Here is a 57,671-nt window from a genome sequence, read left to right as displayed (position 1 = left end):
AGTGGTTGAAGATACGTGAGTAAATTTGACTGATGCAAAAGAAAAAGCGCTAGGGGGAGCTAGCGCTTTTTAGACCAACTAAATCCATTTAGCCTGGCAGTTTTTTAAGCTATATCATATGGATATAACCAATTTTTTTTACTTAGGTAAATCAAAAAGCCTATTCTTTACGACTGCTTTGAGTCGTAAATTAAGTATAGTCCGACTGTAGAAAATGGAAGGAATTATTTCGTTTATTTTTGATGTCTTGAGAAGGACTCAAGTAGAAAAGCAGCCCAGATGGACTAACCTTTAATCATGAATAAAAATCTTGATGAGAGGCAATATGGGTTCAGAAACAACGCCTTCTAAGATCGCCTCTCAGACAGAACATTCAGACTTGTTATCGTCGCTACTTTTTGAGTTTAAAAGAAATAAATTAATCTTATATTTCATTGCGATAACAACACCTCTCACCTTACTTACCAGCCTGCTAGTACCCCATGAACTCGTCTATGATGTCTACACTTACCTTGAGGTATTAGCGATCATTAGTTACGTCTCCTTTGTCTTATGGGCGACTTACTTCTACTTTCATATGCTTTTTACCAGAGAACAAAAGCCAACAATCAAATTTTTAAACAAACTCAAAACGCTTCTTTGCCCCATATCTAAGCCAATCAGTTTCATCATTTTGATGGTCTCGCTCAATGTGGCCTTTTCAAACTACACTTTTTTAAAATCCCTCATCCCATACTTTAACCGTTATGCATTTGACCTAGACTTCTACTATTTAGACAAATGGCTACACTTCGGCTTCTCTCCATGGGAAGTCACACACTACTTGTTCCCTGGGGCACTCTCTTCATTGGTGATCAGCGCGCTATACAATTTATGGTTTTTCCTTATGTGGGGCATGCTTTTATTCTTTGTCATTGATAGAAAAAACGAACTACTCCGTAACCAATTTCTGCTAACTTTCTTGAGCTCATGGTTAGTGATAGGCAACGTGGTGGCCACACTACTCTCCTCTGCTGGTCCAGCTTTCTTTCATCACTTCGAAAGCCTTGATGCTTATGCTCAGCTGATGCAGAGGTTAGAATCACAAAGCGAATACCTTTCCGAACAGGGCTTGCTGCCGCTTTGGATGCTTTCAACACAAGACATGCTCTGGGAAAACTACATTGATGGCTTAATCATTAAGGGCTCGGGAATCTCTGCCATGCCTAGCTTACATGTCACGATCGCAGTGTTGATGGCTATGACTGCATTCAAACTCAACAAAAAACTCGGATATGTGGCTTGGGTGTACACCTTCATCATTCAGATAGGTTCGGTACATTTGGCCTGGCATTACGCCGTTGATGGTTATGTGGGAGCCTTATGTGTCGTCATTCTCTGGCACTTAATCGGATACCTGCTTAGACGGAACCACCAATCAATTACCCAGCCTCAATAACAATCTCCACCGCTTGCGAGATCACATCTCTCAAGTGCCTACTCTTATCGTCTAAATGCTTCCCCTTGCGATAAACAAGCTGTATGTCGAAATCGGGAACGTCTATCGGCGGAGCAACAGCGACCAATGAGCCCTCTGTATTTGCGCCACTTCTCGCGACCAACTTAGGCACGATACATAACAACTTTCTACCACTAATCAGGCGTTTAACGGTTAAAAAGTTACTCGATGCAATCGCAACTTTTCGCGTATAACCCAGTGCAGCAAGTTTTGCATCAACGGCAGTTTTTAACTCACCACTTGGCGAGACTAGTGCATGCTCTACAGAAACAAAGGATTGCAATGATATAGGCAGTTCAATATCTAAAACGGACTCATCCAGCAAGCACACATGCTGCTCGGTATAGAGATGTTTCGTACGATACAGTTTTGGCACCTCTCCGAAACTACCAATGACGATGTCTAACTTCGCCTCTTCAAATACATTTTGATAATTGGTTCGATTGACGTTAAAAAACGCCACCTGAGAGCTTGGAGAGGACTGCTTAATAAAGTCGAAGATCATTGGACCAAACATCTGCTCTGCGTAATCCGTCAGGCCTATTTTCCAAGTGCCTTTATAAGTGGCTACATCAAACGATTTAGAAAGTAGTACTTCTGATTGAATGGTATTGAGCAAAGCATCGACAGTGCTGGATAACTCTATCGCTCTCTCCGTCGCCTCCATCTTGCTCCCTACTCGCTCAAACAGAGGATCATCAAACAACTTTCTAAGTCGCTGAAGGCTATGGCTCATCGCAGACTGACTGACATAACAGCGCTCAGCAGCTTTACTGACACTGTTCGTTTTGTACAACGCTTGCAGTGCTATCAATAAGTTAAGGTCGATTCCTTTCCAGTTAAAATCAGCCATTCAACAAAACCCATTTCATTAATAGTTATAATTAAAACAATTAATTTGAATCATAGTTTAAGTCACCATAAATTACGCTAAACATTTATCTGGAATCGATCATGCTTTCAATTTTTAAAACCTTTTTCTGGCTTGGCTGGATTAGCTTTGGTGGACCAGCTGCACACATTGGCTACTTCCGTAAAACCTTTGTTGAGAAGCTTAACTGGCTATCTGATGAAGAGTACGGGCAAATTGTCGCGCTTAGTCAATTTCTACCCGGCCCAGGTTCAAGCCAAGTTGGCTTTGCGGTTGGCTACAAAAGAGGTGGCTTAACGGGTGCGATTGCTGCGTTTATCGGCTTTACTTCCCCATCTGTCATCTTAATGTTGATATTAGCTTTGGTGAGCAATCAGCTATTGGAAGCACCTCTGTTTAATTCAATCATTCACGGTTTGAAGTTGCTTGCTGTTGTGGTGGTTGCTGATGCCACATTTGGCATGTACAAAAACTTTTGCCAATCGAAAGTTGCGACCGCTTTATGTGTCATAACTGCCGTGGTTCTCCTGTTGCTTCCGGGGATCTGGCCGCAAATCTTGGTACTTCTATTTGCCGCAATCATTGGCAGCAAGTTTTTGACCTCACAAGACATCAAAACCGTTCCATCAACACACCAGATCTCCATAACACCGCTCGTTATTTTCGTCGCGCTGTTAGTTGGCCTTCCTCTGTTCAGTGCATACTCTCAAGGTATCGAGGTATTTGGGCTGTTCTATCAAGCTGGCAGCTTAGTATTCGGTGGCGGTCATGTGGTACTTCCATTGTTGCAAAATGGTATTGGTGACCAACTATCTCAAGATGCGTTCCTAACAGGCTATGCTGCAGCCCAGGCTGTACCTGGTCCTATGTTTACCTTAGCGACATACCTAGGCTATGTATTAATGCCATCAGCACCAATTACTGGCGCTTTGTTAGCGACAATCGCCGTGTTCTTACCGGGCTTCTTATTGCTACTGGGTGTATTGAAAAACTGGCAGGCAATTGCAAGTAAACCATTAGTTGCTGGTGCACTTACCGGTGTGAATGCAGCCGTAGTCGGATTACTACTTGCGGCTCTGTATCAGCCAATCTTCACAAGTGCAGTGAGTGGCGGTTTAGACTTCGCTCTGATCATCGTAGGTGTGTGGCTATTGAAAACGGTCAAGATGCCAATCGTAGGGCTTGTCGGCACATTTATGCTATTCGGCGCTCTGACTGGTTTTGTTAACTAAAAACCTAACTGAAGCAAGAAGTTAGTGAATAGCTAACTTCTTGCATTCATCCTTATTTGCTCTCATCCCTAGCTTCTACTGAGATGGCTTATGGTCGTGACTTCTTAATATCGAGAGGATCCTCATCTCTCGCCTACCACGTGACACATTGTCGAGTATCAAACCGCAAAAGAAAGACATCACTGCGATAAGTGCTATTGAACTAGACAGAATTGCTGTCGGGATTCTTTCAACGAGCCCGGTATCAATAAAATCGATAATGACGGGAATCCCTAACCCTAATGAGATAATGCAAAGCAACACTGACAAAGCACCGAAGAAAAACATCGGCTTAACGTCTCTTAGCAGGAACAAAATAAAGTTGAGGATTTTGATTCCATCACTCAGTGTATTTAGCTTACTCGTTGTACCTTCAGGCCTAGAATGATAATGAGTGGGGACTTCTTTGATCGACATATTATGGTGCAGTGCATGTACGGTTAGCTCCGTCTCAATTTGAAAGCCGTCACTGAAAATAGGAACCGTTTTTACGAACCGATGACTCATCACTCGATAACCAGAGAAAACATCATTCAATTGAGCATTGAACCCTTTATTTATCAGAGTCGAAAACATCTTATTACCCAAAATATGTCCTGCAGGATAAGCCTCAGAAGAGCGCTCTCGACTACCGATGATCATATCGAGCTGCTCAGTGACAAGCTGTTCGATCAATGCAGGGCTGATTGAAGCGTCGTAGGTATCATCACCATCTGCCATGACGTAAATGTCTGCATCAATATCAGAAAACATCCGCCGCACGACTTCACCTTTCCCCTGACGGTATTCATGTCGCACAACAGCGCCCGCTTGTAGCGCCTCTTTGACCGTGCCATCCGTAGAGTTATTGTCATACACATAGATAGTCGCACTGGGTAATGCGCGTTGAAAATCAGCCACCGTTTTTCCAACCGCCCCGGCTTCGTTAAAGCACGGGAGTAACACGGCAATGGTTTGATCCTTCATTAGTTCCCCCTCACCCTGAACACTCGGTATCCGTTTTCGATATTGTCGTATACCACGTCTAACCAAGCCGGCGTATCTGAGCTGTATAGCTTATTGATAAGTGCCTTCTGGCTCGCCGATTTCTTTAACATCAACAAGTGAGGATCATTACCGACAACGATAATATCGATATTTTTATCTATGATTTTCTTTTCAGCTAAGTGGAGGTTCTCCTCTAACATCACCTCAATAAGAAACTGATTTCCAACGATATTTCTATGATAAGGAGCAGCAATGATTCGATTATCCGTCTTTGCCAACACAGGGGCTCCAGTTTCTATTCCTGAAAGTATGGTATGCGAGTTTATCTCGTTATCTTTTAGTACCTTATGAAGACTCAGCGATTGTTCCTTTCGATCAAGAGTAGTTGTAATTTCTTCAGTTGGCGACAGAGCGAGAATAACAAAGGCGACCGCTAACGGTGCTCCGGAAAAAATAACGACCGCTTTTATGATCGAGGAACGGATGTAATCTGCTAACTGAAGGACAACATATGCTTGAAGGGGAGCCGCTAAAACAAAACACAACCTCATGACTCTAATCTGCCAAAAGAGCGCCAAGGCTAAGTTAAAAATAAATATGAGATACAGGATCGTGCAGTGATCGTTTTTGTTCTTAAACAGTGGGTATAACGTGGCAGGAATAACAAGTAAGGCGTAATTCTCTATCGAGAAAAAGCCCTGACTGTTGACGTATCTAACGATCGGTTTCGCTTCTGTCACTTGGTCCAGCCAATACACTTTAAGTATCGGAGGATAATCAATGAACAATGCACTGCTGAGTGATGGATAAAGCATTGCCACTGGAATTAAGAATAAAACAGCAAGAAATACGAACAGTAAAATCTTTTGCAGTAGGCTTTTATCTTCACTCATTAATCGATGATAAACATTAACGAAAAGCCAGCCACAAAAGAAAAGAATGATGAGAACAAATGAAATTTCATCGAATTTAGAGACAAAAAACTCATCGTAAGGCCGGTTTAATAAAACCGCACAAATCCCAAACAGAGCGGAACACGCATACAACCTAGAGATATAGCCAAACCACTCATGGCGAACAAGACCGTAATATACGGTGTAAATCACAAAGAAAATCATAAATAACAATACATTTTCTAACCCTGTCCACAAAGATAAAGACAACAAAAGTGCTTGAGCATAAACACGCCATGATTGGATTAATTGGTTATGATTTAGCGGTGTCGAGGCTAAAAACAAGACAGCGAAGGTAAGCTGAATATTATGATGATCAATCGAGCCGGGTAGGAAGTGAATGATTGAAGGAGAAGAGATAGCAAACATCATGCTAAAAAAACGATATTTAGCTCCAAAGAAGTGATCACCGAGGAGAAAACATGACAGTGAAAAAAGCAGCAAATACAGTAATGGCACAACCGAGATGGATATGGTGTACGCAAGATGTTCTTCAACAATGAATGACAATGGAAAGGCAACGAGCGACAACATTAGATCAGGAAAACGAGACCAATGAATAACAATGCCATCAGCAGCATTAAAATTACTCATTGGCTCTAAATACCAATGACCACTTGTCATCCAATCCTGAAATTGAACGAAACGCATATAATCGTCATTGTCGTTCAGGCTAAGTGTTGAAACACTCTCCCACTTGTAAATAAAGATAACTGTGGCGCATACGAGCCAAATCGCAGAGATAACAATGGTATCTTTATTAAAACTCTCACTTTTAGGCGACATGAATATCCTTTCACTTTGCCAAAATTAAAATGTTACCGCTCCATCTCTCTCACTTCCGCTAACGCTCTATTAAGGTTTTCATTCGCGATTTTGTAATAAGATGGATTCTTATCGATTGCCTGTTGAAGGTAAGGAACCGCTTGGTCTGGTTTGCCTTGTAATATTAAGAAGTAACCAACGTTGTTCAACGCTTCAGGGGCATCCATATGTCTCATGAAGACATTAGTTGCCTTTTTGATATCCCCCGACGCTAAGTAAATAAGTGCGAGGTTGTTTTGCGCCTTTTCATTGTTAGGTTCTAGCTCTAACGCTGAACGCGTGTATTGATACGCTTCCTTGTAGTTACCATACATGTAATGGGAATACCCCATATTCAGTAATGCTTTGACTGAGCTCTTATCAATGGTGAGCGACTTTTTAAAGTACTCTTGGGCTATCTGATGTTTTCCATCGACATCTTCCAATACCCCGACTCCCATATAAGCCAATGCCGGAGATAAGCTATCAACCTTCAAACTAGCGACCTCACTCTGACTTAGCGCTTGGTAGTTTTGAATCGTCTTACTGTTTTTCAAACGAACTTGGTCAGCATTAATTGCTTTGAAGAAGTAGCTTCGTCCTTCATCAATACGACGCTGTTTGGTGTACAAGACACCTAACTGCTCTAACACGTCTGTATGAGCAGGGTTGAAGTCGAGAGCTGCCAAATAGGCTTTTTCAGCCAATGCATAGTTACCTCTAGATGAGTGAATTCGACCGATAGTAAATAACGTTTTATCGTGGAACTCTTGCTCCGGAAAAGAGAGGGAACGAATATACTCGTAGAGTGCTAAATCGATATTATTGTCTCTCAACGCAACATCACCACGCATGATCGCTTCTTTTTCACTGACAGGAGGGTCATCGTTGGTCAGTGTGTCAATGGGCTTCCCTGAATATAACTCAGCATCAAATTGATTGGTTGGTTCATCCGAGGACGCACAGCCAAGAACCAATAATGGTAGAAAAAGCAAAAGTATTCTGTTGGTTAACATCATAAACCTACTCCTGGCGCACTTAATGCGTCCATAACAATCATCATCCCTGGCCCTAGGGCAACAATAAAGAAACAGGGCCAAATAAATAACAACATAGGAAACAGCATCTTAGTGGGTATTTTGGCGGCAATCTCTTCAGCCGCTTGTTGGCGTTTATCTCGAAAATCGTCAGTATAGTCACGCAAGGTTTGCGCTAGGCTTCCCCCCATTCGAGAGGCATGAGATAGTAAAGAAACTAACCCTTCTAGTTCATGTAGCCCTGTCCGCTCAACCAGTTGAGTGAGTGCATCAGGCATGGTGACACCCGCCTGAATCTTGGCACATACCGTATCTAGCTCGTCGGCTAACTCTGGTTGTGATATGTATAACTCGTTAGCGACTCGCCCTAATGCAGCGTTAAAACCAAGCCCCGATTCAGTACAAACCACCAAGAGATCGAGCGCGTCAGGCACTCCGTTTCTAATTTTTCTCTGTCGCTCCTTTTGCATTTTATTCAATAAGAAATTAGGTAAGAAAGTACCGACAAAGATACAAGTTATTATCAATAGGTTGTTGTAGCTGCCACCAATAGATAAGTAAAACACCACGAATGCACAAACAAACCCAATAAGCATCGACAGTATTTTCAGCGCATAAAACACTGAAAGCGCGCTTTTTTCATGGTACCCAGCATGCATCAATTTTTCTGAATAGGTTTCATTATCCTTTTGGTTCCCTCGTCCAATAAATGGCGTTAGTGACTCTAAAGTGTTGGCAAAGTCATAAGGCTTACGAGAGCTTGCGTTGTTACCACCAGCAATCTGTTTCAACTTTTTATCGAGCGGCGATCGTGCGCCAACAAAAAGAAAACCCAAGGTGAACGTGAGTAGCATCGTGGTCAGCAAAATCATCCCGTAAAGAAAGGTTTGACTACTAATACCAAACTCCGAGAGCGCTTGCTTCCATACTTCTAAATCTAAGAATTCCATAATCTATATCTCGATATTTATTATTTTTCTTATCCACAATGCCCCTATAGCCAGCAAGATAACGCCAATACTGACCATCGAGATTCCTCTTGGGTCACTGTACAAGGGCTCTATGTATTCGGGGTTAACGAATTTCAGGCCGAAAAACAGAGCAAATGGAGAAAGAGTCAATATCCAAGCGGACAAACGACTCTCCGCTGAGAGCGTTTTAATTTTTCTTTCTAATTTAAAGCGAGCTCTTAGTACTTCAGACACTTTTTGCAGGTTCTCTGAGAGGTTACCCCCTGTCTCTTTCTGTAGCATCACGGCACTAGAGAAAGCCAACATGGAAACCGTTGGAACACGCTCAGTCATCTGCATAATCGCGAGTCTTAAATCGTAACCATAGTTAAGTAGGTTATAGGTGTTCTTGAACTCAACGCCAATAGGCTCCGGCATCTCTTCACCCACCTCATTGAACGACTGAACTAGTGGCTGACCAGCCTGTAAAGCCCTTCTGATGATGTCTAGAGCTTCGGGAAGCTGCTCCTCAAAACGTGCCATTCTGTATGTCACTCGATTTTGGACAAACAGGTACGCCACTACCCAAGCAAAGACAAAAGCCGCTACACAAATGAACCACACTTGATTGAGCACCAAAGCGATCAAGGCTAATAAAGTACCGCAAAGAAAGACGATAAATAGGAAGCGGCTTAAGGTGATCTTGAAACCAGCTAACTCAAGCATGCGCTTTAAATCAGCCAGAAAAGGAATGACAATGAGTTTTCGATCAAATGGAGAGAGCTCTTTGTTGTAGTGCTCTTTAAGGAGCGACAAACTCTCTTCATCAATATTTCTTTGTGTCTCTTTTAAACGTCGAGTTAGCTCTTTGTGTTTGGCTTTTTTCCCGGCAGCGGGCAGTAGCAAGGCTTGCGAGATAAATAACACCGCGACAAATAACAGGACCAAAGAGACAGTTACGTTATCCATAATCCACACCTCAACTATGTGACTCAGCAAAGAGTTCAAATGGCAGGTCGAGACCACGCTTAACTAACTGGTCATGAGCCTGAGGAACCACCCCTGTTGCCGTGTAATAACCTAATATATTGCCGTTCTCATCGACCCCTTGACGCTGGAATCGAAAAATTTCCGACATGGTGATCACTTCGCCTTCCATGCCATTGATCTCTTGGATACTGACCATACGGCGCTTACCATCTTCTTGCCTCTCCATCTGCACCACGAGGTGAATCGCTGAAGCAATCTGTGCTCTTAAGTTTTTAGTCGAAATATTCCACCCAGCCATTGAGAACATGTTCTCAACTCGGCTTAAGGCATCACGAGGGGTATTCGCGTGTATTGTCGCAAGTGAGCCATCATGGCCCGTATTCATTGCTGCCAACATATCGACCGCTTCGCTACCACGAACCTCCCCCACTACAATGCGGTCTGGTCGCATACGCAGGGTATTTTTAACGAGTTCTCGCTGACTGATCTCCCCTTTACCTTCTAAGTTCGCAGGACGCGTTTCTAGACGAATTACATGAGGTTGTTGGAGTTGAAGTTCGGCTGAATCTTCAATGGTGATGATTCGTTGGTCACGGGGAATAAAGCCTGAAAATATATTCAATGTGGTTGTCTTACCCGAACCGGTACCACCTGAAATCAAGATATTAAGCTCACCCTTTACAGCAGCCTCAACGAATTTAGCCATCTGCGGAGAAGCTGACTTATATTGCAACAAGTTATCCATAGTCAGACTGTCGACAGCAAATCGTCTAATGGACACCGATGGACCATCTAAAGCCAAAGGAGGAATAATGGCGTTTACCCTTGAGCCATCAGCTAAACGGGCATCCACCATAGGTGATGCTTCATCGATTCGACGCCCCACCTGGCTAACAATACGGTCAATGATGTTTCTGAGGTGTCGGTCATCTAAAAAGGTATAAGGTGTTTTTTCAAGCTTGCCGCCACGTTCGACAAATACATTCTTCGGTCCGTTAACCAGAATATCCGATACCGTTTTGTCCGCTAGTAATGGCTCTAATGGCCCCAAACCAAACACTTCATCCTCAATTTGCTTAATCACTCTTTTTCGACCTTCAGCACTCAAAGCATGGCTTTGATCTTCAGCCATTAACTGAACGATCGCTTCATGCAGATCTACTTTCGCACGCTCTTTATCTAGACTAGAAAGCAAACCAAGATCGAGAGTTTCGAGTAATTGCTTATGGAAGTAATGCTTGATAGAAAGCTCTTGTTCTAAAACTTTCTTAGCTTCATTGACCGATTTTTCTTGCTCTTCATTAGCATCTAGCCCTTTATGAACCTGAGGCTCATTCGTGGCACCTTTAGGAAAGCTGGTGACGTTCTCGCTCTCTTGCTGCGAAAATTGTTCTACTTTTTTTTCAAACTCTGGGTTTATATTTTTTCGTTTAAAGAACATAACGATCCCTCACCTATGCTTTGAACAAACAGCCTATGAAAATATCTTTTTGAGCCAACTCTTCTCTTCCTGCTCTGGTGGAGAAAGAATATGAGACAAGTCAATGATCGAGCGTGTGATAGAGCTTTTCTTCTTCGATTCCACTAAAGGCAGACCAAGGTTGGCACTTTCCAATGCCACCTTAAAATCATTAGGCATGACATGAATATCGTGCTTGCCAACGGTTTGTTCTATATCTGATAATTTGATGGTTTGTCGCTTCTCGTAACGATTAACGATGATCTCAATCGAGTCTTGTTGTAAGCCGTATTCGAACTTAAGCGTTCTTATTAAACGGTTACTGTTTTTGACAGACACTAAAGTTTGCTGAGTAACGAGCAACACCTTAGTGGCAGGTGAGATCGCCGATGCGAAGATATGATCTAAGCCTCGCGAGAAATCGATAATGATGTAACGGTAGAAACGGCGTAACACGGGTAGCAGCTTGCCTATTTTCTGAGCATGCTCATAGTCATCCGCGTTATTTTCATGTTTGAAGCTTAAGATGTGTAACCCTGAAGTATGCTTATTCACTAAACTACTCAAAGACATCTCATCTAAATCATTAGATGTGTCGATTGCATCTGAAATGCTGTAACTAGGGGAAAGGTTCAAATATTCAGGGATAACGCCAAATTGGAGGTCAATATCCAGCAAAAGGACATCGTCTGGATGATAACTCGCGATTTCAACAGCGGTATTCAAGGCTAATGTTGTCGCCCCCATGCCCCCCTTGGTGTTAATAAACAGGAAGACTTCACCGTAGCTCGAGTTTTCAATTTTTTCAGCTGCGGTTTTCTTAAGTAGCGGCAATAATCCAGAAATTGAAATGTCATGAGATAGAAAGTCCGACGCACCAAGTCTTAATGCGATTTTCAATGAACCATTGTCACTTTCATCACCAAATACAACCAAAGACAAGTCATGCTCTTCTAACTGCAAATTATAACTTTGCAGATCGACCATTTTCTGAGCCCAACCCCCACTCGCTTCAACAAAAATAAGGTCAGGTGCATCTAAATTTTTCAGATACTCTTCCGTCATACCTAGCAGCGAAAAGGAGTCAATATGTACATTTCGGCAGCGCTTCAACTGCTGTCTCATATGGACATGAAAATGCTCATTGTTATAGATGAGCCAGACATTCAAGTTCGTCTTAAGGCGAATTGCATCGTCTTCATTAGGTAAAATATCAATTGCTTCGCCCATGTTACCCACCCTGTACTTGTTCCGGACACCTTGTCCTAGTATTGGTTTCAGCTCTTATCACACCTAAATTTTCAGCTGGTAAGATCGTTTCGAATGCAGGGGCAGAAAGAAAGCCATTTGTGCCCAAAAAACTTAGGTTGCTAATCAATTGAATGCCGTAACCTGTAGCCTTTGCTCTCACAAACTTAATAGCACTCAAGTTTGCCTCTAAGTTGGAAGTAATTTCCGCACCCGCTGCATCTAAATATGCCACCTCTAAGTTGCTGTCACTGAAACCTAATATTGGGATATCTTCGACGACAATCCCCGCTATATTATCTCGATCCAACACATAACAAACGGAGGCTAATCTCGCGGCTTTTCTTGTTGCTTCATTCACCACCTGTAGCGAGAAAACATAAGCACCCAGAGCTAAAATTAAAAAAATAAGTAAAAACACCAGCCAAGAAACAATCGTGAACTCAATAATCGCTAAGCCTTTATGTTTCCTGAGCTGTTTCATCAGAACACCCTCATCACAGAAGAGACGCTCATAGGCATAGAGAAGCTCTCTGACGAAAATGGAATAGATAAAAAGTGAGGCACGTATTCATAATTAACAGTGACTCTTACATAACTGTCGACGGTAGGAGCATTCACAATAACGTCGGATGTTGAGAGGTTTGAGAGAATCGCTGTACCAGCCGTACTTTTCCCATAAACCACAATGTTCTGAATTTCCGAAGTCGGTGCTACAGAGCCACCAGTCGTTCCATACACCTCACTCACTGCATAACGAGCGCCGTTTTGCACAGACTTAGCGATCACGTTGTAGTGGATTAAAATATTTCCTAGCTCCAACACCAACACCAAGAAAAAAAGAAGTACTGGCATAGCGATCATCATTTCAATCGCAGCAAGCCCTTTTTGTTTAGATGATTGAATACTCATAACTATGAGCCTCCTCCATCAGGGTCCTTGTATAAGACAATTTTATAAGGACCTTCGGTTGAAGATTCAGAGCCACTCGCTCCGCCAGCAACGCTGCAAGAATGAATAAATTCACCAAACACAGCAGGTGTTCCCGAGTTATTGGTAGGCGCTTTTTGTAACAAGAAAAAGCACCCAATTTTTTGCACGGTAAAATTGGTCACCCCACCGCTCTTGCCAGAACAGTCCACCATAGGAATGGGTAAGATTCGTCGCCATGCAACACCATCCGCAGCGCAACCAGTTCCGTTATTTTTAATGCAAGCGTTAGTGTCTGCTTGATATTGGGCGTAGGTATAAGAACCATCAAAATCGATATCACCCGTTTTACTGTCTATGGTGATTTTCGATGTAGGCTCCGTGGTTACATAATCCGATGGATAATCGGAGTCCGACAAACCACCGCCATAATCACCAAAACGAGTATTTAAGCCATCCGCAGTTGGGCCTACCGTCCCACCGGGCTTCGTTGTCACATCATCACCAATCGTTACGGAGTAATCGTAATAACCAGCCAGCGCTTCTTTGACTGTGCTACCGCCCGAACCAAAGTCGAGCAAGTGATAATTACCGTTCCCCATTTGAGATAGTTTTTTATCTCCTACTTTCAGAGCCTGAACACTACCCACTTCGTAGCCGAAAACATTGCTAATCTCTTCGCCAGTTGAATCATGGTAGCCATCTTCATCAATATCATTGTCTGAAGTTCCATCACCAATACACACCCCTATAGGAACAATGTTATTGACGACTTGTTGCCCAGAGCTAGGCCCCGCGACTGCAGTTGCAGAAACACTCTTAGTCAAACCAAACATCTGAATAAAAAATTCATCCATATCCAATGAACTAACGTTAACTCGCACATAAACGTCATCATCAGCTCCAAATGTTGGCGTCCCCGAAAAGTCTTGAGGATCATTGGAGTATTCAACTGAGATGACTGCTGTCGAAAAGTCAAATTCATGATTACCGGTAGCACCAGCCATTGCATTTAATGTTGAGGCCACCTCAGCTGACACCGCCGCTTGATCTTTACTATTATCTAAGATCGTCGCTGCAGCTAACGCAGCCGAATCAACCGCATTCTGTAATCGTGTCTTATTCACCAACATATGGTTTATATCTACAGCCAAAGCAGAGACAGCAAGGAAAGCTAGCAATGCGACTGTCACAAAGATGACAACCAAACCACTCTGTTTTTTCGGATTTCTCGATACTTGATACAACATAAAGTACCTCCAAACTAATTAAAGCTTTGTAGGACCTGACTATTATTACCGGTAAGGTCCTCATCACCTTTACCCACATAGGCGTCGTAACCCGCTTGCATGCGCTCACCGGTACCATCAGGTAACACCTGCAGGTTCTCTTGAGTCGCATTCGGGTTGTATGTTTGTTCCATCTTCAACTGAGCAACCGACTGCCCTAACCTAGCGTCATTGGCACAACCCACTAATGCCAATGTGAGAAAGACCATCATTGTTCTAATCATATCTATCTCCTTACAAGTCATGACCAAATGAGCCTTCACTACCACCATCGGTTGGCGTGATATCTTTGGCTGCACTAGCACTACTGTTGTCTTCAGAATTAGAAGGCTCCGCAATGTATGCGCTTCGACCTAACAAGTAGTATTCCAAATCATTAGGATCGACAAACGCATCTGTTGGCAGTGTCACTTTGCTTCTGTCTACGGGTTTAGCGAGTCTAGGAGTAACAAGAATAACCAGCTCAGTTTCACCAGAAACATACTCTTGGCTGTTAAATAGTTGGCCCAAGATCGGCACTTCACCAATACCTGGCATTTTGTTGCTCACATCTCGAACATTCTCGCTCAATAGCCCTGCGATACCGATGGTTTGTCCATCAGCAAGCTCAAGTGTTGAAGAAGCACTACGACGTGTGATTGGTGGGATAAAGTAAGTCGCATTGGTGGTACCAGGATCAATCGTTAGTGAGCTGCTATTCGCGATTTCACTCACATCAACAGCGAGGTTTAGGTTAATTTTCTGGTCACTAAGTACAGTAGGAATAAACTTCAAACCTACCCCATATTCTTTATATTCAATGGTAATACCATCGTCATCCGGAACAGGGATTGGGAACTCACCACCCGCTAAGAACTCGGCTTTTGAGCCGCTCAAAGCCGTCAGATTAGGTTCTGCCAACACTTTAGCGACGCCGTTCTGCTTTGCGACATCAAGTGCGAAGGTAAACAAGGTATTACTGTCGATAAAGGAACCTAAAATCCCGTAATCGGTTGAAGTTGGAATATCAAAGATTGGCGTGGCACCTAATACACCGGCTGGTACCGATGCACCACCCCATGAAAAATTAGAGCCGCTGGTTTGGAAGAAGTGGAAATTGGCATCAAACTTTCTCACCAGACTACGCTGAACCTCGGCAACCGTAACCTCTAACATCACTTGCTGAGCACCACCGATCGACATCAAATTGATCACCCCTGTCGCTGCGGCTTGCTCACTACCACTCTCTTTAGTTTCGTCAGCAGCCTGCCCTGCGGCATAGGTTTCAGCAATTCTCATCGCTACATTCATCTTCTGTTGATTGCTAATTTGCCCACTCAACAACAAGCGATTCTGTGCGCTGTGCACCTCAATCGTTTCGTCAGGAAGAAACTCATACAGCTTGGCTTTCAAACTATTAAGATCATGCGTGACCTCAATATTGATCGACTCAATCAACTGACCTCGAGCGTCCCACGCCATCAGGTTGGTCGCACCTAACTTCTTACCGATTAAAAAGACTTCGTTAGATTTCAAAATGACGATGTCCAATACCTCTGGATCACCAAGGGAAACCTTGCTCGCCTTCCCAGAAAGCACCACATGAGTAGATTTATGGTGAGGCACCGTAACTGTTTTTCCCGTTTGCAATGCAGCAAAACTGGCCGTAGAAAAGCAAATCAGGCTAAAAATACACGTTATTATTGTTTTCATAACTCACCTCAATCCTTAACGCGAACGTTGGAGGTTTCTGTACCCTTGATAATGGTCACGCTTGGTCTAGGCACATATCGACGAACCACTTTTTTCTCTACCTCGTGTGGGTTTCTCAAAGTAAGCTGAATACTGCCTTTGCTTTTAGCCGTTAGAAGCTTTTCTGCATCTTTGGGCGTTACCTCAAGGGTCACCGCACGAACAATAATGGGACTGTTTTCTTTAGTTCTGGCAGTTTGGTCGACCGCTAATACTTTTATGTCTTTCAACACGGTTTGCGTCGACGCCGAGTTTTTCCCATAAGAAACGGTATTCAAGATATCGACCTTATTACCCGGCAGTAAGAACCCCGCCACACCAATAACATCATCTACTCGAATCGTTACCGCGCGCTTATTTTCTGGTATGAGCGCCGCTAGCGTGGAGCCTTCACCTGGAACCGTAAAGCGCAGCTTATGAAGCACTTCTCCAGCATAAATAGTGTTAGCAACCACCTTTCCGATAAGCTCTTCCTTATCCGAATAGTTATTTTCATTGATCCAATCAACTTCCATTAACTTGGTTGTTAAGAACTGCTCTTCGATTACGGTTCCTGCTTCGATCTCTTGAGACGCTACGACAACAGGGTGACGTTCAACCTTTTCGACCTCAACAGTCGGTTGAACTTGATCGTCCATCCATTGCTTAGCGAAAAATACTGCAGCTAAGCCAAATACAACGGACAATAAAAACAGTAGGAAAACCTGACTCTTATTCATTATTCTCGTCCTCGTGTCCATCAGAGGTAAAATAGACTTCCCATGCCATGGAAAGAATGTCGAATGTAATTACGGGCGGGAGTTGTTCAAACGAAAGAATATCTTTGCTGATACCAACAAGATCTTTCGGTAAACAAGGGAACAGCGGCACTTTATATAGGGTATGCATTTGCGACAAACGCTCAAAAAATCCATCTTGAAGCTCTACTTCTTTTTCAGCGACGACGCTCATCCATAACGCCTCATAGTCACGTTGAATAAGAGGTTTAAATTCAATTTTGTAGCCTAAGCGGCGTAAAAAGGCAGGGTCGCTGATCTTCTCTGGATTTAAGTTAGTAGAAAAAGCAAGGGTAAGTACAAACGGCATCGTCACTTGTTGGCCATTAGGTAACGACAGGTAATCAAAGTAATACTCCATCGGAACAATCCAGCGATTTAGCAGATTGTCGACAGGCATTGGTTGTCGACCAAGATCATCAATAACCAAAATGCCGTTATTGGCCATCATTTGCAGTGGTGCTAACCATACTCGACTATTCTCTGAGTGATTAACCTCAAGCATGTCCATGGTCAGCTCTCCGCCGACCTGAATATTCGGACGCTCACAATTGAGCCAACGTTTATCGTATTGATCTTTAAGTGATACCAGTGTCTCAGAACCGTTTCTATCTAACGGCTTATGATGTTGCGTAGAGAACACTTTAATAATGTTACCAAACGCATAAACCGCATAAGGAATAAAAACGGAAGTGTGTAACGCATTGACAATACGTGAAGCAACAAATGTTTTCCCAGTACCGGCATGTCCATACAAAAGCAGTGCACGGCCAGAATTAATAGCAGGCCCTAGTACCGAAATCATTTTATCAACGCCATAAACGTCACTCAGCGCTGCTTCAACATCAGGTCTTGTCACCAATTCGGCCCTTAAGTCCTGCTGTTTGACAATGTCACTGTACTGAGCAAGCGACACAGGTGCAGGCCCAAGGTACGCATCACGATTAAAAGCAAGATCGGCTTCTTCCATACCCTTTTCAGATAAGGAATAACGCACATGGCTGTGTGAAGAAGATTCGAGGGACAAGGCCGACGTTGGTTGAAAAACTTCGATCAGTGATTTTTGTCTAAGCACCGCAAGCCCATTCTCGACAATATGTGTAACCACACACAAGTAATTCGAAAGCTCTAATACATCTGACTTAGGGTAAGCAGATAAGTGCTTAAGCAATAGGTTTTCAATCACAACCTCAGGTACACCGAGCATTTCAATGGAGGTAGGCACCATTGGTGATGAGATTTGAGGCCTCAAGTTACTAGGGGACGGGATCCCTCTGATGTCCATATACAACCTCTCCATAAAAACCAATCAAGCGATTGACCTCTCTTCAAGTAAAATAACTGTACATCGCTAAACCTATTACCACAGAAGGCGCGAAAGGCATCGTCACTTTATTTGAATACCGGTTATGTAAAACAGGTTGATCTTTTATAACTGGAGACATACCACTAATTAACATCAACTTTTCTTGGAAATACCCTTTAACAGTGAGTGCACTATTATTTGCAAGGTTATACAACAAATAAAAAGTACCTATTACCCCTGAAGAAATAAGTATAAAATAAGAAACATCAAGCAATGAACCCCACCCAATATACAACCCGATAACACCCAACAACTTCACATCTCCTGGGGACATAGCCCTCACGAAATACAAAGCCAAACCAGAAAAGAAAAAAACCACCAAACCCAAAAAAGAAACGGCAAGCGAATCCCAAGTAAATCCACCATTAATTAATGATATAAAGTAAATAAATACTAATAAAATCAAAATTCTATTTGGTATTATATTTTCTTTAACATCAAATACCGATATAACAATCAATAGCGCCCAAAAAACTAGAGATTCACTTATCATTCATTTATACACCTGAAACAATCATGACAAACTTACTGATTAATGCCGTAGCTATACCTGAGAATATTGCCCAAGAAAGCAGAACAAGCACTGCCGCACCAATGATGTATTCAACAATGGTGAAGCCTTTCTGCCTTTTAATTCTCTTTAAAAACATAACGACTATGGAGCAGTTGTCGTACTTATCGCGTTCACAATAGCACTGAGTTTGTTCGACAATGTATTACCGATCCCGGAAAATATTGTAGTCAGACCAAGAACAAGCATGGCAGCACCAATTACATACTCGATAACAGTAAGACCTTCTTCATCATTCATGAATTCTTTACAACTTTTCAAAAACTTACTCATGAGAATCTCTCCTTGATTTACATTACAGGTTTATTTACCTGTAAACTAAATCTAGAGCTCAACGTTATATTCGGTTAGGATTTTCTTGCTATTTACTTGCACTTTTTTGTTGTACTTCTAATCTCTGTAATAAATACCTTATTTCTAAATTTCTCACCTCTGGTCATTTAGATATGATACAGGTTTAATAAAGATGAAGTTAATAACACCATTACTATCAGATATAGATAGCGAGTTTAATTCAATTATTATTAAAAAAATTAGTCGCTACTTCCCTGTCGATAATTTTAAACAAGATATATCTATTATCAGTAACTTAGATGTAAGGTTGGTATTTTTTATTTTAAATAGAATAGATAAACTTCAATTACTTACTATGTCACTCTCAATTTGTGAGAACCTTAATAAGAGAATAGTGATCATCTGTTCAGATCGAATACCTAATATCATTCGGAATCATAAAAATGTGCTATTTGTTATCGAAACAAACAGTAATCATCTGACCAGCACTTTCGAAGAGTTGAAGCGAAAAACACAGCATATCTTCGAACCACATTTTGACCTCGATCGAGATACAAATAATAACAACCAACTCCCTGCCAAGTTGTTCACATCAGAAGTGGTCAATTTTGTTATGGACAACATCAACAAAGAGATCAAAGAAACGGTGATCGCTGAGAGATGTCATTGTTCTACAACCTACTTTTCTAAGAAGTTTCATCTACACTTTGGAGTAAGCTTTCGCGACTTCGTGTGCGATAAACGAATCTTACTAGCCAAGAAGCTAATCGAAGCGGATACCGAGTCTAAGATAGCCGTCATCTCTTACCAATGTGGATACAAGGATGTGTCATATTTCTCAAGAATCTTCAAGAAAAGAACTGGCGTAACGCCTGCAAGTTACAGACGAGCCTGTACGGATAACAGAAAACGCTAATTTTACTCCCTAAAAGAAAAAATCATGGTACATTTAACATGATTTTAACAAAAATAACTTAGCGAAAAACATGGAGTTAGACAATGATTCAGCCTAACGAGTTTAGCCAAGAACAAGCAACAGCTCTCCCTACACCCAATGATATGATTCTTAAATGGGCAGAAGAACGCCCAAATGAGGTCTATTTAAAGCAAATTATTAACCGCCAGTTTGTCGAGTTCACGTACAAAGAAGTGGCTGATAAAGCACTAAAACTGGCGTCAGCACTGGAAGCACTTGGTGCAGAACCCGGCGACCGAGTCGCGCTTATTTCTAAAAACTGTGCAGAATGGTTTATTTGTGACCTTGCCATGATGTTAGGAGATTTTGTCAGCGTCCCAATCTTTCCTACCGCTGGTGCAGATACCATCCAATACTGTATTGAGCACAGTGAAAGTAAGATCGTCATTGCAGGTAAGCTTGATGATCCGAAGGCGACACAACAAGTACTTGATGACAACCCAAGCTTAGCTAGCATCTCGCTACCCTATGATACAGCGCCAAAATGTAAACACACATTTGGTCAACTCATCAATACACATGAACCAACGACTAAACGCCCTCAGCATCACGATGACAAGCTTATGTCTCTTGTTTACACATCGGGTACTTCTGGCTTACCAAAGGGCGCAATGCTTACATACGGTGCCTTTACGTGGTCAGTTCAAAGGCTGATCGATCATATCGGTATCCAAAAAGATGATCGTCTGTTTTCTTACTTACCACTTGCCCATATCACAGAGCGTGTCTACATCTTTGGTTCATCAGTAATGGGCGGTGTCGTTACCGCATTCCCAGAATCTTTAGACACCTTTATTGATGATGTGAAGATGCAGCGTCCTACTCTGTTTATTTCTGTCCCTCGTTTATGGACCCTGTTCCAACAGCGTATCCAAGATAAACTGCCACAGAAAAAACTGAACATTCTGCTGAAAATCCCATTCATTAATAACATCATCAAGAAGAAGCTTGCTGATGGCTTAGGTCTAGATCAAGCTCGCGTTCTGGGCTGTGGCTCCGCGCCAGTATCACCAGCTCTACTTGCATGGTACGAAAGCGTTGGTTTACACATTACCGAAGCGTGGGGGATGACAGAGTCTTTCGCTTACAGCACATTAAACTATCCATTTAGAGCGGATAAAATTGGTACGGTTGGTAACGCAGGCCCTGGCATTGAACTAAAGATTGCCGAAGATGAAGAGATTCTAGTTCGTGGTAAAGGTCTGTTCTCTGGTTACTACAAAAATGATATTGCAACACAAGAGTCGTTTAACTCTGAAGGCTGGCTACACACCGGTGATATTGGTGATATTGATAGCGAAGGCTACCTCACCATTCGTGGACGTAAGAAAGATACCTTCAAAACTGCGAAAGGTAAGTTTGTTGCACCAGTACCTATCGAGAATAAACTCTTTGAGTACAGCCGCGTAGAGATGATGTGTCTGATTGGCCTTGGCTTACCTGGTCCTATTCTGCTTGTTGTCCCACATGATTTCCCTAACTTCGATCGCGCTCGCTACGAGAGAACGACTAAGCGAGTGATCGAAAAAATGAATGAGAAGCTCGCGTCTCATGAGAAGATCAAGGGCGTACTTATGATCAAAGAACCATGGAGTATTGAGAATGGCGTGTTAACACCGACGCTCAAGATCAAACGCCATGTGTTAGAGCAGAAGTACCACGAAGTGGGCCACAACTGGCCAAAAGACAAGTTGGTGGTTTGGGAGGAGTAATCTTCCTCACCTTATATAACTAGCCTCAAATGGCAGGCAGCACTAAGAGGGAGCGAAGGCTCCCTCTTCTTTTTAAACGCAATCCCTACTCTTTATATCTACTAATCATAAAGTGCATTACTTGCCCAAGAAGCTACAAGGTTAAACGGATAATGACGTCAAGCATCTCATCGAAACAAGGGCCTAGCGCCTCCTCATCAATAGCATGACAGTACACCCCCTCAAGTTGCGTAGGGTCGTAGTCACTACTTAAATCCGGATCATCCAACAACGCACTCGAGTTCGCCATACGCAGTAATAAGTCTTCCCCAAACTCACTATCTGGTCCGGTCGCCGATGTAAGTGATGAGCCGAGCCCGAGAGTAAACACGTAAATATCTTCAGATCTTGCGGCTTCAGCAATGTCTTCTACAAGGTTACGAGCAACCCGGTTCACCCTTCTATACAAATCATTAGCCGAGTGGCTATCCGGATCATACTGGGCGACAGGTCGTACAGAATGAGTGGGATTTAGGATATTAAACTCAGTGGCATTTGAATCATGGGTCGTGTAGTACTCAGGCATCTCGCTGATGTAATCATCGATGTCTCTCCCCTCATAACCATCAGATAACCTTGTAGCAATGGAGTCATGTCTCCAAAGTCCTCTTGGCGTACCACTAGTGCCATCACTCGATCTTATCGCCCCGGTATGTGTGCCACCACCTTCAAAGTCAAAAGTCGAAGCGAAGGTATTTGGTGCACCATCGGTAAAAAACACGATCACTTTTAGATTTGCAGGATTTGTCACTGTTCTTAGCTCATTGAGGGCTCGATACATCCCCTCTGACGCATTGGTATATTGTGCATTAGAGGTACTACCGAAATTGAAGCTATCGATCTCAGACTTGATAGTGCTTCGACTATGGCCTCGAGTCGCATTGAACCCCACGGGAACTTCCGACCCGAAAGCAAACTTCACCAATGAAATGCGGTCAAAGCCTTCGTGGAAGTTTTCAATAAATGACTTCGACCTATCTATCACATCTTGCGTTACATCGCCGATGCTCCCTAACCTCAGTGAAGTTGTGTTATCTATCACAAGCACTAAATCAACAGGACGACGAATCGATTGTGCGGACACACCCGGATTGAATGTATCTAGCCCTATCAAGGGTAGAAAAACAGTCGGAACTTGCGCCGTGGCTGAAATATCGATAGAGATATTACCAAAGGAATCATAAGCGAAATTAACGGCCCCCAAATTGGGGGTTGCTGAATAAAAATCGGCAGGAATATTCGCTGCAAAGTATTTCTGAGCCGCAGCTCGCCCTGCATCTTCACCATTAGCAACGGCTCGTGCTGCCGCAATGCTCGCCGCATCAACCGCCGCAAACAGTTTCGATTTAACGATATAAGCTCGACCAGCATCAATAGAAAGACCGACGACTAACAGAATAAAAGGCAGTGCGATAACTGACATTAAAACCACTAATCCCCGGCTGTAACGATATTTGTTTCGGGTACCACTATCCATATAGACCTCCCTTACATATATGTTGTGTCGCTCAGGATGTATTCGTCATCAAAAACTCGACTAAAGATAGGCGAATAGTCATAGAACACTTCTACGCTGTAAACGATCTCCCCTTCATCAAGCGTGACGGCTAGATTGTTAATGAGGGGAGGATTGTCAGCATCAACATCTGAGCACTCTCCATCGCTTGCCCAATTACTGCAGCTCGACCAAATAGCACTATTTTTACTTAGTCCATGTTGGTTCCATCGGTATTGGCTTTTAATGTAAGGGGAAGCGTCTTCTTGACCAACTAACTCAGTAATGTAAATAACACCATCTTGAGTCATGTCTAACGTTCCAGATGTGGTGGCGATAATATCCATCACTTCTTGTGGCGTATCGGTATTACTCCGAGAAATAATATTGCCGCCTTCTCGACTGATACTAATAATGGTGTGGTTGGCTTGAATGAGGTGGGTGATATCAACAGCAGCTACGATCAACAACATAAATATTGGCGCAATTAGCGTCATTTCTATGGCTGCAAACCCTTGCTGTACTGCCTTATTTATCTTTTTAGGAAACATATTCAATCTCCCTAAAAAGCTTCGTTTTTCATTGCTGCACTGACGGTAAATTTGAATTTCCCATCATCGAGCAAAACGTACATATAAGGGTTAACAGATGGCCATTCGCAGTCAAGATGGATAGATATAATATCTCCAGAGCCACCAAAACCAGATATCGCATTTCCATAGACATCTTCAACACGGATATTTTGCACATCCATCACTTTATCGAGCAAACCACTCGAAGACTGAGAGATCTTCTCTAATATTGCTGCTTCACGATTACTCGATGCATCCGGATCCAAATCAGACCGACCAGTGATAGCGTACCTTGCTCCCTCTCTTGCAGAGTGTTGCATGGTGAGTTTTACAAACCCATATATTCCAAGGTCAACAACCGTTAAAAAAAGCGCGAAAAAAAGACTTACCACTACCGTAAATTCGATAATAGCAATGCCTTTTATTTTGGATTTGAAATAACCTCGCACCCGATTACGTTTCAAATCCGTTGAAATCGATGCCATACAACACAGCCCCCACCTATTCGTCTTTCTATCCTTACTTCCAGCCCTATAGAAGCAAAGCTAATTTAGAAAAACTTATCTACCACCTATAGGATTGATGTATGAGTTATTCAAGTATCATTCGCGTCATGATATTAGAGATAAGATGTAGGGATAGTATTAATATTAGCCGCCAAGTTTATATTTTATTTTCAGCCAGTTAATGGATTAAAAAAACGTTCTATACAATAGTGACCAAAACTTAGCTCATTAAACACTTAAATAACTACCTGTTTTATATCCACTATAAAATGAAGGGCATTAGCGCTTAAAAACGCGATTTCGATATAAACCTACTAAGCCGTCTCAAATATAAGACAAGAATAAGCATTTAGTTTAGTGGTCGATACTAGTTACGTTATCTACCGATATTCTGAGCACTTCAATTATGAAAAAGATTGTACTTAGATGCCAAAATTAGGCAGCTTTGATGAGCGTTGCGGGGATTGAACGGCTTTCGTTGTTCGATATGACAGCAAGCTTAAATGGTCTGATAATTGATGAGATGAAACTGATATACTGAGAGCAAATAAATGACGAGTGAATCTCATGACACAAGCAAATAACCCACTGCACGGCATTACACTGCAAAAGCTGCTAACAGAATTGGTAGAACATTACGGTTGGGAAGAATTGAGCTACATGGTAAATATCAACTGCTTCAAAAAAGACCCAAGCATCAAATCGAGCTTAAAGTTTCTGCGTAAAACAGAATGGGCTCGTACTAAGGTAGAGCAAATCTACATTGATCTAAAACGTTAATCCCTGGCTGCTCAATCAGTCCCGTGTTGGCAATAATACGGGGCTATCTCGCACCTCGCACCTCGCACCTCGCACCTCGCACCTCGCACCTCGCACCTCGCACCTCGCACCTCGCACCTCGCACCTCGCACCTCGCACCTCGCACCTCGCACTATGATTCCCATAAAACAAAAGCCCCGCAAGCTTTCACTTGCGAGGCTTTCTAGTTAATTTAGAAAAGAGCTAATTACTTACCAGCTTCTTTGTCTGCTTTAACTTTAGCGATTACTTCGTCTGCCACGTTTGTTGGACATGGAGAGTACTGTAGGAATTCCATAGAGAATTGACCACGGCCTGAAGTAATAGTACGTAGGTGACCGATGTAACCAAACATTTCTGATAGTGGTACGTCAGCTTTGATACGTACGCCAGTAGCGCCAGCTTGTTGATCTTTGATCATGCCACGACGACGGTTAAGGTCACCGATTACATCACCAACGTGATCTTCTGGAGTGAATACGTCAACGTTCATGATTGGCTCAAGAAGTTGTGCACCCGCTTTAGGCATAGATTGACGGAATGCGCCTTTCGCTGCGATTTCAAATGCGATTGCAGATGAGTCAACTGCGTGGAAGCCACCGTCGAATAGTTCTACTTCAACATCTAGAGTTGGGAAGCCAGCAAGAACACCGTTTTCCATCATAGATGCGAAACCTTTCTCAACTGCAGGCCAGAATTCCTTAGGAACGTTACCACCAACAACAGTTGAAGAGAAAGTGAAGCCAGAACCAGCTTCGCCTGGTTTGATACGGTAATCGATCTTACCGAATTGACCAGAACCACCAGATTGTTTCTTGTGAGTGTAGCTATCTTCAACAGCTTTCGTGATTGTTTCACGGTAAGCTACTTGAGGAGCACCTACTACAAGGTCAACGCCGTATGTACGCTTAAGGATATCTACCTTGATGTCTAGGTGAAGTTCACCCATACCTTTCAGGATAGTTTCGCCAGTTTCTTCGTCAGTCTCAACTTGGAAAGATGGATCTTCTGCAACCATTTTACCGATCGCGATACCCATTTTCTCAGAACCGCCTTTATCTTTTGGAGATACAGCGATAGAGATTACTGGAGTTGGGAAGATCATTGGCTCTAGAGTACATTCGTGCTTCTGATCACATAGAGTGTGACCAGTTTGAACGTTCTTCATACCAACAACAGCGATGATGTCACCAGCTTGCGCTTCAGTAAGCTCGTTACGCTCATCAGCTTGCATCTCAACCATACGGCCGATACGCTCAGTTTTACCAGTTGCAGCGTTAAGGATTGTATCACCCTTCTTCATGCGACCAGAGTAGATACGGATGAACGTTAGTGCACCGAAACGGTCGTCCATGATCTTAAACGCAAGAGCACGTAGTGGCTCATCAGCAGATACTGTAGCAACTTCACCAGTTGGCTCACCAGTTTCTTTGTCTGTTAGAGGCTGAGGATCAACTTCAGTTGGAGCTGGTAGGTAATCTACTACAGCGTCAAGGATAAGTTGCATACCTTTGTTCTTGAATGCAGAACCACAGAACGTTGGGAAGAATGCGATATCACGAGTACCTTTACGGATACAACGCTTGATGTCTTCGATAGAAGGCTCTTCACCTTCCATGTAAGCTTCCATTAGGTCATCGTCTTGCTCTACAGCAGTTTCGATTAGCTCTTCACGGTATTGCTCAACGTCATCAACCATGTCCGCAGGAACATCTTTGATTTCGTAGTTTTCAGGAAGACCAGTGTCATCCCAAACGTATGCTTTACGGCTTAGTAGGTCTACAACACCAACGAATTCATCTTCGCGGCCGATTGGTAGAACCATTACTAGCGGAGTAGCGCCTAGAACGTTCTTAACTTGGTCAACAACGCGGTAGAAGTCAGCACCCATACGGTCTAGTTTGTTAACGAAGATCAGACGAGATACTTCTGATTCGTTAGCGTAGCGCCAGTTAGTTTCTGATTGAGGTTCAACACCACCAGAACCACAGAATACACCGATACCGCCATCAAGTACTTTAAGAGAACGGTATACTTCAACTGTGAAGTCAACGTGTCCAGGAGTATCGATAACGTTTAGACGGTGATCATTCCAGAAACAGCTTACAGCTGCTGATTGGATAGTAATACCGCGCTCAGCTTCCTGTTCCATGAAGTCAGTCGTTGATTCGCCGTCATGTACTTCACCAGTCTTGTGGATTTGACCAGTTAGCTTAAGGATACGCTCAGTGGTAGTTGTTTTACCCGCATCAACGTGCGCGAAAATACCAATGTTTCTGTATTTCGATAAATCTGCCATTGTCTTACTCTGTTAATAGGATATAAAATGCGCGCAGAGTATATCACAATCTGTGAAGACTGATAGCTTTGCATGCATTTGGGACTAAAAAACTTTGCCTTTTCCTAACATTTAGAAAAAGGCACGCTGTAGAAACAATCTAAATGATTGTTAATTATAGTGCTAACCTCAAGCCCAATCGGCGTTCAAGTTAGACTGAATTGCTGCTGTATAGATTAGCTGAAGTGAGTTCAATTACAACTCATCAAAAGCATTAATTGCCTCTGATAGTTTTTTCACTCCGTGGATTTGCATTCCTGGGATACCACCTTTCGGCATATTAGCTGCAGGAACAATCGCTTTCTTAAAGCCGTGTTTAAATGCTTCATTCAAACGTTCTTGCCCGCTTGGTACAGGACGAATCTCTCCCGCTAGGCCTACTTCACCAAAAACTACGACATCTTTAGGTAATGCGCGGTCTCTGAAACTAGAAAGTAATGCCATAACTAATGCAAGGTCAGCACTAGTTTCGGTTACTTTAACACCACCGACGACATTCACAAACACATCTTGGTCAGCCATTTGTAAGCCGCCGTGTTTATGCAGCACCGCGAGTAATAAAGAAAGGCGGTTCTGCTCAAGGCCAACCGCGACTCGACGAGGATTCGCCAATTGGGAGTAATCCACCAGCGCTTGAATCTCAACAAGCAGTGGGCGGGTACCTTCCCATACCACCATTACTGAACTGCCTGACGTTTCTTCTTCGCCACGAGACAAGAATATAGCCGATGGGTTGCTGACTTCTTTTAGCCCTTGGCCTGTCATCGCAAATACACCAAGCTCATTCACCGCACCAAAACGGTTTTTGTGGCTGCGTAATGTTCTGAAACGGCTGTCTGTTCCGCCGTCTAACAAAACTGAACAATCAATAATGTGCTCAAGTACTTTAGGCCCCGCCAGAGTACCATCTTTAGTTACGTGTCCTACTAGGAAAATAGCCACGTTATTCTGCTTAGCAAAACGAGTCAGTGCCGTCGCTGACTCACGAACCTGAGCCACACTACCTGGTGAAGATTGAACATCAGCGACATGCATTACTTGGATTGAGTCGATGACCATGATCTTAGGCTGTTCTTTTTCTGCCACCTGACAGATCTTGTCTACATTGGTTTCAGAGAGCATCTTTAAGTGCTCTTTTGGCAAACCAAGACGTGAAGCACGCATCGCGACCTGCTGTAACGATTCCTCACCGGTTACATATAAAGTAGGAAGTTGAGAAGAAAGTAGACACATGGTTTGTAGCAGTAGTGTCGATTTACCCGCACCTGGGTTACCACCAATAAGAATCGCAGCACCCGGTACCACACCGCCACCAAGTACGCGATCGAGCTCTTTAAAGCCACTACTAAAACGAGGCACTTCCTGTAGATCAATCTCAGACAGGGTTTGAACGCTAGATTCGGTCGCACTACCTGCATAGCCAGTTAATCTCTCATTGCGTGCTACCTGAGGTGAAGCGGCTAACCTAACTTCGGTAATTGTGTTCCAAGCACCACACGCATTGCACTGTCCTTGCCAACGTGGAAAGTCAGCACCACAGTCATTACACACATAAGCTCGCTTTGCCTTAGCCATAAAACCTCAATAATTTACCCAGTTACACAATGATGTTGTCAATTTGTGACTTATTTGACCGTACGGGTGCAAATAAACGTTGCAGTCATACCACTTATATTTAAAGATCGATTTAAACTAGTCGATAACATAAATGTACCGTCCATTCTAACAAGAAAAGTATGCAGCAATCTGAAATTCTATCTGTAGCAGAGCGTCTTATCCCGGCTTATCACGCCGAAGATTTCGAATTCCTTCTTTCTCAAATGACAGAAGGTGAATCGCCGTCTCTGAAACTACTCGTTAAAATGGAACTGAATCGTATCATGGCTCCGTGTACAAAGAGCATTGATTTACGCGGACGTATCGATAATGAGTGTCGTCAATTCACACTCGATGGCCGAAAACACTGGCTCGACGACATCGCTTTAAATGCCTATCAACGTGGTACAAAAAAATTCAAAGGCTACACAGAAGGGGCTTGGGAGCTAGTTATGGCGCCAAGAATTCAGCCTCTGCGTAGTGTGGTTAAAAGTGCGTCTCAAAGTAATCAAGGCATCACCAGTGCCAACAGCCCCTATGAAGCTGAAGCTATAAACCTTGGTTATGACTTAAAGCGTCAAGAGAACCGACTCAAGATAAGCTCACAGGTTGAAATCACCACATCTAAAGGGCAAAGCCTGCACGGTGTTACGATTGATATCTCACCTTCAGGTGCAAAATTCAAAGTACCGAGCGCCTTTCGTTATAACCTAGGCGAGATCATTAGCGTCAAGTTCACTGAATTGGTGGAAAAGTCACTCGAAGCCGATGTAAACCAAGCAGTTGAATTTCGCGTTCTGGGTATTGATGATTCTTATGAAAACGACGCGGTTAAATTCCTAAGAACCATCAAGGTAAGCGACAACAATATTGTGGCTCGTTTGCTCGATGAGTCTTTAAATAGCACCAGTAAGAAAACCAGTCATGAGAACCAAGATAGAATCATTCGAACTCGCACACGAGGTATCGAGCACACCTATCTAAAGCATACTTGTAACCTTCCCCTATTTTTCAGTGGCAGTGAACTCAAGCTCGCCTTGCTTACGGATAACAACCATCCGCTATGGCAATACTGGCACGACGAGCGAAACCAGCAAGCTCTGGGAACTCTGTTCAACGAGCAGCGCATGAACTTACTGGCGAAGCCTGGTGTGAAAGGTACCAGTAATGTTATCTACTCGTTTACTCACGAACATCAAAATAAGACGCTGTTCTATTCGATGATGTTACCTGAAGCGACTCGTGAACAAAGACAACTGTTCTGGCACATTGGTGGTAAGCGTAAAAGCTGGAAGGCATTCAAGTTCTCTGTTTTTGAGTTATCAGAAGCAGAGCGACAAGCTTTAGCTAAGCATTCAGACACCCTAGCGCAAAGCTCAGCACAACTAACACATTGTGGTATCTTGCAAGAGATTGGCGATCACGAAAGTGCCGCGGATTACCTATTGAGTGAAAAGCCTCGAATTCCAAGCAGTGAATTGAATTGCTTCCGTCATCCTCGAGCTGTGGTTGGTAACATACAAAGCATCTACTTTGACTCACAAACTCGACGTAAAGAACCTAGATATCAATTTAAGTCTCCACTGCAGATCACCTCACAAGACGGCGCAGCGGCAAACGGTCACACCTTAGATATCTCGAAGCGTGGGTTAAGCATTACTCTTGAACAGCCGATGATACTCAAGATCAATGACCCAGTGATCGTGAACTTTAATGAGCTGCAGCTTTACGATAAGAACCTGCCATTAAGCACAGTGCCTTACCACGTGATTCGTGTGAGCCCGAATGGCCGCAATGTCCAATTGGTGATTGCTGAAAACGCTAAGACAATGCGCACCATCGCATTCCTAAATGGGCTTATCGATCAAAACCAAAGCAAGCTAATTAAGAAGAGAGAGATACTGCCAACGAACTCCTTGCTTGAGTCGCTGCACAATATTTTGTTGAGCAAGATGGTGAGCACTCCTATCTTCATTGATAAACCAAGCTCTACACTACGCTGTAAGATCATTGGTGTGAATTTCCCGCTGAACAAGCATCTGACTTTATTGGCGAAACTGGGTCACAACCAAAAGTTCTCACTGGAGCCTATCTTTAAAGGCCACACCAACTCACTACTGGCTGAGCCACTCAAGAGAATTGAAGGTGCAGAGCCTAAACACCACGACGTTTATATCGCTGCGGTGAAATTTGGTGACAAAATTCAATCGGTACACACTAAGCTGGTGAAGGACTTTGCCTCGGCAAAAGAAAGAATCTTATTCATTAAGAAAGCGCAGCACCTAGGTGATGTGTATGTACTTCGTGTTACGACAGCACCAATCTTTAATCCATTGACCACCTTGTTCCAATCGGATTTAGAAGAGCTTGCCCGTATAAGCATGCACCAAGCGAAGAAGCTAGAAAACGAGATCACCGCGTTTATCGGTTATGGAGAGATAGAAGACATTACCGACGAAGTATTGATCCGATTAGAGCTGACTCGCTAGTCACAATCCCCCGTAATATCCAAGCACCATAAAATAGAAAAGCAGGCCCTGTGCCTGCTTTTTTGCCTTTGTAATGTCACACGATTAAATAATCATGCTGTTGCAAACCTTTACGGTTTCGCCTGCCAACTGATTTTTTGTTGCTTGGCCAACGCGCCAGACAAGATACACAATACCCCACCCAAGCCAGCATAACGCACAGCCGTTTGAGCTTGTTGCTCGACTTTTGGTTTGGCATGGAAGGCAATACCTAAACCAGCGGCGCCCATCATTACCAAGTCATTCGCGCCATCACCGACAGCCACCGTGTTATGCAGCTCCAGCTCATACTCTTCCGCCAGTTCAACTAAGATATCAGCTTTGGTTTGCGCAGAAACGACATCACCCAACACTTCACCCGTCAATTTACCCTTAACGATTTCTAAAGTATTCGACTGAGCATGGTCTAGGTCTAGCGTGTCTTTTAAGTAATCAGAGAAGTAAGTAAAGCCACCCGATGCGATAGCGGTTTTCCAACTCAGTTTATTAAGCGTGTTCACAAGTCCCACTAAGTCAGGCATGAAAGGCAGTGACTGGCGCACTTGCTCTAGAATCGACTCATCAGCACCTTTCAGTGCTCCAACTCGTTGGCGCAGGCTTTGTTCGAAATCTAATTCACCTTGCATAGCACGCTCTGTGATTTCAGAGACTAATTCACCTACTCCAGCGAGCTTGGCTATTTCATCGATACACTCGATTTGAATCGCTGTGGAATCCATATCCATCACGATCAAGCCTGGCTTAGATAAATCTGGAACTTCACTAAGGCAAGCATAATCAAGCTTCAAAGCTTGTAGGATTTCTTCATGCGCTGGCGTTAGGTTGCCAGACATCAATGCCACTTCGTAATGGCCAACTTTCCACGTATCTAAAATGGTGTTGTAAGTGCCAGTGAAAAAGTCGATGTCGTCGAAAGATTGCGGAGATAGGTACTCGCCGAATACAATCCAGTTGGCTTTAGCTTTAGCGAGTTGAGAAGCGAAACGAGTCTCGGGGAGTCGAGTTAATAACGTGGTATGCCTTTTCATCGGCAGGTATTTCTGAGCGTCCATGTGTATGATTCCTAATTAACTATGCTAAACGTTAACCTATTGCAATTTGAAAACGCAAGTCTCAATATGTCTTAATCATAACATTTGTTTATTTCAGGCCCTGTGAAACATGAATGAATCATTGTTCTCAATACGTAACGCTTTGCGAATGTTAGCCCTCATTTTGTTGGCTACTATGTTCGTCGTTACGATTAAAAATACGGTCGTGATCAGTAAGGGTAACGAAAAGATCCAAGCGAAACAGCTCGAGACACTTACTAAGCTGCTTATCTCTCAGGCTTCCCTTTCAGCCAGCAAAATGATCGCACAACAAGACCAAGAACGACTGCTTGATCTGACCAATCAGCTATCTCAAGATCGACTGGTATTCGATACCACCATCTATGATGCTGAAGGCATTCGCCTCGCTTCGAGCGAAAAGGCGCTGTCAGTGCGTGAGGTGCTTGGCCTAGATACGCCACTTTCAACCGCGAGTATCGGTAGACAGCAGCTAGTAGAGCCAATTTACTCGAAAGAAAACACCATCATTGGTTTTATCCGCGTCACCTTTGAGACAGGTAAAATGACAGCAATATCGGATCACCACTACCGCAAAAGTGATCGATACATGATCGGTATGGTATTGATGGGCTTCGTCAGTGGTGTGCTGTTTATAATGTTGATTCGAAGAAGACCAACCAAATCAGGCGAGAACTTACTTCTGAAGAACGTAAATTCATAAATAGAGCATTTACGTTATCCAATAAAAAGCCCCGAAGCTCAGGCAGCGACGGGGCTTTTATTTATCTGTCGATCTATCTAAGTAGATAAAGCCTTACGCCTCTTGGTCACCAAGAAGCACAGAATCTAATGCAATTACCATCATGTCATTGAAGGTCGTTTGACGCTCATCTGATGTAGTTTGCTCACCGGTTTTGATATGGTCTGAGACAGTACAAATCGTTAGTGCTTTCGCACCGTATTCAGCACAAACGCCGTAGATACCGGCCGCTTCCATCTCTACACCAACAATGCCGTATTTATCCATCACCTCAAACATTTCAGGGTCTGGCGTGTAGAAAAGTTCAGCTGAGAACAAGTTACCAACTTTCACATCAACACCGCGTGCTTTGGCTGCATCTTCTGCCGCGCGAACCATTTTGTAATCTGCAATTGCAGCAAAGTCGTGACCTTTGAAGCGAATACGATTCACTTTAGAGTCGGTACATGCCCCCATACCGATCACTACATCGCGTACTTTGATATCTTCGCTCACTGCACCACAACTACCGACACGAATGATTTTTTTCACACCAAAGTCTTTAATAAGCTCAGTCGCGTAAATCGAACAAGATGGGATCCCCATACCGTGTCCCATTACCGAAACCTTACGACCTTTATAAGTACCTGTGTAACCAAACATATTGCGCACATCACACACTTGAACCACGTCTTCTAAGAAGGTTTCAGCGATGTATTTAGCTCGTAGCGGATCGCCTGGCATTAATACAACGTCAGCGAACGCACCCATTTCAGCATTAATATGTGGAGTAGCCATTGAAAATATCCTTAATCTCAAAACAAAAAAAGAAAAGAGAGGTTTCCCTCTCTTTTATTCATTACCAATTATAGAAAGCTTGCACCGTATTCCATTGGCGATGTACCAAAGTAAGACGCTAAGCTTTGGCCGATGTCAGCAAACGTATCGCGACGGCCTAAAGAACCTGCAGGAACCTTTTTACCGTAAACAATCACAGGGATATGCTCACGAGTATGGTCTGTACCTGGCCATGTTGGATCACAACCGTGGTCAGCAGTAAGGATAAGTACATCATCCTCTTTCATCATATCGATGATTTCATTGATACGACCATCGAAGTACTCAAGCGCAGCAGCGTAGCCTGCAACATCACGGCGGTGGCCGTAAGCTGAGTCAAAATCAACGAAGTTAGTGAAGACGATGGTGTTATCACCTGCTTCATTGATCGCTTCTTTAGTCGCTTCAAATAGCGCTGGGATACCCGTTGCTTTTGTTTTCTGAGTAATACCACAACCAGCGTAAATATCAGAGATCTTACCGATTGAGTGAACATTACCGCCCTTCTCATCAACAAGCTTCTGAAGAATCGTTGCTGCAGGTGGCTCAACTGAAAGGTCACGACGGTTACCAGTACGTTCGAATTGACCTTTACCTGGGCCAATGAACGGACGCGCGATGACACGACCGATGTTGTACTCTTCCAACTCTTCACGAGCGATCTGACAAAGGTCTAGCAAGTTTTGCAGGCCGAATGTCTCTTCGTGACACGCAATCTGGAATACAGAGTCCGCAGAAGTGTAGAAGATTGGTAGGCCAGTCTTCATGTGCTCTTCACCTAGGTTATCTAGGATCTCAGTACCAGATGAGTGGCAGTTACCTAGGAAACCAGACAAACCTGCACGCTCAAGAATGCGATCAGTAAGCTCTTTAGGGAAGCTATTCTCTTTGTCGGTGAAGTAGCCCCAGTCAAACAGTACCGGTACACCCGCGATTTCCCAGTGACCTGATGGCGTGTCTTTACCAGAAGACAGCTCAGCAGCGTGACCGTAAGCACCAATGATTTCTGCGTCTGCATCCATACCAGGAGCAAAACGACCTGTAGACTCTTTGTGAGCCATCGCTAAACCTAGTTTAGACAGGTTTGGTAGCGTCAGAGGGCCTTGACGATCGGCATTGTCAGCAAGACCTTTATCACAATGGTCTGCGATGTGACCCATAGTGTCTGAACCTACATCACCGAATTTGTCTGCATCCGCTGTCTCACCGATACCGAATGAATCTAAAACTAAAATAAATGCTCTTTTCATTTTCTTCACCAACTTATTGCTCTTTGCACCAGCGCTTTTGATTATCGGTATACGCGAGGTATACCGATAGCGGTTATTTACACGTCTTCAGAACGAATCTGACGGTAAACGTCTGGTGTTGCTGTATATTCTCCGCCCACAGTGATTGCATTTTGTAATGCCGTTGCAGCTTCTTGCCACTGTTGTTCGTTGCGAGCATGAATCATTGCTAATGGTTTCTCATCGCTTGCCACTTCGCCAAGACGAATGAAGCTATCGAAACCAACTGCGTAATCAATGCTGTCCGTTGCTACGCGACGACCACCGCCCATACCAACTACAGCCATACCAATTGCACGAGTATCCATTGCTGATACCACACCGCTTTCTAGCGCGTACACTGGTTTAATAATTTCTGCTTTTTCTAGGTAGTTATCGTAGTTTTCTACGAAGTCTGCTGGACCACCAAGGCCCGCTACCATTTTACCGAAGCACTCTGCTGCTTTACCGTTATCCAGTACTGCCATCAGTTTTTCGCGCGCTTCTTCTGAATCTTTTGCAAGGTTGCCAAGTACTAGCATTTCCGCACACGATGCCATCGTAATTTCTAGCAAACGTGGATTGCGGTATTCACCCGTTAGGAATTGAACCGCTTCACGAACTTCTACTGCGTTACCCGCTGAAGAAGCAAGAACTTGGTTCATGTCCGTTAGGATTGCTGTTGTTTTAGTGCCAGCACCGTTTGCTACTGCAACGATAGATTTCGCTAGCTCTTCAGACGCTTCGTAAGTCGGCATGAATGCACCTGAACCTACTTTTACGTCCATCACTAGAGAGTCTAGGCCAGCAGCTAGTTTCTTAGATAGGATTGAAGCCGTGATTAGCGAGATATTGTCCACAGTTGCTGTGATATCACGAGTCGCGTAAACACGCTTATCAGCAGGCGCTAAGTCACCTGTTTGACCGATGATAGCAACACCCGCATCTTTAGTTACTTCACCGAACACATCGTTGGTTGGTGTAATGTTGTAACCAGGAATAGATTCAAGCTTGTCTAGCGTACCGCCAGTGTGGCCAAGACCACGACCAGAGATCATTGGAACGAAACCGCCACATGCTGCCACCATAGGGCCAAGCATCAGAGAAGTTACGTCACCAACACCACCAGTAGAGTGTTTATCAACGATTGGGCCATCAAAGTTCATGTGGCTCCAGTCGATTACCATGCCAGAGTCACGCATTGCACACGTTAGTGCGATACGTTCTGGCATTGTCATTTCGTTGAAGAAGATAGCCATTGCGAATGCTGCAATTTGACCTTCAGAGACCGTGTTCTTAGCTACGCCTTGAATGAAGAAGTTAATTTCTTCAGCTGTTAGGACTTCACCGTCACGTTTTCTGCGAATAATTTCTTGAGGTAGATACATTAGTGCCTCCCAAACTCTAGTGAGTATGGTTTGTAGGGAAAAGAGGTAATATGGAGTGACTTAACGTCACTCCATCAAACAGACTTGTTATTTTCAATACTCTAAATATTTGGCGTTGCAGCTAGACGACCAGTGAGTTCATTCCTATGAGCATAGAGGCTCTATGTGATTAGGATGAACTTACGCAGTCAACAACGCTGCGGCGCCAAATATGACGAGTAAATTAGTATGCTGCTGGATCAGCAGTCTGGTCTGTCACTTCTAATGTATTAAGAAGGTTAGTTAGTAGGCTTGAAGCACCAAAGCGGTAGTGCATGTTGTCTGCCCACTCAGCACCTAGTAGCTCATCAGCCATTGCTAGGTATTGTGCTGCATCTTCAGCGGTACGTACGCCACCTGCAGGTTTGAAACCTACAGTTTTAGCTACGCCCATGTCACGGATAACTTCTAGCATCATGCGCGCGTACTCTGGAGTCGCGTTTACTGGCACTTTACCTGTTGAAGTTTTGATGAAGTCAGCGCCTGCTTTGATACAAATCTCAGATGCTTTCTTGATCAGTGCTTCTTCTTTAAGTTCACCAGTTTCGATGATTACTTTCAGTGTGATGTCGCCACATGCTTCTTTACACTGTTTAACTAGCTCGAAACCTACTTCTTCGTTGCCAGCGATTAGAGCGCGGTATGGGAATACTACGTCTACTTCGTCTGCACCGTATGCTACTGCTGCTTTTGTTTCAGCAACTGCGATTTCGATGTCATCATTACCATGAGGGAAGTTAGTTACAGTCGCAATACGTACTTCTGGAGTACCTTGCTCACGCAACGCTTTCTTAGCTGCTGGGATAAAGCGAGGGTAAATACAGATTGCAGCTGTGTTGCCTACTGCAGTCTTCGCGTCGTGACAAAGCGCTACAACTTTTTCAGTTGTGTCGTCGTCATTTAACGTAGTTAGGTCCATAAGTTTAAGTGCACGTAGAGCTGCTGCTTTTAAATCGCTCATTTCTATCTCCGATCAATATATTCAAATAGTTAACTACTTCGCCCTCCATCCAGTATAGATGGATATTTTAGTAATGCTCAGTAGTCACAAATGAACGGACTTGGTTCCCTGAAGACTTGATAACTTTCGCTATCAATTGCAATCCTTGTCACCGCACAGTACCAGTTTGGTCTATGGCACAACAAATCAGTCATGTTGTGTCTAACATCTATAGCGTATCGCTAAGTTTGGCTTAATCCCAGAAGAATAACTGCGAACGAATCCAAGCGGTTACTTTCTTGCCAACAAGAGACATCCTATCCCTTGAGCCTATACATTATAGGTATCCATTAATAAATTGTAGTGCTCCTTAGAACGCAAACGGTTTGTATCTCAAAAAAACATTCTAGGCCCACCATCGAATCAAACTGATATTCAGGTTCAACAGGCCTAAAAACAAAAAAGCCCCGCAGCAATTTCTTGCTACGGGGCGATATTAAAGTGGCGTCTATATAATCTAATCTACTTAATTAGAAAGATAGGAAGAAGCCAGCAATTGTTGCTGCCATCAGGTTAGATAGAGTACCAGCAATAACCGCTTTAACACCCATACGTGCGATGTCTTGGCGACGGCTTGGTGCAATACCACCTAGGCCACCTAGTAGAATCGCAATAGAAGAAAGGTTTGCGAAACCACATAGTGCGAATGCGATGATAGCTTGAGTCTTCTCAGACATCACTTGACCAGTCGCTGCAACAACTTGAGCGTTTTCACCAACGTATGGTACGAAGTTTAGGTATGCAACGAATTCGTTAACAACTGTCTTCTGACCAATGAAAGAACCAGCAATAGTTGCTTCTTCCCATGGAACACCAATGATGAATGCTAGAGGTGCGAAGATCCAACCTAGAAGAAGTTCTAGAGTTAGGTTTTCCATACCGAACCAACCACCGATGCCACCTAGGATACCGTTGATTAGAGCAATTAGACCGATGAATGCTAGTAGCATTGCACCAACGTTTAGAGCTAGTTGTAGACCAACTGATGCGCCGCCTGCTGCTGCGTCGATAACGTTAGCTGGCTTGTCGTCGCCGCCGTCGATATCGTCAGCGATGTTGTCGTCTGGCGTATCTGTTTCAGGCTTGATGATTTTAGCGAATAGTAGACCACCAGGTGCTGCCATGAATGACGCTGCAACTAGGTACTCTAGAGGAACACCCATAGATGCGTAACCCGCTAGTACACCACCAGCTACAGATGCTAGACCACCACACATTACTGCGAATAGTTCAGAGTTAGTCATCTTAGGAACAAATGGACGAACAACTAGAGGAGCTTCTGTTTGGCCAACGAAGATGTTTGCTGCTGCAGACATTGACTCGGCGCGAGAAGTACCTAGAGCTTTCTGAAGACCACCACCAAGAACTTTGATTACAAGCTGCATTACACCAATGTAGTAAAGTACAGAGATAAGTGCAGAGAAGAAGATCAATGTTGGTAGAACTTGGAAAGCAAAGATGAAACCGATACCGTCAACAGAGAAGTTAACTAGGCTACCGAATAGGAAACCAGTACCGTCTTTACCGTAGTCGATTACGTTTGCTACACCAGCAGAGAAACCTGCAAGCAAATCACGACCCCAAGGGATGTAAAGTACGAATGCACCAAGTGCGAATTGGATAGCGAATGCGCCACCCACCGTTCTAAAGTTAATAGCTTTGCGGTTGTCAGATAGTAGTACTGCGATTGCAATCAGTACAACCATACCGACTAGGCTCATAAACAGGCTCATAGTTTATGACTTCCTTATTAGTTATTTATTGGCGTGTTACAAAATGGGGCTATAAAGCGGGGGCAATTATACTCATGCGACCACTAATAAAGTAATGCCGCCCTCACACTTTCGTAGAAGATTCATGTACCATTCACACGCAAATGTGACTCAAATCACAATAGAGATGCAATTTACGCAAACGATAAACAAAAACATTAGATTTTATTCACATATACCGAATGCGCGATGGCTATTTTGCCAAATTTGCGCTGCAATCGATTGCTTTGGCTCTTTTCTAAGCAAAAAAAGTTCATTTGATATCGTAACTAAATGTTTGGAATGATTAACATTTCCTTGGTTTCCATAGGTTGGCATATCCGGTGCATCGGTCTCTAACACCAAGCTTTCAAGCGGCAACTTAGCGATAGTTGTGCGTGTTTTTTGCGCTCTTGGGTAAGTTATCGTTCCGCCAACGCCAATATAGAAACCAAGCTTAATCCAAGCCAAAGCTTGCTGTTCACTTCCAGAAAAACCGTGAATTACCCCACCTAAAGTAAACTTGTGCTGCTTTATTAGCTGAATAAGGCGGTTGTAAGACTTCCTTTCATGGATAATCAGAGGCAAATCAAACGCCTTGGCAAGCTCCATTTGTTGGATGAAAAAGCGCTCTTGTTTCTCCTGTTCCACATCCACAAAAAAGTCCAATCCACACTCACCAATGGCCACACACTGACGTGTTTTTAAAGTGAGTAATTGATGAAGTTCTTCAAATTGCACCGTATCCGCTTGCTCTAAAAAGTAAGGATGGAAGCCTAACGCGTAGTAAACATTGGGGTGAGATTGCGCAATTTTCTCAAGCTTATGCCAGTTGTTTTGACCGATAGAAGGGATGAGTAACTTCTCAACTTGGGCCTGTTTTGCCTCTTTGATATACCCATCAATGCTCTGCTCATGGGAAAGACCTTGCTCAAACGCCTCAAAGTCCGCGTGGCAATGTGTATCAAATAGCGGAAAGTCACTTGTTTGCTGTGTCATCTGTCCCACTCTCAGCTTGCTGCCCTTGAGGATCTCTACGATAAGGTACACAGCTACGCTTGTTTTCAGGCGTTAGCCCAAGCTCTTCACACCACTGATCGTATTTCCTAACCCAAACTTTTATCCAACCGAACATATTTACCTCATGTCTTTAATCAATGCTTACGAAAAACCAATACATAAAGCAAATCACTAAAATTACACATACAAATCGCACCAATGCTCAATAATCAACCCAAAAGCAATAAAAGCATAAATCAAATTTATACATCAACACTAGCTAGCTATATTGTTGAAAATCTCATCAGAACAAATAATAGCCGCACTTGCCAAGGAGGCACCAATAGCAAGACGCCTAATTAAACGACGAGATCCTACATTATGAAAGCATCACTCTTAGCCATTTCAATTTCTAGCGTGTTAGTTGCACCAGCTTTTGCTACTGCTCCTCAAGTCAACGTAGAGCTAGCAAATCAGCAAACCCTTCAGCTTATTGATGGACAAATGAAAGCGGTTGATGCTTCTGTTCAGTATAAGTTAAACGAACAATACACGAATGCAACTCCAGGTACGACAGCCACAATCGATGATGTTACTTACGAAAAACAATCTAACGGCACTTGGGCTGCTGTTGGTGCGGCTTCGGCTGCGTTGGTAGCAGGGCTGTTAAGTAGCAGTTCAAGCTCTGATGGTACCAAAGAACCTCAAACACCAACGTTGCCAGTTGAGGCAACACCTGATAACGAGCTACCTATCTCTCCTTCTATATCAAATCCAATTGAACGTGAGCGCCCGATTGTTGATAAACCAATTGGCAATGCGCCTGAGTTTGGTGGTGACCGACCTGAGTTGGAAGAGCCAACAAAACCTGGTTACAACGGTATCGAATTCGACCGAGTAAGTGATTCGGTGATCAATGTAACTAAGAATGGTGTCCCTGTTGGCTCTATGTATAACTCCGATGGTGACTGGTACTACCGAGCTATTGGTGGCGAGCCTATCCGAATTTCAAAAGACCTTATTCGTCCGATTATCGATAAACCAATTGGCAATGCGCCTGAGTTTGGTGGTGACCGACCTGAGTTAGAAGAGCCAACAAAACCTGGTTACAACGGTATCGAATTCGACCGAGTAAGTGATTCGGTGATCAATGTAACTAAGAATGGTGTCCCTGTTGGCTCTATGTATAACTCCGATGGTGACTGGTACTACCGAGCTATTGGTGGCGAGCCTATCCGAATTTCAAAAGACCTTATTCGTCCGATTATCGATAAACCAATTGGCAATGCGCCTGAGTTTGGTGGTGACCGACCTGAGTTAGAAGAGCCAACAAAACCTGGTTACAACGGTATCGAATTCGACCGAGTAAGTGATTCGGTGATCAATGTAACTAAGAATGGTGTCCCTGTTGGCTCTATGTATAACTCCGATGGTGACTGGTACTACCGAGCTATTGGTGGCGAGCCTATCCGAATTTCAAAAGACCTTATTCGTCCGATTATCGATAAACCAATTGGCAATGCGCCTGAGTTTGGTGGTGACCGACCTGAGTTAGAAGAGCCAACAAAACCTGGTTACAACGGTATCGAATTCGACCGAGTAAGCGATTCGGTGATCAATGTAACTAAAAATGGTGTCCCTGTTGGCTCTATGTATAACTCCGATGGTGACTGGTACTACCGAGCTATTGGTGGTGAGCCTATCCGAATTTCAAAAGACCTTATTCGTCCGATTATCGATAAACCAATTGGCAATGCGCCTGAGTTTGGTGGTGACCGACCTGAGTTAGAAGAGCCAACAAAACCTGGTTACAACGGTATCGAATTCGACCGAGTAAGTGATTCGGTGATCAATGTAACTAAGAATGGTGTCCCTGTTGGCTCTATGTATAACTCCGATGGTGATTGGTACTACCGAGCTATTGGTGGTGAGCCTATCCGAATTTCAAAAGATCTCATTCGTCCGATTATCGATAAACCAATTGGTAATGCGCCTGAGTTTGGTGGTGACCGACCTGAAATCGACGCCCCTGCGAAGCCAACTATTTCTGCTGATTTAGAAGGTGACAACATTGTTGTAACGGTAAATGGCAAATCTCAAACGACTGACTATACAGCAGAAGCTGATGATCGTGGCATCGTTCATATCAAAGATCGTCATGGAAACATTGTAGGTGAAGGCTACATAGACGAAGTAAATGGAACAGTCACTTTTGGCAACGGTATTGTTGTAAATGACCGAGGTGATGTGACACTTCCTCCTACGGTTAAAAATAACGTAAAAGACAAAGTCCAATCAATCGACCCAGCTAAGTTACAGAAAGCGAAGTCAGCTATTCAACAACGTTTGCGCGGCTAATAGTTAGTCCGAGTAAAACCATGCCTGTCACCCGGTAATCGTAAGCTCGATTATCGGGTGTCACTTATCTTGTTAGCTAAGGAAAGCGATTCGGAATTAAAATATGAAACGCATTCTATTAACACTAGCTTCTATCTTTCCTTTTTATTTGTCTGCAAATGAAACCCTAGTTGAATCCATTGAACGTTTTACGGATATTTTTTCCGTCAGCTTATCTCAAAATCCAGACAGCGAAAAAACCGTTGCCACTCTTGATATAAACTATCAAATCAATGATAAGTTGCGTGTTTTTGGAGAAGTTGATACTCAAGAATATTGGCAAGCTGGGTTGGGATATTCATTCTGGCAGGGGGATACGTACTACACAGAAAACACAATAAAAGTCAGTGAACATGAGATCACAACAGGCATTTTTGTTGCTAAATTAATTCATGAAAATTGGACACTGCTTGGCGATATTAACTACAACTATATGGATAGAGATTTCGAAGCTTGTCTTCCAAACTTATGCGTGGAATATAAAGCCTCTGACACATTCGATTATAGTGCAGGCGCTCTGTGGAGCCCGATTCAATATGCTGATTTTCTTTACAAATTCAATCAAGAAATCGGATTCAAAAAAGATACCCAAGATTTTTATATCAAAGATGATACTGCAGCGTTCCCTGGATATATTAGAAATGAAACTAGGACCAACATCCATTATCACGAGCTCGCTGTATTCTTTAATTTGAAGTACGTAAAACCGTCTGTCACCTACACTATATACCCTGAAAGTAAAAACTATGTTGAATTCGGCTTAGCCTTCGACTTCTAGTTGTTCAATAGCGCTTTTATCTTCTCTCGTAACTCTTGGTGCTGCCCATTAGTTTGATACTTCTTGTGATAAAAAAACTCGAATTCCACTGGGCGCATCGCAAATGGAGGTTCGTGGATTTGTAAACCGACCGTTTTTGCTAGATGAATCATGCTAACCGGAACGGCAGCAATATAGTCCGTTCCCTTAACAGCTAAGATCAAGTTCGTTAGGTTTCGAACTTCAATTGCCACATCACGTGTGAAGCTCTTTTCAGAGAGAAAGTCGACGATTTGAGTATCTTGTCGGAGTAACTTCAAGGTTACATGCCTAGCCGCAAGAAAATCATCCATAGAAATTTGCTCACGAAACTGACCAACCTCAGGGTCACTCATTAGCAGTAGCCTGTCTGTCGTTGCAAACTCAGACTCTAAACTCGCCTGTTTAGGTAAGCCAGTATCGACCACTAAATCGACTCGGTTTAGTCGGATATCCTCGACAATATTTTCAACAGAAATTGGCGATTCAACTAATTGAACACCGTTAAGCATAGGCATTTTGTGTAGAAGATTTGCTGGCATGTAAACCGTGAAATCTCGCTTTCTGGAGACCGCACCCTCCATAAGTTCTAACGCGCTAGAGAGTTGCCCCGCTAACTTATGAGCCATCGAAGTGGGTTCAATTGAACGCCCTACTCTAACAAATAGTGAATACCCAACTACGGCTTCAAACCTTTTGATTGCGGCGCTAACCGCAGGCTGCGTTAGCTCTAATGATTCTGCAGCTTTAGTTATCGATCTTTGCTGATATACAGAGAGGAATGGCTTTACTAAGTTAAGGTCAAACACGCTTTACTCCATCAAAACGGTGTACTCTTAGTGTAACAAAAAAGCCGAATGCTATAAGCAATTCGGCTTTAATATTATTCAACAGTGTTATGTAGAACTGCTGCTATTAGTGCTCGCGCGTCGCTCGGAACTTAACGTCTGGGAAACGTTCTGAAGCTAGGTTCAAGTTCACCATTGTAGGTGCGATGTAAGACAGGTTATCACCGCCATCTAGCGCAAGGTTAGATTGGTTCTTACGTTTGAACTCTTCCAGTTTCTTAGCGTCATCACACTCAACCCAACGAGCTGTTGCAACGTTAACACCTTCGTAGATAGCTTCTACGTTGTATTCTGCTTTCAAGCGCGCTACAACCACGTCGAACTGAAGTACACCAACCGCACCAACGATCAAGTCATTGTTCTGCATAGGGCGGAATACTTGTACTGCGCCCTCTTCTGAAAGCTGAACCAAGCCTTTTAGAAGTTGCTTCTGCTTTAGAGGATCACGTAGACGAATACGACGGAATAGCTCAGGCGCAAAGTTTGGAATACCAGAGAACTTCAGGTTCTCACCTTGAGTAAAGGTATCACCAATCTGAATTGTGCCGTGGTTATGCAGACCGATAATGTCACCTGCATACGCTTTTTCAGCACGTGCTCGGTCACCCGCCATGAAAGTTACCGCATCAGAAATGCTAACGTTCTTACCGGTACGAACGTGGTTCATCTTCATACCTTGGCTGTAAGTACCAGATACGATACGCATGAAAGCGATACGGTCGCGGTGTTTAGGATCCATGTTTGCTTGGATCTTAAATACGAAACCAGAGAACTTCTCTTCTGTCGCAACAACATCACGCTCGTTAGCTTGGCGAGTTTGCGGTGCCGGAGCCCACTTCGTTAGGCCATCAAGCATGTGGTCAACACCAAAGTTACCAAGTGCAGTACCGAAGTAAACAGGCGTTAGCTCACCAGCAAGGAACAGGTCGTGATCAAACTCAGGACAAGCACCAATAACAAGCTCTAGCTCTTCACGTACACTTTCCGCTAGATCAGCACCTACCGCTTCATCTAGATCTGGGTTATCTAAACCTTTGATGATACGAACTTCTTGGATCTCGTGGCCGTGACCAGATTCGTACAAGATCGTTTCGTCACGGTGAATGTGGTAAACACCTTTAAACTCTTTACCACAACCGATTGGCCATGAAATTGGAGCACAAGCCATACCTAGCTCGCTTTCTACTTCATCAAGCACTTCCATCGGGTCACGAACGTCACGGTCAAGTTTGTTCATAAACGTTACGATTGGTGTATCACGTAGACGCGTTACTTCCATCAGTTTACGAGTACGATCTTCGACACCTTTTGCAGCATCGATAACCATCAAACAAGAGTCAACCGCCGTCAATGTACGGTACGTATCTTCCGAGAAATCTTCGTGTCCTGGAGTATCTAGTAGGTTTACTAGGCAATCATTGTATGGGAATTGCATTACCGACGTAGTTACCGAGATACCACGTTCTTTTTCCATCTCCATCCAGTCAGATTTAGCGTGCTGGTTAGAGCCACGGCCTTTTACGGTACCCGCTTTCTGAATCGCGTTTCCGAATAAAAGAACTTTTTCAGTAATCGTGGTTTTACCCGCATCCGGGTGAGAGATAATTGCAAACGTTCTACGTTTGCTCACTTCTTGTTGGAAAGACATAGTCGCCCTTTGCTGATCTAAAGCGTAAAAAGGGCAAGTAGATAATACTTGCCCTTGAATTCTGTGTGCGGATTATACAGAAAGCGTGTCACTTTCTAAAGGGTCAGTTTACACCCTATTTTTCGCTTACTTTCTGCTTAGCGAAAAGCGACAAGATGACTAGCTAAAAGACATGAAAAGATAGCTCATAATGATGGCGTCTTCTTGTCCTTGCTTGGTTGGGTAATAGTTACGACGACGGTCCACCTCATTAAAGCCGACCTTTTCGTAAAGGTTAAATGCATTCACATTACTTTCGCGAACCTCTAGCCACGCACTTTCTGCGTTTGCTTGTTCACAGATATCTAAGAAGTGTTCAGTCAGCGCCTTACCATAGCCTTTGCCTTGTTGGCTTGGATCCACTGCAATATTAAGTAGCGTCACTTCTCCAACGATATTCTGCGCGAAAAAGTACCCAACCACTTGCCCGTCAACCTCAAGAACACGATGACAAGCGCCACGGCTATCGAGATCTCGGATCATAGTCTCTGACCATGGATGAGAGTGCGCAGCCTGTTCTATCTGCCAAATAGCGTCTAGATGATGGGATGAAGTCGGTAAAAATTGATTAGTCATATGCACAAATTTGTTGCCATAAGTCGCGGCGATGTTGGTTATTGCCATTGATATCAGACAGCAATGGGGATTGCAGTGTTTTTGCTTTGAGCTCTTGAGCAGATTCACACCCAGCAAACCACACCCACTCAACTTCACCGAGTTCGATTGACGTTAGATGTTGAGGCTGAATATGCAGAGCCTGAGATAAATCAAGCTTGATACTTTTCAGCACACGCTCAAACATCACTGCGAGATCGCCCTGAGGTTTTTCAGGAGAAACGAGCAATAGCTTGCACTCACTCGACAGTGGAGTTCGTTTCGATTCATAACCCGCCAAACGTTCTGGGTGGCTAAGCTCCCATTGGCTGATGCCCATCTCTTGCAGGTACTTTGCGTGTGTTTGTGACATATCTAGCGGTTATTACCTTAGGTTAATAGTGAGCGGCTAATTAGAGCAAACTAAAAAGAGCTCATTAGAATTGGGCTGATACTAACAAAAAATAAAGGAGCATCAAGCTCCTTTATTTAGACTAAATCAGTTTGCATCTTATTGTGTTGGACATTGCTTTATAACTCATTGAATTCAGAGCTGTAAGCCACCTCACCAGAATGCCCAGCGAGTGCCCCTTCAACCAGTTCAATGGCTTGGAAAGCACCTTCAGGAACATCCCAAGCGCAGCTTAAACCAAACTCGCTCGCGGCTTTAAAGCCAAAACGACCATAATAAGCAGGATCACCAAGCACGACACACGCTGGGTAACCAAAATCAACCAATGTAGAGAACGCATCTTCAACCAGAGCTTTAGCAATGCCTTGATTGCGAAACTCTTCTTTCACTGCAAGCGGAGCAAGCCCTTGCCAATTATGATCTTCACCATGCAGAGTAATCGGGCTAAACATTACGTGGCCAACCACTTCACCCTCATCAGAGCAAGCCACCAGCGATAGCGTTAAATGACTATTCTCACGTAGGCTCATAACCAGGTTAGCTTCTGCATCCGTTTCAAAAACAGATTTCAATAAACGATCAATGACAAGTATATCTGCCGGTGCTTCAGTTCGAATAAGCATTCATTACCTCACTTTGTGTATCCGGGGATTGTACTCCCTTCTGCACAAAATCAGCTAATTGATTTAACAAAGTTTTCAAGGGAGCTGGCAATAAGTCTAAATCTACGCTGTCCATCAAGTTTTTGACCTCTAAACCGAGCTCTGTATCGCCCTCTATAGACAGTCTACGTTGGAAGAAAAGCGTATCAGGGTCTTCTTTACGACCAGCAATTAACACAAGATCATTGAGATTGCCGCTAAAGCTAACATCTTCAACAACCTCTTTATCAGCTACAACTAGTTGCTCATTTTGGTAGCTAATACACCAACTTAACCCCATATCCTTTATTGAGACTTTAAGCCATTTATCTTCTAAAAACTCAAAGTCGCCGTCTTCTAGCGCTTCTTTGAATACGTTCTTAAGCCCCTCTAACAAGGCTCTTTTTTGTACTGTTTTAGGCAATAATTGGACTGGAGATCGCAAAATTGATGCGGCATTTTGAACTAGTTGAGTGCGAATCTTGTTTATCACGTGACTTATCCGTAACTTTGTCAATAATATGGAATGCATCATAGATGATGTTGAGATCTCAGTTACTGTTATGTATCAAATTAACTTCTGTTTGATGCTCGACCTTTAATATCCTGAAAATCACAGTTATAGTAACTCAGGTAATGAGAATTACAGCGGATCGCTGCACTCACAGGTAAATATCGATAACCACACAAAAGAAATAAATATTTATCGATTGTGAATAATCAAGCTCTTGGAGAATTGGTAGTACTTTGATGCCTCCCCAGCAACTACAACATTGGTTTACTCAGCTAACTGCAAACAGCCCGTTCTTTTTTGCAGTGCTTGATGCTCAACATAACTACTTTATGGTGAATGAGCGTTATTGCGATATTGCTGGTTTAAGCCAAACTGAGCTTGCAGGCATGAACGACCGCCAAACCCTAGGTGAACAATTCTACCAACACCTCAAACCATACTACGAACGAGCATTCAACGGCGAAACCATTGAAGCCGAAGTCACCCTTAACGAAACTGACCTCGACACAAGCCTCCACTTCAGCTTGTCCCCGCTTACCAATGGCAAGAATACCGATTACATCGTCTTTCACGCTTTCGATACATCAGAAAACCAAGTACTCGTCCGTTCTTTAGAAGAATCCGAAGCCAAGTTTCATAAGCTATCTCAGCTACTACCTGACGGGCTACTACTGGTTGAAAACGACTATATCTTGTCGTCTAACCCATCGGCTGCACGCTTGCTCGGTTTTAACTCTCCCACTGAACTCATCGGTGAAGAGTTAGGACGCTTGTTTATCGATGAACAAACCAAAACGGTCTTTAATAATAGCCTCAGCTCTATTATTTCTGAGTCTGGTTTGGTTTGCTTAACCGGTGCTCGATGTGGCTTTGAACGTAAGGTTCAACTCAACATCGACTCGACTGCGATTCTTGGAAGTAGCACTCAGCTTGTACTCATTCAGGACGCTCAAGAGACCACTAAACAATATACGCCTACCAACAGTGAAGATGCCTACATAGACTCACTCACTAAACTCTACAATCGAGTGGGTTTTACTAAGCGTCTGGAACAGTTCATTCACAATGACACTCCGGTTGTCATGATGTATTTAGATATTGATAACTTTAAGAATATCAATGACTCATTAGGGCATCATATTGGCGACAAAGTGATCAAGGAAGTGGCTTCTCGCCTTAAGCGCCTGCTGCCACGCCAAGCTGTGATTGGGCATCTGGGAGGCGACGAATTTGGTATCATTCTGCCAGAGCCTGAACATCCAAGAACCGCAGAAACACTGGCAGAAAAGATCATTTCGCTGATCAATCAGCCCTTTGACCTTCACCACTTCAGTAAACGCCTAGCTTGTTCAATTGGTAGTGTGCGCTTCCCTCAAGACGGCATCGATGCGCGTATCTTGCTACAAAATGCCGATACCGCGATGTACGAAGCCAAAGATCGTGGTCGCAACCGCTTAATTAAGTTCAACGAACAGATGAACAAAGAAGCGCGCATGCGACTGTGGCTTGAGATCGAACTACAAAAAGCACTCCAGCAAAACGGACTTGAAGTTTGGTATCAGCCAAAGGTGAATGCTCGTGATTTTACCATCAATGGTGCAGAAGCTTTGGTCCGTTGGAAGCACCCTGTTGAAGGCTATATTAGCCCAGCAGCATTTATCCCTGTCGCAGAGCGTGCCGGTCTTATCGAACAACTTGGCCGTGTGGTGATGCGCGAAGTCTTTGCAACCGTGAAGCGTTGGAAGATGCAAGGGATCCTGCCAGGTCGTGTTGCAATCAACCTTTCTCCAGAACAGTTTGGCAACCCTAAACTGATTGATTACATGGAGAAACTACTACGCTCTACTGAGCTAGACCCAAGTGCGATTACCTTTGAGCTCACTGAAAGCGCTGTAATGAGTGACAGTGAACACACTGTACAAATGCTTAATGCGATTAAAAAGCTCGGCTTTGCTCTCTCCATCGATGATTTTGGTACTGGTTACTCTTCTCTGTCTTACTTAGCTCGCTTCCCAATTGATGAGCTTAAAATAGACCGTGCTTTCATCTCGGATATCGATACCCTTCCAAAACAGATCACCGTGATTGAAAACATCATCAACCTTGGTAAATCCCTCGATTTAACCGTAGTTGCAGAAGGTGTCGAGACCAGTGAGCAAGCGACCCTCCTGTCGAACCTCAATTGCAGCTCGATTCAAGGCTTCCACTTCTATCGTCCACAACCAAAACAAGATGTCGAAGAGTTGTTCGCACAAAACCGTCGTCATAAGAACTAATTACACGATTCAAGCCCTCTCCTCTTTTCAGAAAAACGACACACAAATCACCACTCGTCAGTACCTCAAACGGAGTAAAAGCAGATTTATCCATCTAAACCTGCCTTACATCAATTCTGTCATTCATAATTCTTCATAAAATGCCCGCTTCAACTTAATTCTACTGGTAGTGAGCAAATGGAACTCTTATGCCCAGCGGGTAACTTACCTGCTTTGAAAACCGCCATTGATTGCGGTGCGGATGCTGTTTATATCGGATTCAAAGACGATACCAATGCCCGACACTTTGCAGGCCTTAACTTTGCGGGTAAAAAGCTCGATCGTGCTGTGCAGTATGTACATGACCACAACAAGAAAATTCATGTTGCTTTAAATACGTTTGCTCACCCAAATGGCTTCGAACGTTGGACTAACGCCGTGGACAACGCAGCCGCTCTGGGTGTTGATGCACTGATCATCGCTGACATCGCTGTGCTTGAGTACGCTGCAAACAAATATCCAGACCTAGAACTGCACCTATCAGTTCAAGCTTCTGCAACCAATGCCGCTGCGATCGACTTCTACCACAAGAACTTCAACGTAAAACGTGTCGTACTGCCACGCGTATTGTCGATTCATCAGGTCAAACAGCTTTCTCGCAACATCACTTCTGACGTTGACCTCGAGGTATTCGCTTTCGGTAGTTTATGTATCATGGCTGAAGGTCGTTGCTACCTATCTTCATACATGACAGGTGAGTCACCAAACACGGTTGGCGCTTGTTCTCCGGCGAAATACGTTCGCTGGCAAGAGACTGAAACCGGCCTAGAATCTCGTTTGAATGAGATCCTTATCGACAAGTATGTGGCAGGTGAAAATGCAGGCTACCCAACATTATGTAAAGGCCGTTTTGAAGCGGATATCGACGGTGAACGTAAGCGCTACCATGCACTCGAAGAGCCAACGAGCCTTAACACGCTATCCATGCTGCCTGAATTATTCGCCGCTAATGTCGCTTCAGTGAAAATTGAAGGTCGTCAACGCAGCCCTGCTTATGTAGAACAAGTGACTCGTACTTGGCGTGCTGCCATCGACCGCTACTTAGCAAACCCTGAACAGTACCAAGTAGAACAAGCTTGGAATGCGACACTGGCGAATGTATCTGAAGGTACACAAACCACGCTTGGCGCTTATCACCGTAAATGGCAATAGAGCCAACTGGAGAACTCAATGAAATACGCATTAGGCCCTCTACTTTATTTTTGGCCAAAACAAGACGTTGAAAGCTTCTATGAGCAAGCAAAATCAAGCTCAGCAGACATCATCTACCTAGGTGAAGCCGTATGTTCAAAGCGTCGCGAGATGAAAGCAAAACACTGGATGGACATTGCTAAAGAGCTGTCTGCATCAGGTAAGCAGGTAGTTCTGTCGACTATGGCGTTGTTGGAGGCACCTAGCGAAGTCAATATCATGAAGAAGTACATTGATAACGGTGACTTTTCCATTGAAGCGAACGATGTATCTGCTATTCAACTGGCGAGCGAAAGCAAAGTACCATTCGTAGTAGGCCCAGCAGTAAACACTTACAATGCACGCACGCTGAACTTATTCTTAAAGCAAGGTATGACGCGTTGGTGTATGCCGGTCGAGCTTTCTCGTGAATGGCTGAGCAATGTGATGACACAGTGCGAAGAGTTGAACATCCGCAACAAGTTTGAAGTCGAAGTGTTCAGCCACGGCTACTTACCGCTAGCGTATTCAGCTCGCTGCTTTACGGCTCGTGCAGAGAACAAAGCTAAAGATGATTGTGAGACCTGCTGTATCAAGTACCCAACAGGCCTTCAAGTTGAGAGCCAAGAGGGTCAGTCTGTCTTCAACCTTAACGGCATCCAGACTCAATCTGGCTACTGCTACAACTTGGTGAATGACTTGCCAAACATGCATGACTTAGTGGATGTGGTTCGTTTAAGCCCACTTGGCGTTGATACCTTCTCTGAAATCAATAACTTCAGAGCCAACGAACAGGGTCAAAACCCAATGAAGATTGAGAGCCGCCAGTGTAATGGCTACTGGCATCAGCTTGCAGGTTTAGACGTTAAAAACATCTAAATACTAGTTTCAAAACGAAGCGATTTTCAAAACGAAAAAGGTCTAGCACATGCTAGACCTTTTAGTTTGTCTCAAGAAAATCGACCTATGCCGTTGCGGTTTCCATCGGCGAGGCGTCGAGCTTCTTTACATCTTTGTAGAGCATCACCATCACCACCGCGCTCAACGCGATATTAGACAGTGGATACGCAATCCAGATCCCCGGCACACCATACAACTTAGGCATAATGTACAGGAACGGCAGTTGAATCAGCATGTTACCTACCGTCACGAACATAGCCTTACTACCTTTGTTCACCGCCTGGTAGTAAGCCCCCGCAACCACTAAGAAGCCATCAAGCGCCAATGCGAACATGTGCAGTCGAATACCCAATACGGTGTACTCAACTAGCTGAGGTTCGTCCGAGTTAAACACTGAAACAAACTCACGTGGGAACACGTTCAATAACAATACAAACGCGAAACCAATCAAGACAGAACTCGACATAGCAATCTTAAGCAACTTGCGAATATTCGCTTGGTTACGTGCACCATGGTTGTAGCTCACCAATGGCTGCATACCGTTAGCGATACCTTCCGCAGTTAGGTAATAAACCGTCACGATGTAGCCCAAAATAGCGTAAGCACCAATCATCAACTGGTCGCCATATTGAGAGAACAAAGCGTTGTGCAATGCCACCATCATTGAGCCATAAGCGTACATAAAGAAGCTTGATGTACCAATCGCGAAAATCTGTGGGATTACCGCAAGCTTCAATCTCAACTCACTCCAACGTAAACGAAGGTTTGCACGACGTGAGAAAAAGTAAGCGAGACCCAAAGCCGTTACCACAAACTGAGCAATCGCTGTAGCCAATGCCGCGCCCATCAATTCCCATCCAAATAGGGCGATAAGCAGGTAATCCAGAACGATATTAATGACCGCACCAATAATCATCAGGATAGTCGCTAGGTTCGGGCTATCGTCGTTGCGCAGTAGAAACGGCATCGCGATGGAACCCAAGGTAAACACGCTGGCGCCAATCAAGATGTGTAAGTACTGCAAACCAAGTTCATACACTCGCCCTTCTGCGCCCTGCCAAAGCAAAAAGTTATCGGCAAACAGATACAGCAATATAGAAACAATGGGGGTTATGGCTAACAACAAAGTCAAACCCGTAGCTAAGATCTGCTTAGCACCTTGAGTGTCTTTTTCACCTTGGCGAATCGATACCAGCGCTCCAGTACCGACACCCACCAGCATACCTAGGCCAAGAATCGAACCGATCACCGGCCACGCGACGTTGATACCCGCTAGCCCATCAGCGCCGACATAACGACCAATAAAGATGCCATCCACCACTTGGTAGAGGCCATTAACCAGCATCGCCGCTACCGTTGGGATTGTGTATCGCCAAAATTGACGACTAATTGAGTTACTCATTTCTTACTCTACTTTCATTGTGAGTCACATATCAGTGGGATATGACTCGATAAATTAGTTAATAAGGCTAACTAAATATCTAAATTAATTACTTCAACGCTTTGTCTAATAACTGGTTCAGTTGCTTAGACTCTTGATCAGACAAACGACTTTCCAGTATTTGTGCCATCACTTGATAGATCTTGCTCTCTTCTTCTAAACCTAGTTCTGCTTTATGCGTCAGTACCACGAGTTTAGATCTCGCGTCTTCCAGTGACGCCTTACGCTCCACAAGGCCTTTTCTCTCAAGCCTTTGTACCATAGTGGTTGCTGAAGGCTTGGTCACCTGCATTTCAATAGCAAGGTCGGTCAGTCGAATCGGCTCAGGAGACGCCTGAATCACCTTCAAGTAGTCATATTCGTTGAAGCTCAACTGGCAGATAGGATCTTCATTTACCTGTGTTCGCCATACTTTCGAGGCGAAGCGTTCTATCTTCTCTAAATTCTGGTTTAGCATACTCACCCAATCAAAGAATGGCATTTAGTTAGCGAAGCTAACTATTTTAATCCTATTTAAATAAAAAGCAATCCAAAACGAGACAAAGATCATAAAAAGTAGGCACAAAAAAGCCGCTGACTGGCAGCGGCTTTGATAGTAAAAATGATCTATTTAGCGAGCATCAGCTTCTTGCTCTGCTTCAGCCAGCTTAGCCTGAGCGAGGTGCTCTGCTTTTAGCGTAGTGAAAATACGGCTTAACTCTAAGAAAGAGTAACGATGCTCTACGTATTCAAATACGTTAAAAGAGACCGATAACTTATACAAAGAGATCGCATTCGCGTAGTCGCCATTCATGTGGTAACGCTTAGCCAGATAGAAGTATGTCTCGGTTAAGCGCTGTGCAAGCAACGTATTGTCACGAGTACCTGTTAAGATCGCTTTGAATGCCTGCTCTTCAGTGATGTCATCGAGCATGATAGCGACCAATACCCAGCCCCACTGCTCGTCATGATTCTCATAACGTTTTTGCAGGTCAAGCTTAGCTTGTTCAGGCGTTAGCTCATGCTGAATGATGTATAACCAAAGCGCGCGGAATGGATCACTCGGATCATCGGCGTAGTGCTTCATCATCTCTTCATTAGCTAAGTCGTAACGCTCACCATAATAGAGTGCGATAGCGCGGTTTCTCTCTGCATATGAATTCGCAGGATCAAGCTCGAGCGTAGAATCGAAAGATTCATAAGCCGCATCAAACTCTCCTACTTGCGTGAAGTAGACACCCAAAAGGTTGAAGATATCAGGCTGAGCTGGGTTCAATGAAAGCGATTGATTAAAGTCTAAACGCGCTAAATCCCTCAAGCCGACACTGTCGTAGTAGTTACCACGTTCAAACAGCATCTTAGCTCTAACTTCATCATTCAGATCTGGGCGCTGCAGTAGCTGACTCAAACGTGCAATCTGAACTTCTTGCTGGACGCTCGGTTGTAAAGGCACAGCCATTGGCGGGTAAACCCAACTTGAGGCGTTATCTGATGTTGTTGCACAACCAGTTAGTACAAGCAGTAAACACATACTCGCGGTTTGAAACCATTTCACAAATAATTACTCCTGTTATGACCGCAATTAAAAAGGGGAGCGATATGCTCCCCTTTATAACATGCTTTGTTGACGATAGGTTAAAAATCACTAAAAAGCGATATTACTATCGACACACTGAGAATTACTCAGCAGCAGGTGCTTCGCCTTCAGCTGGCGTTTCAACTGCTTCTTTCATGCTTAGACGTACACGGCCTTGACGGTCAATCTCAAGAACCTTAACAGGCACTTCTTGACCTTCAGTTAGGTAGTCAGACACTTTCTCAACACGCTTGTCCGCGATTTGAGAGATGTGTACTAGACCATCTTTACCTGGAAGGATAGTTACGAATGCACCGAAGTCAGCTAGGCGAGCAACTTTACCTTGGTAAATGCGGCCAACTTCAACTTCAGCTGTGATCTCTTCGATACGACGGATAGCTTCTTTAGCAGCAGCGCCTTCAGTAGCAGCAATCTTGATTGTGCCGTCATCTTCGATTTCGATTGTAGTACCAGTTTCTTCACAAAGAGCACGGATAACTGCGCCGCCTTTACCGATAACATCTTTGATCTTATCAGAGCTGATTTTCATTGTGTGGATACGTGGAGCGAATTCAGAGATCTCTTCACGAGCACCAGAGATAGCTTCATCCATTACAGAAAGGATGTGCTTACGTGCACCTTGCGCTTGGTTAAGAGCAATTTGCATGATCTCTTTAGTGATACCTTCGATCTTGATGTCCATTTGAAGTGCAGTGATACCGTCGTTAGTACCTGCTACTTTAAAGTCCATGTCACCTAGGTGGTCTTCGTCACCAAGGATGTCAGAAAGAACAACGAAGTCGTCGCCTTCTTTAACAAGACCCATTGCGATACCCGCAACAGAAGACTTAATTGGAACACCAGCATCCATAAGTGCTAGAGATGTACCACATACAGAAGCCATTGAAGAAGAACCGTTAGATTCAGTGATTTCCGATACAACACGAACTGTGTATGGGAACTCATCAACAGAAGGCATTACTGCAGCGATACCACGCTTAGCTAGTTTACCGTGGCCGATTTCACGACGCTTAGGAGAACCTACAAAACCAGTTTCGCCAACACAGTATGGAGGGAAGTTGTAGTGTAGTAGGAAGTTGTCTTTACGCTCGCCTGTTAGCTCATCGATGATTTGAGCATCACGTTGTGTACCAAGCGTAGCAGTAACGATAGCTTGAGTTTCACCACGAGTGAATAGAGAAGAACCGTGAGTACGTGGAAGAACGCCAGTACGAACGTCTAGTGCACGAACCATGTCTTTTTCACGGCCATCGATACGTGGGTTACCAGCGATGATGCTGCGACGTACAACAGTTTTCTCTAGGTCGTGGAAGATAGAGTGAACTTCTTTTAGGTTCACTTCTTCGTCTTCAGATACTAGTACTTCGTTAACTTCAGCCGCGATCTCGTGGATACGGTCGTAACGAGTCATTTTCTCTGTGATTTGGTACGCTTCAACTAGCTTAGCTTCTGCAAGCTCAGCGATGCGAGTGTTAAGAGCAGTGTTCTCTTCTGGAGCAACCCAATCCCATGCAGGAGTAGCAACTTCAGCTGCGAATTCGTTGATCGCGTTGATAACAACTTGTTGTTGATCGTGACCAAATACTACCGCTGATAGCATCTCTTCTTCTGTTAGGTTGTCTGCTTCAGACTCAACCATTAGAACCGCACCAGCAGTACCAGAAACAACAAGGTCAAGCTTAGACGTTTCTAGCTCAGTGTTGCTTGGGTTAAGTACTAGTT

General features: G+C 43.8%; 53 protein-coding genes (2 of these 53 running past the window's edge). 13 read left to right on the top strand and 40 right to left on the bottom strand.

What is annotated here, in order from left to right:
* On the top strand, window position 1 holds a 1-nt sliver of the coding sequence (locus tag L0991_01050; GenBank protein ID XGB62672.1) for an MATE family efflux transporter. 1,340 nt of this gene lie to the left of the window's left edge; a 1-nt sliver of its 1,341-nt coding sequence is all that appears in the window; its start codon lies off the left edge, out of view; the stop codon is cut by the window's left edge — 1 of its three bases falls inside, at window position 1.
* Between the two features lie 324 nt (window positions 2-325).
* The gene (locus tag L0991_01045) at window positions 326-1,438 is read left to right on the top strand and encodes a phosphatase PAP2 family protein (protein XGB62671.1); all 1,113 of its coding nucleotides are present in this window, start codon (window positions 326-328) and stop codon (window positions 1,436-1,438) included.
* Here the strand turns inward: L0991_01045 and L0991_01040 are convergent.
* Entirely contained in the window at window positions 1,422-2,351 is a 930-nt protein-coding gene (locus tag L0991_01040; protein ID XGB62670.1) for a LysR family transcriptional regulator, read from the bottom strand. The two genes, L0991_01045 and L0991_01040, sit on opposite strands and share 17 nt — an antisense overlap.
* Window positions 2,352-2,452: 101 nt before the next feature.
* Here L0991_01040 and chrA point away from each other — a divergent pair, with 101 nt between their 5' ends.
* Window positions 2,453-3,601, top strand: coding sequence for a chromate efflux transporter (gene chrA / locus L0991_01035; protein XGB62669.1), 1,149 nt, complete (start codon window positions 2,453-2,455; stop codon window positions 3,599-3,601).
* A gap of 75 nt (window positions 3,602-3,676) precedes the next feature.
* Here chrA and L0991_01030 read toward each other — a convergent pair whose 3' ends face one another.
* The 16 genes from L0991_01030 to L0991_00955 form a co-directional block, all read right to left on the bottom strand.
* Window positions 3,677-4,606, bottom strand: coding sequence for a glycosyltransferase family 2 protein (locus tag L0991_01030; GenBank protein ID XGB62668.1), 930 nt, complete (start codon window positions 4,604-4,606; stop codon window positions 3,677-3,679).
* On the bottom strand, window positions 4,606-6,366 hold the full coding sequence (locus tag L0991_01025) for a hypothetical protein (protein ID XGB62667.1): 1,761 nt from the start codon (window positions 6,364-6,366) through the stop codon (window positions 4,606-4,608). The genes L0991_01030 and L0991_01025 overlap by 1 nt, the downstream gene beginning before the upstream one ends.
* A gap of 32 nt (window positions 6,367-6,398) precedes the next feature.
* The gene (locus L0991_01020) at window positions 6,399-7,403 is read right to left on the bottom strand and encodes a tetratricopeptide repeat protein (protein ID XGB62666.1); all 1,005 of its coding nucleotides are present in this window, start codon (window positions 7,401-7,403) and stop codon (window positions 6,399-6,401) included.
* Window positions 7,400-8,371, bottom strand: a complete 972-nt coding sequence (locus L0991_01015) for a type II secretion system F family protein (GenBank protein XGB62665.1) — start codon at window positions 8,369-8,371, stop codon at window positions 7,400-7,402. The genes L0991_01020 and L0991_01015 overlap by 4 nt, the downstream gene beginning before the upstream one ends.
* A 3-nt stretch (window positions 8,372-8,374) precedes the next feature.
* On the bottom strand, window positions 8,375-9,340 hold the full coding sequence (locus tag L0991_01010) for a type II secretion system F family protein (GenBank protein ID XGB62664.1): 966 nt from the start codon (window positions 9,338-9,340) through the stop codon (window positions 8,375-8,377).
* Between the two features lie 10 nt (window positions 9,341-9,350).
* Window positions 9,351-10,802, bottom strand: a complete 1,452-nt coding sequence (locus L0991_01005; GenBank protein XGB62663.1) for a CpaF family protein — start codon at window positions 10,800-10,802, stop codon at window positions 9,351-9,353.
* A gap of 33 nt (window positions 10,803-10,835) precedes the next feature.
* A complete protein-coding gene (locus L0991_01000) occupies window positions 10,836-12,050 on the bottom strand; it encodes an AAA family ATPase (protein XGB62662.1) in 1,215 nt (404 codons plus the stop codon).
* Between the two features lies 1 nt (window position 12,051).
* Entirely contained in the window at window positions 12,052-12,552 is a 501-nt protein-coding gene (locus L0991_00995; protein XGB62661.1) for a pilus assembly protein, read from the bottom strand.
* Window positions 12,552-12,980, bottom strand: a complete 429-nt coding sequence (locus tag L0991_00990) for a pilus assembly protein (protein ID XGB62660.1) — start codon at window positions 12,978-12,980, stop codon at window positions 12,552-12,554. Before L0991_00990 ends, L0991_00995 begins: the two co-directional genes overlap by 1 nt.
* A 2-nt stretch (window positions 12,981-12,982) precedes the next feature.
* The gene (locus tag L0991_00985; GenBank protein XGB62659.1) at window positions 12,983-14,248 is read right to left on the bottom strand and encodes a Tad domain-containing protein; all 1,266 of its coding nucleotides are present in this window, start codon (window positions 14,246-14,248) and stop codon (window positions 12,983-12,985) included.
* A 14-nt stretch (window positions 14,249-14,262) separates the two neighbouring features.
* Window positions 14,263-14,532, bottom strand: a complete 270-nt coding sequence (locus tag L0991_00980) for a hypothetical protein (GenBank protein XGB62658.1) — start codon at window positions 14,530-14,532, stop codon at window positions 14,263-14,265.
* The gene (locus L0991_00975) at window positions 14,522-15,979 is read right to left on the bottom strand and encodes a type II and III secretion system protein family protein (protein XGB62657.1); all 1,458 of its coding nucleotides are present in this window, start codon (window positions 15,977-15,979) and stop codon (window positions 14,522-14,524) included. Before L0991_00975 ends, L0991_00980 begins: the two co-directional genes overlap by 11 nt.
* A gap of 8 nt (window positions 15,980-15,987) precedes the next feature.
* Window positions 15,988-16,737, bottom strand: coding sequence for a Flp pilus assembly protein CpaB (cpaB, locus tag L0991_00970; protein ID XGB62656.1), 750 nt, complete (start codon window positions 16,735-16,737; stop codon window positions 15,988-15,990).
* The gene (locus L0991_00965) at window positions 16,730-18,079 is read right to left on the bottom strand and encodes an AAA family ATPase (GenBank protein XGB62655.1); all 1,350 of its coding nucleotides are present in this window, start codon (window positions 18,077-18,079) and stop codon (window positions 16,730-16,732) included. Before L0991_00965 ends, cpaB begins: the two co-directional genes overlap by 8 nt.
* A gap of 43 nt (window positions 18,080-18,122) precedes the next feature.
* Window positions 18,123-18,653: a prepilin peptidase gene (locus L0991_00960; protein XGB62654.1), complete on the bottom strand. Its 531-nt coding sequence runs from the start codon at window positions 18,651-18,653 to the stop codon at window positions 18,123-18,125.
* A 162-nt stretch (window positions 18,654-18,815) separates the two neighbouring features.
* Window positions 18,816-19,004, bottom strand: a complete 189-nt coding sequence (locus L0991_00955; protein ID XGB62653.1) for a Flp family type IVb pilin — start codon at window positions 19,002-19,004, stop codon at window positions 18,816-18,818.
* A gap of 193 nt (window positions 19,005-19,197) precedes the next feature.
* Between L0991_00955 and L0991_00950 the strand changes: the two genes are divergently transcribed.
* Both L0991_00950 and L0991_00945 read left to right on the top strand, forming a co-directional pair.
* On the top strand, window positions 19,198-19,941 hold the full coding sequence (locus L0991_00950) for a helix-turn-helix transcriptional regulator (protein ID XGB62652.1): 744 nt from the start codon (window positions 19,198-19,200) through the stop codon (window positions 19,939-19,941).
* An 83-nt stretch (window positions 19,942-20,024) separates the two neighbouring features.
* On the top strand, window positions 20,025-21,713 hold the full coding sequence (locus L0991_00945; GenBank protein XGB62651.1) for an AMP-binding protein: 1,689 nt from the start codon (window positions 20,025-20,027) through the stop codon (window positions 21,711-21,713).
* A 133-nt stretch (window positions 21,714-21,846) separates the two neighbouring features.
* Here L0991_00945 and L0991_00940 read toward each other — a convergent pair whose 3' ends face one another.
* From L0991_00940 to L0991_00930, 3 genes are read right to left on the bottom strand one after another with little or no spacing between them, the layout of a single operon-like run.
* Complete coding sequence (locus L0991_00940; GenBank protein ID XGB62650.1) at window positions 21,847-23,229, bottom strand: VWA domain-containing protein; 1,383 nt, start codon at window positions 23,227-23,229, stop codon at window positions 21,847-21,849.
* Between the two features lie 11 nt (window positions 23,230-23,240).
* Entirely contained in the window at window positions 23,241-23,798 is a 558-nt protein-coding gene (locus L0991_00935; GenBank protein XGB62649.1) for a pilus assembly protein, read from the bottom strand.
* A gap of 11 nt (window positions 23,799-23,809) precedes the next feature.
* Window positions 23,810-24,304: a pilus assembly protein gene (locus tag L0991_00930; GenBank protein XGB62648.1), complete on the bottom strand. Its 495-nt coding sequence runs from the start codon at window positions 24,302-24,304 to the stop codon at window positions 23,810-23,812.
* Between the two features lie 588 nt (window positions 24,305-24,892).
* Between L0991_00930 and L0991_00925 the strand changes: the two genes are divergently transcribed.
* Window positions 24,893-25,105, top strand: coding sequence for a VF530 family protein (locus L0991_00925; protein XGB62647.1), 213 nt, complete (start codon window positions 24,893-24,895; stop codon window positions 25,103-25,105).
* Window positions 25,106-25,331: 226 nt separating this feature from the next.
* Here the strand turns inward: L0991_00925 and fusA are convergent, their stop codons facing one another.
* Both fusA and radA read right to left on the bottom strand, forming a co-directional pair.
* Window positions 25,332-27,422: an elongation factor G gene (gene fusA, locus L0991_00920; protein XGB62646.1), complete on the bottom strand. Its 2,091-nt coding sequence runs from the start codon at window positions 27,420-27,422 to the stop codon at window positions 25,332-25,334.
* Window positions 27,423-27,656: 234 nt separating this feature from the next.
* Window positions 27,657-29,036: a DNA repair protein RadA gene (gene radA, locus L0991_00915; protein ID XGB62645.1), complete on the bottom strand. Its 1,380-nt coding sequence runs from the start codon at window positions 29,034-29,036 to the stop codon at window positions 27,657-27,659.
* A gap of 161 nt (window positions 29,037-29,197) precedes the next feature.
* Between radA and L0991_00910 the strand changes: the two genes are divergently transcribed.
* Complete coding sequence (locus tag L0991_00910) at window positions 29,198-31,546, top strand: PilZ domain-containing protein (GenBank protein ID XGB62644.1); 2,349 nt, start codon at window positions 29,198-29,200, stop codon at window positions 31,544-31,546.
* 110 nt (window positions 31,547-31,656) lie between these two features.
* Here the strand turns inward: L0991_00910 and serB are convergent, their stop codons facing one another.
* A complete protein-coding gene (gene serB / locus L0991_00905) occupies window positions 31,657-32,637 on the bottom strand; it encodes a phosphoserine phosphatase (protein ID XGB62643.1) in 981 nt (326 codons plus the stop codon).
* A gap of 109 nt (window positions 32,638-32,746) precedes the next feature.
* On the opposite strand from serB, the gene L0991_00900 reads away from it, so the two are divergent.
* The gene (locus tag L0991_00900) at window positions 32,747-33,358 is read left to right on the top strand and encodes a YtjB family periplasmic protein (protein ID XGB62642.1); all 612 of its coding nucleotides are present in this window, start codon (window positions 32,747-32,749) and stop codon (window positions 33,356-33,358) included.
* A gap of 93 nt (window positions 33,359-33,451) precedes the next feature.
* Here the strand turns inward: L0991_00900 and deoD are convergent, their stop codons facing one another.
* The 7 genes from deoD to L0991_00865 all read right to left on the bottom strand — a co-directional run bounded on the left by deoD (window position 33,452) and on the right by L0991_00865 (window position 40,794).
* Complete coding sequence (gene deoD / locus L0991_00895) at window positions 33,452-34,174, bottom strand: purine-nucleoside phosphorylase (GenBank protein ID XGB62641.1); 723 nt, start codon at window positions 34,172-34,174, stop codon at window positions 33,452-33,454.
* Window positions 34,175-34,242: 68 nt separating this feature from the next.
* A complete protein-coding gene (locus tag L0991_00890; GenBank protein XGB62640.1) occupies window positions 34,243-35,463 on the bottom strand; it encodes a phosphopentomutase in 1,221 nt (406 codons plus the stop codon).
* Window positions 35,464-35,540: 77 nt separating this feature from the next.
* Window positions 35,541-36,869 carry a thymidine phosphorylase gene (deoA, locus tag L0991_00885; protein XGB62639.1) on the bottom strand — a complete coding sequence of 443 codons (1,329 nt, stop codon included), beginning with the start codon at window positions 36,867-36,869 and terminating at the stop codon, window positions 35,541-35,543.
* A 223-nt stretch (window positions 36,870-37,092) separates the two neighbouring features.
* Window positions 37,093-37,869: a deoxyribose-phosphate aldolase gene (gene deoC / locus L0991_00880; GenBank protein ID XGB62638.1), complete on the bottom strand. Its 777-nt coding sequence runs from the start codon at window positions 37,867-37,869 to the stop codon at window positions 37,093-37,095.
* A 509-nt stretch (window positions 37,870-38,378) separates the two neighbouring features.
* Window positions 38,379-39,641, bottom strand: a complete 1,263-nt coding sequence (locus tag L0991_00875; GenBank protein XGB62637.1) for a NupC/NupG family nucleoside CNT transporter — start codon at window positions 39,639-39,641, stop codon at window positions 38,379-38,381.
* Window positions 39,642-39,845: 204 nt separating this feature from the next.
* Window positions 39,846-40,658: a TatD family hydrolase gene (locus L0991_00870; protein XGB62636.1), complete on the bottom strand. Its 813-nt coding sequence runs from the start codon at window positions 40,656-40,658 to the stop codon at window positions 39,846-39,848.
* The gene (locus L0991_00865) at window positions 40,639-40,794 is read right to left on the bottom strand and encodes a DUF5363 domain-containing protein (protein XGB62635.1); all 156 of its coding nucleotides are present in this window, start codon (window positions 40,792-40,794) and stop codon (window positions 40,639-40,641) included. The genes L0991_00870 and L0991_00865 overlap by 20 nt, the downstream gene beginning before the upstream one ends.
* Before the next feature lie 245 nt (window positions 40,795-41,039).
* Between L0991_00865 and L0991_00860 the strand changes: the two genes are divergently transcribed.
* Window positions 41,040-43,016 carry a hypothetical protein gene (locus tag L0991_00860; GenBank protein XGB62634.1) on the top strand — a complete coding sequence of 659 codons (1,977 nt, stop codon included), beginning with the start codon at window positions 41,040-41,042 and terminating at the stop codon, window positions 43,014-43,016.
* A 103-nt stretch (window positions 43,017-43,119) separates the two neighbouring features.
* On the top strand, window positions 43,120-43,833 hold the full coding sequence (locus tag L0991_00855; GenBank protein ID XGB62633.1) for a hypothetical protein: 714 nt from the start codon (window positions 43,120-43,122) through the stop codon (window positions 43,831-43,833).
* Here the strand turns inward: L0991_00855 and L0991_00850 are convergent.
* The 6 genes from L0991_00850 to L0991_00825 form a co-directional block, all read right to left on the bottom strand.
* On the bottom strand, window positions 43,830-44,660 hold the full coding sequence (locus tag L0991_00850) for a LysR family transcriptional regulator (GenBank protein ID XGB62632.1): 831 nt from the start codon (window positions 44,658-44,660) through the stop codon (window positions 43,830-43,832). The genes L0991_00855 and L0991_00850 overlap by 4 nt on opposite strands.
* A gap of 106 nt (window positions 44,661-44,766) precedes the next feature.
* Window positions 44,767-46,347, bottom strand: coding sequence for a peptide chain release factor 3 (prfC, locus tag L0991_00845; protein ID XGB62631.1), 1,581 nt, complete (start codon window positions 46,345-46,347; stop codon window positions 44,767-44,769).
* Between the two features lie 159 nt (window positions 46,348-46,506).
* Window positions 46,507-46,962 carry a ribosomal protein S18-alanine N-acetyltransferase gene (gene rimI / locus L0991_00840; protein ID XGB62630.1) on the bottom strand — a complete coding sequence of 152 codons (456 nt, stop codon included), beginning with the start codon at window positions 46,960-46,962 and terminating at the stop codon, window positions 46,507-46,509.
* On the bottom strand, window positions 46,955-47,353 hold the full coding sequence (locus L0991_00835; GenBank protein XGB62629.1) for a DNA polymerase III subunit psi: 399 nt from the start codon (window positions 47,351-47,353) through the stop codon (window positions 46,955-46,957). Before L0991_00835 ends, rimI begins: the two co-directional genes overlap by 8 nt.
* Window positions 47,354-47,511: 158 nt before the next feature.
* A complete protein-coding gene (locus L0991_00830; GenBank protein XGB62628.1) occupies window positions 47,512-48,015 on the bottom strand; it encodes an N-acetyltransferase in 504 nt (167 codons plus the stop codon).
* Window positions 47,999-48,526 carry an SCP2 domain-containing protein gene (locus L0991_00825; GenBank protein ID XGB62627.1) on the bottom strand — a complete coding sequence of 176 codons (528 nt, stop codon included), beginning with the start codon at window positions 48,524-48,526 and terminating at the stop codon, window positions 47,999-48,001. The genes L0991_00830 and L0991_00825 overlap by 17 nt, the downstream gene beginning before the upstream one ends.
* A gap of 257 nt (window positions 48,527-48,783) precedes the next feature.
* Here L0991_00825 and L0991_00820 point away from each other — a divergent pair, with 257 nt between their 5' ends.
* The 3 genes from L0991_00820 (at window position 48,784) to L0991_00810 (ending at window position 52,911) form a co-directional block, all read left to right on the top strand.
* Window positions 48,784-50,823, top strand: coding sequence for an EAL domain-containing protein (locus L0991_00820; protein ID XGB62626.1), 2,040 nt, complete (start codon window positions 48,784-48,786; stop codon window positions 50,821-50,823).
* A 177-nt stretch (window positions 50,824-51,000) separates the two neighbouring features.
* Complete coding sequence (locus tag L0991_00815; GenBank protein ID XGB62625.1) at window positions 51,001-52,014, top strand: U32 family peptidase; 1,014 nt, start codon at window positions 51,001-51,003, stop codon at window positions 52,012-52,014.
* Window positions 52,015-52,032: 18 nt separating this feature from the next.
* Entirely contained in the window at window positions 52,033-52,911 is an 879-nt protein-coding gene (locus L0991_00810) for a U32 family peptidase (GenBank protein ID XGB62624.1), read from the top strand.
* 85 nt (window positions 52,912-52,996) lie between these two features.
* On the opposite strand, the gene L0991_00805 is transcribed toward L0991_00810, so the two are convergent.
* The 4 genes from L0991_00805 to pnp all read right to left on the bottom strand — a co-directional run.
* The gene (locus L0991_00805) at window positions 52,997-54,334 is read right to left on the bottom strand and encodes an MATE family efflux transporter (protein XGB62623.1); all 1,338 of its coding nucleotides are present in this window, start codon (window positions 54,332-54,334) and stop codon (window positions 52,997-52,999) included.
* Window positions 54,335-54,422: 88 nt separating this feature from the next.
* Window positions 54,423-54,830: a MarR family transcriptional regulator gene (locus L0991_00800; protein XGB62622.1), complete on the bottom strand. Its 408-nt coding sequence runs from the start codon at window positions 54,828-54,830 to the stop codon at window positions 54,423-54,425.
* Window positions 54,831-54,983: 153 nt separating this feature from the next.
* Window positions 54,984-55,907 (bottom strand): lipoprotein NlpI, encoded by a 924-nt coding sequence (gene nlpI / locus L0991_00795; GenBank protein ID XGB62621.1) that lies wholly within the window; start codon window positions 55,905-55,907, stop codon window positions 54,984-54,986.
* Window positions 55,908-56,031: 124 nt separating this feature from the next.
* Window positions 56,032-57,671: the 3' portion of a polyribonucleotide nucleotidyltransferase gene (gene pnp / locus L0991_00790; GenBank protein XGB62620.1), read on the bottom strand. 481 nt of this gene lie beyond the right edge of the window; the window shows 1,640 of its 2,121 coding nt (coding positions 482-2,121); the start codon falls outside the window, past its right edge; its stop codon occupies window positions 56,032-56,034.

It is taken from the genome of Vibrio chagasii, assembly GCA_041879415.1.
In the GTDB taxonomy this organism is placed as follows: domain Bacteria; phylum Pseudomonadota; class Gammaproteobacteria; order Enterobacterales; family Vibrionaceae; genus Vibrio.
This window is presented reverse-complemented; position numbering and strand designations above follow the sequence as displayed.

Bases quoted from the DNA above. Each gene is read 5' to 3' on its own strand.
- L0991_01045 (XGB62671.1), top strand. From the start codon at position 326: ATGGGTTCAGAAACAACGCCTTCTAAGATCGCCTCTCAGACAGAACAT.
- L0991_01040 (XGB62670.1), bottom strand. From the start codon at position 2,351: ATGGCTGATTTTAACTGGAAAGGAATCGACCTTAACTTATTGATAGCA.
- chrA (XGB62669.1), top strand. From the start codon at position 2,453: ATGCTTTCAATTTTTAAAACCTTTTTCTGGCTTGGCTGGATTAGCTTT.
- L0991_01030 (XGB62668.1), bottom strand. From the start codon at position 4,606: ATGAAGGATCAAACCATTGCCGTGTTACTCCCGTGCTTTAACGAAGCC.
- L0991_01025 (XGB62667.1), bottom strand. From the start codon at position 6,366: ATGTCGCCTAAAAGTGAGAGTTTTAATAAAGATACCATTGTTATCTCT.
- L0991_01020 (XGB62666.1), bottom strand. From the start codon at position 7,403: ATGATGTTAACCAACAGAATACTTTTGCTTTTTCTACCATTATTGGTT.
- L0991_01015 (XGB62665.1), bottom strand. From the start codon at position 8,371: ATGGAATTCTTAGATTTAGAAGTATGGAAGCAAGCGCTCTCGGAGTTT.
- L0991_01010 (XGB62664.1), bottom strand. From the start codon at position 9,340: ATGGATAACGTAACTGTCTCTTTGGTCCTGTTATTTGTCGCGGTGTTA.
- L0991_01005 (XGB62663.1), bottom strand. From the start codon at position 10,802: ATGTTCTTTAAACGAAAAAATATAAACCCAGAGTTTGAAAAAAAAGTA.
- L0991_01000 (XGB62662.1), bottom strand. From the start codon at position 12,050: ATGGGCGAAGCAATTGATATTTTACCTAATGAAGACGATGCAATTCGC.
- L0991_00995 (XGB62661.1), bottom strand. From the start codon at position 12,552: ATGAAACAGCTCAGGAAACATAAAGGCTTAGCGATTATTGAGTTCACG.
- L0991_00990 (XGB62660.1), bottom strand. From the start codon at position 12,980: ATGAGTATTCAATCATCTAAACAAAAAGGGCTTGCTGCGATTGAAATG.
- L0991_00985 (XGB62659.1), bottom strand. From the start codon at position 14,248: ATGTTGTATCAAGTATCGAGAAATCCGAAAAAACAGAGTGGTTTGGTT.
- L0991_00980 (XGB62658.1), bottom strand. From the start codon at position 14,532: ATGACTTGTAAGGAGATAGATATGATTAGAACAATGATGGTCTTTCTC.
- L0991_00975 (XGB62657.1), bottom strand. From the start codon at position 15,979: ATGAAAACAATAATAACGTGTATTTTTAGCCTGATTTGCTTTTCTACG.
- cpaB (XGB62656.1), bottom strand. From the start codon at position 16,737: ATGAATAAGAGTCAGGTTTTCCTACTGTTTTTATTGTCCGTTGTATTT.
- L0991_00965 (XGB62655.1), bottom strand. From the start codon at position 18,079: ATGGACATCAGAGGGATCCCGTCCCCTAGTAACTTGAGGCCTCAAATC.
- L0991_00960 (XGB62654.1), bottom strand. From the start codon at position 18,653: ATGATAAGTGAATCTCTAGTTTTTTGGGCGCTATTGATTGTTATATCG.
- L0991_00955 (XGB62653.1), bottom strand. From the start codon at position 19,004: ATGAGTAAGTTTTTGAAAAGTTGTAAAGAATTCATGAATGATGAAGAA.
- L0991_00950 (XGB62652.1), top strand. From the start codon at position 19,198: ATGAAGTTAATAACACCATTACTATCAGATATAGATAGCGAGTTTAAT.
- L0991_00945 (XGB62651.1), top strand. From the start codon at position 20,025: ATGATTCAGCCTAACGAGTTTAGCCAAGAACAAGCAACAGCTCTCCCT.
- L0991_00940 (XGB62650.1), bottom strand. From the start codon at position 23,229: ATGGATAGTGGTACCCGAAACAAATATCGTTACAGCCGGGGATTAGTG.
- L0991_00935 (XGB62649.1), bottom strand. From the start codon at position 23,798: ATGTTTCCTAAAAAGATAAATAAGGCAGTACAGCAAGGGTTTGCAGCC.
- L0991_00930 (XGB62648.1), bottom strand. From the start codon at position 24,304: ATGGCATCGATTTCAACGGATTTGAAACGTAATCGGGTGCGAGGTTAT.
- L0991_00925 (XGB62647.1), top strand. From the start codon at position 24,893: ATGACACAAGCAAATAACCCACTGCACGGCATTACACTGCAAAAGCTG.
- fusA (XGB62646.1), bottom strand. From the start codon at position 27,422: ATGGCAGATTTATCGAAATACAGAAACATTGGTATTTTCGCGCACGTT.
- radA (XGB62645.1), bottom strand. From the start codon at position 29,036: ATGGCTAAGGCAAAGCGAGCTTATGTGTGTAATGACTGTGGTGCTGAC.
- L0991_00910 (XGB62644.1), top strand. From the start codon at position 29,198: ATGCAGCAATCTGAAATTCTATCTGTAGCAGAGCGTCTTATCCCGGCT.
- serB (XGB62643.1), bottom strand. From the start codon at position 32,637: ATGGACGCTCAGAAATACCTGCCGATGAAAAGGCATACCACGTTATTA.
- L0991_00900 (XGB62642.1), top strand. From the start codon at position 32,747: ATGAATGAATCATTGTTCTCAATACGTAACGCTTTGCGAATGTTAGCC.
- deoD (XGB62641.1), bottom strand. From the start codon at position 34,174: ATGGCTACTCCACATATTAATGCTGAAATGGGTGCGTTCGCTGACGTT.
- L0991_00890 (XGB62640.1), bottom strand. From the start codon at position 35,463: ATGAAAAGAGCATTTATTTTAGTTTTAGATTCATTCGGTATCGGTGAG.
- deoA (XGB62639.1), bottom strand. From the start codon at position 36,869: ATGTATCTACCTCAAGAAATTATTCGCAGAAAACGTGACGGTGAAGTC.
- deoC (XGB62638.1), bottom strand. From the start codon at position 37,869: ATGAGCGATTTAAAAGCAGCAGCTCTACGTGCACTTAAACTTATGGAC.
- L0991_00875 (XGB62637.1), bottom strand. From the start codon at position 39,641: ATGAGCCTGTTTATGAGCCTAGTCGGTATGGTTGTACTGATTGCAATC.
- L0991_00870 (XGB62636.1), bottom strand. From the start codon at position 40,658: ATGACACAGCAAACAAGTGACTTTCCGCTATTTGATACACATTGCCAC.
- L0991_00865 (XGB62635.1), bottom strand. From the start codon at position 40,794: ATGTTCGGTTGGATAAAAGTTTGGGTTAGGAAATACGATCAGTGGTGT.
- L0991_00860 (XGB62634.1), top strand. From the start codon at position 41,040: ATGAAAGCATCACTCTTAGCCATTTCAATTTCTAGCGTGTTAGTTGCA.
- L0991_00855 (XGB62633.1), top strand. From the start codon at position 43,120: ATGAAACGCATTCTATTAACACTAGCTTCTATCTTTCCTTTTTATTTG.
- prfC (XGB62631.1), bottom strand. From the start codon at position 46,347: ATGTCTTTCCAACAAGAAGTGAGCAAACGTAGAACGTTTGCAATTATC.
- rimI (XGB62630.1), bottom strand. From the start codon at position 46,962: ATGACTAATCAATTTTTACCGACTTCATCCCATCATCTAGACGCTATT.
- L0991_00835 (XGB62629.1), bottom strand. From the start codon at position 47,353: ATGTCACAAACACACGCAAAGTACCTGCAAGAGATGGGCATCAGCCAA.
- L0991_00830 (XGB62628.1), bottom strand. From the start codon at position 48,015: ATGCTTATTCGAACTGAAGCACCGGCAGATATACTTGTCATTGATCGT.
- L0991_00820 (XGB62626.1), top strand. From the start codon at position 48,784: ATGCCTCCCCAGCAACTACAACATTGGTTTACTCAGCTAACTGCAAAC.
- L0991_00815 (XGB62625.1), top strand. From the start codon at position 51,001: ATGGAACTCTTATGCCCAGCGGGTAACTTACCTGCTTTGAAAACCGCC.
- L0991_00810 (XGB62624.1), top strand. From the start codon at position 52,033: ATGAAATACGCATTAGGCCCTCTACTTTATTTTTGGCCAAAACAAGAC.
- L0991_00805 (XGB62623.1), bottom strand. From the start codon at position 54,334: ATGAGTAACTCAATTAGTCGTCAATTTTGGCGATACACAATCCCAACG.
- L0991_00800 (XGB62622.1), bottom strand. From the start codon at position 54,830: ATGCTAAACCAGAATTTAGAGAAGATAGAACGCTTCGCCTCGAAAGTA.